The sequence below is a fragment of the Atopobium sp. oral taxon 810 str. F0209 genome (genome assembly GCF_000466405.1).
In the GTDB taxonomy this organism is placed as follows: domain Bacteria; phylum Actinomycetota; class Coriobacteriia; order Coriobacteriales; family Atopobiaceae; genus Olegusella.
Window position 1 is genome coordinate 239,444 of record NZ_KE952949.1, and the last position, 57,671, is coordinate 297,114.

Annotated in this window: 53 protein-coding genes, 2 tRNA genes and 2 pseudogenes (2 of these 57 running past the window's edge); 51 read left to right on the forward strand and 6 right to left on the reverse strand. The window is 48.3% G+C overall.

Features of this window, described 5'->3' with window-relative positions:
* The 20 genes from HMPREF9069_RS05290 to HMPREF9069_RS09230 all read left to right on the forward strand — a co-directional run.
* A protein-coding gene (locus tag HMPREF9069_RS05290; RefSeq protein WP_035438521.1) for an ABC-F family ATP-binding cassette domain-containing protein crosses the window boundary here: on the forward strand, positions 1 to 206 show its end. The gene continues 1,786 nt to the left of window position 1, outside the view; only the last 206 of its 1,992 coding nucleotides appear in the window; the start codon falls outside the window, past its left edge; the stop codon is at positions 204 to 206.
* Entirely contained in the window at positions 203 to 898 is a 696-nt protein-coding gene (locus HMPREF9069_RS05295; RefSeq protein ID WP_021626144.1) for a site-2 protease family protein, read from the forward strand. The genes HMPREF9069_RS05290 and HMPREF9069_RS05295 overlap by 4 nt, the downstream gene beginning before the upstream one ends.
* The gene (locus tag HMPREF9069_RS05300) at positions 898 to 1,710 is read left to right on the forward strand and encodes a segregation and condensation protein A (RefSeq protein WP_021626145.1); all 813 of its coding nucleotides are present in this window, start codon (positions 898 to 900) and stop codon (positions 1,708 to 1,710) included. The genes HMPREF9069_RS05295 and HMPREF9069_RS05300 overlap by 1 nt, the downstream gene beginning before the upstream one ends.
* A 2-nt stretch (positions 1,711 to 1,712) precedes the next feature.
* Entirely contained in the window at positions 1,713 to 2,450 is a 738-nt protein-coding gene (gene scpB, locus HMPREF9069_RS05305) for an SMC-Scp complex subunit ScpB (protein ID WP_021626146.1), read from the forward strand.
* Positions 2,443 to 3,243, forward strand: a complete 801-nt coding sequence (locus tag HMPREF9069_RS05310; RefSeq protein ID WP_021626147.1) for a pseudouridine synthase — start codon at positions 2,443 to 2,445, stop codon at positions 3,241 to 3,243. Before scpB ends, HMPREF9069_RS05310 begins: the two co-directional genes overlap by 8 nt.
* Positions 3,244 to 3,315: 72 nt before the next feature.
* The gene (cmk, locus tag HMPREF9069_RS05315; protein WP_021626148.1) at positions 3,316 to 4,860 is read left to right on the forward strand and encodes a (d)CMP kinase; all 1,545 of its coding nucleotides are present in this window, start codon (positions 3,316 to 3,318) and stop codon (positions 4,858 to 4,860) included.
* A gap of 49 nt (positions 4,861 to 4,909) precedes the next feature.
* On the forward strand, positions 4,910 to 5,758 hold the full coding sequence (gene ispH, locus HMPREF9069_RS05320; RefSeq protein WP_021626149.1) for a 4-hydroxy-3-methylbut-2-enyl diphosphate reductase: 849 nt from the start codon (positions 4,910 to 4,912) through the stop codon (positions 5,756 to 5,758).
* Between the two features lie 128 nt (positions 5,759 to 5,886).
* Positions 5,887 to 7,206, forward strand: coding sequence for a ribosome biogenesis GTPase Der (der, locus tag HMPREF9069_RS05325; protein ID WP_021626150.1), 1,320 nt, complete (start codon positions 5,887 to 5,889; stop codon positions 7,204 to 7,206).
* A 2-nt stretch (positions 7,207 to 7,208) separates the two neighbouring features.
* Positions 7,209 to 7,874, forward strand: a complete 666-nt coding sequence (locus tag HMPREF9069_RS05330; protein WP_021626151.1) for a glycerol-3-phosphate acyltransferase — start codon at positions 7,209 to 7,211, stop codon at positions 7,872 to 7,874.
* The gene (locus HMPREF9069_RS05335; RefSeq protein WP_021626152.1) at positions 7,874 to 8,878 is read left to right on the forward strand and encodes an NAD(P)H-dependent glycerol-3-phosphate dehydrogenase; all 1,005 of its coding nucleotides are present in this window, start codon (positions 7,874 to 7,876) and stop codon (positions 8,876 to 8,878) included. The genes HMPREF9069_RS05330 and HMPREF9069_RS05335 overlap by 1 nt, the downstream gene beginning before the upstream one ends.
* 34 nt (positions 8,879 to 8,912) lie before the next feature.
* Positions 8,913 to 9,590 (forward strand): ribulose-phosphate 3-epimerase, encoded by a 678-nt coding sequence (rpe, locus tag HMPREF9069_RS05340; protein ID WP_035438523.1) that lies wholly within the window; start codon positions 8,913 to 8,915, stop codon positions 9,588 to 9,590.
* 1 nt (position 9,591) lies between these two features.
* Entirely contained in the window at positions 9,592 to 10,770 is a 1,179-nt protein-coding gene (locus HMPREF9069_RS05345; RefSeq protein WP_035438524.1) for a cysteine desulfurase family protein, read from the forward strand.
* Between the two features lie 32 nt (positions 10,771 to 10,802).
* On the forward strand, positions 10,803 to 11,522 hold the full coding sequence (locus HMPREF9069_RS05350; protein WP_021626155.1) for a zinc ribbon domain-containing protein: 720 nt from the start codon (positions 10,803 to 10,805) through the stop codon (positions 11,520 to 11,522).
* Complete coding sequence (gene coaBC, locus HMPREF9069_RS05355) at positions 11,519 to 12,970, forward strand: bifunctional phosphopantothenoylcysteine decarboxylase/phosphopantothenate--cysteine ligase CoaBC (RefSeq protein ID WP_021626156.1); 1,452 nt, start codon at positions 11,519 to 11,521, stop codon at positions 12,968 to 12,970. The genes HMPREF9069_RS05350 and coaBC overlap by 4 nt, the downstream gene beginning before the upstream one ends.
* A complete protein-coding gene (locus tag HMPREF9069_RS05360) occupies positions 12,970 to 14,778 on the forward strand; it encodes an ABC-F family ATP-binding cassette domain-containing protein (protein ID WP_021626157.1) in 1,809 nt (602 codons plus the stop codon). The genes coaBC and HMPREF9069_RS05360 overlap by 1 nt, the downstream gene beginning before the upstream one ends.
* A complete protein-coding gene (locus HMPREF9069_RS05365; protein WP_021626158.1) occupies positions 14,775 to 15,401 on the forward strand; it encodes a GNAT family N-acetyltransferase in 627 nt (208 codons plus the stop codon). Before HMPREF9069_RS05360 ends, HMPREF9069_RS05365 begins: the two co-directional genes overlap by 4 nt.
* A 74-nt stretch (positions 15,402 to 15,475) precedes the next feature.
* Positions 15,476 to 15,552: transfer RNA gene (locus HMPREF9069_RS05370), tRNA-Pro, on the forward strand.
* Positions 15,553 to 15,790: 238 nt separating this feature from the next.
* Positions 15,791 to 17,551, forward strand: coding sequence for an ATP-dependent nuclease (locus HMPREF9069_RS05380; protein WP_198009722.1), 1,761 nt, complete (start codon positions 15,791 to 15,793; stop codon positions 17,549 to 17,551).
* On the forward strand, positions 17,548 to 19,353 hold the full coding sequence (locus HMPREF9069_RS05385; protein ID WP_021626161.1) for a UvrD-helicase domain-containing protein: 1,806 nt from the start codon (positions 17,548 to 17,550) through the stop codon (positions 19,351 to 19,353). Before HMPREF9069_RS05380 ends, HMPREF9069_RS05385 begins: the two co-directional genes overlap by 4 nt.
* Positions 19,354 to 19,618: 265 nt before the next feature.
* Positions 19,619 to 19,768 carry a hypothetical protein gene (locus HMPREF9069_RS09230; protein ID WP_021626162.1) on the forward strand — a complete coding sequence of 50 codons (150 nt, stop codon included), beginning with the start codon at positions 19,619 to 19,621 and terminating at the stop codon, positions 19,766 to 19,768.
* A 632-nt stretch (positions 19,769 to 20,400) separates the two neighbouring features.
* Here HMPREF9069_RS09230 and HMPREF9069_RS09765 read toward each other — a convergent pair.
* Entirely contained in the window at positions 20,401 to 20,769 is a 369-nt protein-coding gene (locus tag HMPREF9069_RS09765) for an AAA family ATPase (RefSeq protein ID WP_021626164.1), read from the reverse strand.
* Between the two features lie 131 nt (positions 20,770 to 20,900).
* Here HMPREF9069_RS09765 and HMPREF9069_RS05395 point away from each other — a divergent pair, with 131 nt between their 5' ends.
* Positions 20,901 to 23,117 carry a KAP family P-loop NTPase fold protein gene (locus tag HMPREF9069_RS05395; RefSeq protein ID WP_021626165.1) on the forward strand — a complete coding sequence of 739 codons (2,217 nt, stop codon included), beginning with the start codon at positions 20,901 to 20,903 and terminating at the stop codon, positions 23,115 to 23,117.
* 30 nt (positions 23,118 to 23,147) lie between these two features.
* Here HMPREF9069_RS05395 and HMPREF9069_RS09710 read toward each other — a convergent pair.
* The 3 genes and pseudogenes from HMPREF9069_RS09710 to HMPREF9069_RS05405 all read right to left on the reverse strand — a co-directional run.
* A pseudogene (locus HMPREF9069_RS09710) lies at positions 23,148 to 23,675 on the reverse strand (VapE domain-containing protein); the annotation flags it as partial.
* A gap of 88 nt (positions 23,676 to 23,763) precedes the next feature.
* A pseudogene (locus HMPREF9069_RS09770) lies at positions 23,764 to 24,186 on the reverse strand (VapE domain-containing protein); the annotation flags it as partial.
* A 27-nt stretch (positions 24,187 to 24,213) separates the two neighbouring features.
* A complete protein-coding gene (locus tag HMPREF9069_RS05405; protein WP_156894171.1) occupies positions 24,214 to 24,414 on the reverse strand; it encodes a hypothetical protein in 201 nt (66 codons plus the stop codon).
* Between the two features lie 500 nt (positions 24,415 to 24,914).
* On the opposite strand from HMPREF9069_RS05405, the gene HMPREF9069_RS05410 reads away from it, so the two are divergent.
* The 28 genes from HMPREF9069_RS05410 (at position 24,915) to hflX (ending at position 55,171) form a co-directional block, all read left to right on the forward strand.
* On the forward strand, positions 24,915 to 25,325 hold the full coding sequence (locus HMPREF9069_RS05410; protein ID WP_021626170.1) for a GtrA family protein: 411 nt from the start codon (positions 24,915 to 24,917) through the stop codon (positions 25,323 to 25,325).
* 16 nt (positions 25,326 to 25,341) lie between these two features.
* Positions 25,342 to 25,722: a hypothetical protein gene (locus tag HMPREF9069_RS05415; RefSeq protein WP_035438530.1), complete on the forward strand. Its 381-nt coding sequence runs from the start codon at positions 25,342 to 25,344 to the stop codon at positions 25,720 to 25,722.
* A 73-nt stretch (positions 25,723 to 25,795) separates the two neighbouring features.
* Positions 25,796 to 25,870: transfer RNA gene (locus HMPREF9069_RS05420), tRNA-Val, on the forward strand.
* Positions 25,871 to 25,926: 56 nt separating this feature from the next.
* Positions 25,927 to 27,039 (forward strand): DnaJ domain-containing protein, encoded by a 1,113-nt coding sequence (locus HMPREF9069_RS05425; protein ID WP_035438531.1) that lies wholly within the window; start codon positions 25,927 to 25,929, stop codon positions 27,037 to 27,039.
* A gap of 80 nt (positions 27,040 to 27,119) precedes the next feature.
* Complete coding sequence (gene dnaJ / locus HMPREF9069_RS05430; RefSeq protein ID WP_021626173.1) at positions 27,120 to 28,238, forward strand: molecular chaperone DnaJ; 1,119 nt, start codon at positions 27,120 to 27,122, stop codon at positions 28,236 to 28,238.
* A gap of 4 nt (positions 28,239 to 28,242) precedes the next feature.
* Positions 28,243 to 29,508 carry a tRNA (N(6)-L-threonylcarbamoyladenosine(37)-C(2))-methylthiotransferase MtaB gene (gene mtaB, locus HMPREF9069_RS05435; protein WP_021626174.1) on the forward strand — a complete coding sequence of 422 codons (1,266 nt, stop codon included), beginning with the start codon at positions 28,243 to 28,245 and terminating at the stop codon, positions 29,506 to 29,508.
* A gap of 113 nt (positions 29,509 to 29,621) precedes the next feature.
* Complete coding sequence (locus HMPREF9069_RS05440) at positions 29,622 to 30,581, forward strand: PhoH family protein (protein WP_035438533.1); 960 nt, start codon at positions 29,622 to 29,624, stop codon at positions 30,579 to 30,581.
* Between the two features lie 8 nt (positions 30,582 to 30,589).
* Positions 30,590 to 31,090, forward strand: coding sequence for an rRNA maturation RNase YbeY (gene ybeY, locus HMPREF9069_RS05445; RefSeq protein ID WP_021626176.1), 501 nt, complete (start codon positions 30,590 to 30,592; stop codon positions 31,088 to 31,090).
* 2 nt (positions 31,091 to 31,092) lie between these two features.
* Positions 31,093 to 31,467 (forward strand): diacylglycerol kinase family protein, encoded by a 375-nt coding sequence (locus tag HMPREF9069_RS05450; RefSeq protein WP_021626177.1) that lies wholly within the window; start codon positions 31,093 to 31,095, stop codon positions 31,465 to 31,467.
* Positions 31,468 to 31,478: 11 nt separating this feature from the next.
* Positions 31,479 to 32,390, forward strand: a complete 912-nt coding sequence (era, locus tag HMPREF9069_RS05455; protein ID WP_021626178.1) for a GTPase Era — start codon at positions 31,479 to 31,481, stop codon at positions 32,388 to 32,390.
* Positions 32,391 to 32,392: 2 nt separating this feature from the next.
* Positions 32,393 to 33,142, forward strand: coding sequence for a DNA repair protein RecO (gene recO / locus HMPREF9069_RS05460; protein WP_021626179.1), 750 nt, complete (start codon positions 32,393 to 32,395; stop codon positions 33,140 to 33,142).
* A 166-nt stretch (positions 33,143 to 33,308) separates the two neighbouring features.
* Positions 33,309 to 33,587 carry a 30S ribosomal protein S15 gene (gene rpsO, locus HMPREF9069_RS05465; protein WP_021626180.1) on the forward strand — a complete coding sequence of 93 codons (279 nt, stop codon included), beginning with the start codon at positions 33,309 to 33,311 and terminating at the stop codon, positions 33,585 to 33,587.
* 148 nt (positions 33,588 to 33,735) lie between these two features.
* Complete coding sequence (locus HMPREF9069_RS05470) at positions 33,736 to 36,003, forward strand: polyribonucleotide nucleotidyltransferase (RefSeq protein ID WP_021626182.1); 2,268 nt, start codon at positions 33,736 to 33,738, stop codon at positions 36,001 to 36,003.
* 266 nt (positions 36,004 to 36,269) lie between these two features.
* Complete coding sequence (locus tag HMPREF9069_RS08885) at positions 36,270 to 36,752, forward strand: hypothetical protein (protein ID WP_021626183.1); 483 nt, start codon at positions 36,270 to 36,272, stop codon at positions 36,750 to 36,752.
* A 714-nt stretch (positions 36,753 to 37,466) separates the two neighbouring features.
* The gene (locus HMPREF9069_RS05480; RefSeq protein ID WP_021626184.1) at positions 37,467 to 39,131 is read left to right on the forward strand and encodes a ribonuclease J; all 1,665 of its coding nucleotides are present in this window, start codon (positions 37,467 to 37,469) and stop codon (positions 39,129 to 39,131) included.
* On the forward strand, positions 39,131 to 41,758 hold the full coding sequence (locus HMPREF9069_RS05485; RefSeq protein ID WP_021626185.1) for an FtsK/SpoIIIE family DNA translocase: 2,628 nt from the start codon (positions 39,131 to 39,133) through the stop codon (positions 41,756 to 41,758). Before HMPREF9069_RS05480 ends, HMPREF9069_RS05485 begins: the two co-directional genes overlap by 1 nt.
* A 3-nt stretch (positions 41,759 to 41,761) precedes the next feature.
* Positions 41,762 to 43,375 carry a helix-turn-helix domain-containing protein gene (locus tag HMPREF9069_RS05490; RefSeq protein WP_051317796.1) on the forward strand — a complete coding sequence of 538 codons (1,614 nt, stop codon included), beginning with the start codon at positions 41,762 to 41,764 and terminating at the stop codon, positions 43,373 to 43,375.
* 51 nt (positions 43,376 to 43,426) lie between these two features.
* On the forward strand, positions 43,427 to 44,767 hold the full coding sequence (rimO, locus tag HMPREF9069_RS05495; protein ID WP_035438618.1) for a 30S ribosomal protein S12 methylthiotransferase RimO: 1,341 nt from the start codon (positions 43,427 to 43,429) through the stop codon (positions 44,765 to 44,767).
* A gap of 287 nt (positions 44,768 to 45,054) precedes the next feature.
* Positions 45,055 to 45,615, forward strand: coding sequence for a CDP-diacylglycerol--glycerol-3-phosphate 3-phosphatidyltransferase (gene pgsA, locus HMPREF9069_RS05500; RefSeq protein ID WP_035438619.1), 561 nt, complete (start codon positions 45,055 to 45,057; stop codon positions 45,613 to 45,615).
* Between the two features lie 3 nt (positions 45,616 to 45,618).
* Positions 45,619 to 46,131 carry a CinA family protein gene (locus HMPREF9069_RS05505; RefSeq protein ID WP_021626190.1) on the forward strand — a complete coding sequence of 171 codons (513 nt, stop codon included), beginning with the start codon at positions 45,619 to 45,621 and terminating at the stop codon, positions 46,129 to 46,131.
* Between the two features lie 258 nt (positions 46,132 to 46,389).
* Positions 46,390 to 47,499, forward strand: a complete 1,110-nt coding sequence (gene recA / locus HMPREF9069_RS05510) for a recombinase RecA (protein ID WP_021626191.1) — start codon at positions 46,390 to 46,392, stop codon at positions 47,497 to 47,499.
* Positions 47,500 to 47,507: 8 nt separating this feature from the next.
* Positions 47,508 to 48,182, forward strand: a complete 675-nt coding sequence (locus tag HMPREF9069_RS05515) for a regulatory protein RecX (protein ID WP_021626192.1) — start codon at positions 47,508 to 47,510, stop codon at positions 48,180 to 48,182.
* A gap of 258 nt (positions 48,183 to 48,440) precedes the next feature.
* Positions 48,441 to 50,000, forward strand: coding sequence for a ribonuclease Y (rny, locus tag HMPREF9069_RS05520; protein WP_021626193.1), 1,560 nt, complete (start codon positions 48,441 to 48,443; stop codon positions 49,998 to 50,000).
* A gap of 10 nt (positions 50,001 to 50,010) precedes the next feature.
* Positions 50,011 to 51,090 (forward strand): ATP-binding protein, encoded by a 1,080-nt coding sequence (locus HMPREF9069_RS05525; protein WP_021626194.1) that lies wholly within the window; start codon positions 50,011 to 50,013, stop codon positions 51,088 to 51,090.
* A 116-nt stretch (positions 51,091 to 51,206) separates the two neighbouring features.
* Complete coding sequence (locus tag HMPREF9069_RS05530) at positions 51,207 to 51,539, forward strand: stage V sporulation protein S (RefSeq protein WP_021626195.1); 333 nt, start codon at positions 51,207 to 51,209, stop codon at positions 51,537 to 51,539.
* Positions 51,536 to 52,906 (forward strand): tRNA (N6-isopentenyl adenosine(37)-C2)-methylthiotransferase MiaB, encoded by a 1,371-nt coding sequence (miaB, locus tag HMPREF9069_RS05535; RefSeq protein ID WP_021626196.1) that lies wholly within the window; start codon positions 51,536 to 51,538, stop codon positions 52,904 to 52,906. The genes HMPREF9069_RS05530 and miaB overlap by 4 nt, the downstream gene beginning before the upstream one ends.
* Positions 52,903 to 53,868, forward strand: coding sequence for a tRNA (adenosine(37)-N6)-dimethylallyltransferase MiaA (gene miaA / locus HMPREF9069_RS05540; protein ID WP_021626197.1), 966 nt, complete (start codon positions 52,903 to 52,905; stop codon positions 53,866 to 53,868). The genes miaB and miaA overlap by 4 nt, the downstream gene beginning before the upstream one ends.
* Positions 53,855 to 55,171, forward strand: coding sequence for a GTPase HflX (hflX, locus tag HMPREF9069_RS05545; protein WP_021626198.1), 1,317 nt, complete (start codon positions 53,855 to 53,857; stop codon positions 55,169 to 55,171). The genes miaA and hflX overlap by 14 nt, the downstream gene beginning before the upstream one ends.
* Here hflX and HMPREF9069_RS05550 read toward each other — a convergent pair.
* Both HMPREF9069_RS05550 and lexA read right to left on the reverse strand, forming a co-directional pair.
* Positions 55,166 to 55,951, reverse strand: coding sequence for a heparan-alpha-glucosaminide N-acetyltransferase (locus HMPREF9069_RS05550; protein ID WP_021626199.1), 786 nt, complete (start codon positions 55,949 to 55,951; stop codon positions 55,166 to 55,168). The genes hflX and HMPREF9069_RS05550 overlap by 6 nt on opposite strands.
* 2 nt (positions 55,952 to 55,953) lie before the next feature.
* Positions 55,954 to 56,598: a transcriptional repressor LexA gene (gene lexA, locus HMPREF9069_RS05555; protein WP_035438535.1), complete on the reverse strand. Its 645-nt coding sequence runs from the start codon at positions 56,596 to 56,598 to the stop codon at positions 55,954 to 55,956.
* Positions 56,599 to 56,791: 193 nt separating this feature from the next.
* On the opposite strand from lexA, the gene HMPREF9069_RS05560 reads away from it, so the two are divergent.
* On the forward strand, positions 56,792 to 57,244 hold the full coding sequence (locus HMPREF9069_RS05560) for a LysM peptidoglycan-binding domain-containing protein (RefSeq protein ID WP_035438537.1): 453 nt from the start codon (positions 56,792 to 56,794) through the stop codon (positions 57,242 to 57,244).
* 132 nt (positions 57,245 to 57,376) lie between these two features.
* On the forward strand, positions 57,377 to 57,671 hold the 5' portion of the coding sequence (gene nrdR / locus HMPREF9069_RS05565) for a transcriptional regulator NrdR (RefSeq protein ID WP_035438538.1). Its footprint extends 155 nt past the window's final position; the window shows 295 of its 450 coding nt (coding positions 1-295); it begins with the start codon at positions 57,377 to 57,379; its stop codon lies beyond the right edge, outside the window.

The following is a 57,671-nucleotide window of genomic DNA, read 5'->3' on the forward strand; positions in this document are numbered from 1 at the left end:
GTCTCGCAGAAGTTGAGGCAGCGCTTAAGCCTGCACAATCCCGCTATGAACAACTGATGAAACTTATGGCAAGTGAAGAGCTCTATGCAGATGCCACCAAGTTTGATCAGGCTATGAAGGAATACGAGGCACTCTCAAAGAAGATCCCCCTGTTGGAAGAAGAGTGGCTTGAGCTTTCCACCGAAATAGAGGAGGCGTCTATATGAGTACGGCGTACGCCCAGTTTACAAAGATCATAGTCATTGTTATTTCCGTGGCGATAGTAATGATTTCTGCCACTTTGCATGAGATTTCCCATGGCTATGCTGCTTATAAACTAGGTGATCCTACGGCGAAATTGCAGGGACGTCTCACACTTAACCCGCTTGCTCATATCGATCCTATTGGCTCATTTGCTTTGCCGCTTGTCTTGGCACTTGCACACGGCCCCATTTTTGCATTTGCAAAGCCTGTACCTTATAACCCGCGCTTTCTAAAAAATCCTCAGAGAGACGAGCTGTTAGTCGCTCTTGCAGGACCTATGTGTAATCTAATTCTTGCGCTTATCGGTGCCGGTTTGTGTCATTTAATTTTTCCTCATGTGATTTGGGCTGATTATCTAACGAGTCAAGGCTGGAGCTATTGGGTAGTTACTGTTTTATTGAATTTTTGCTACATCAATTTGGTGCTTTGCTTTTTTAATTTGATTCCCTTGCCCCCACTGGATGGTTCAAAGATTGTGTCACCTTTCCTTAAGGGTGAAGCTCGACTGTGGTACTACAAAATCGAGCGCTACTCTATGCCTGTATTGCTTGTCCTGCTTTTTTTGCTGCCAAGCTGGCTTAATATTGATCCCATATCTTCTTATCTCAATTTGACTGCAGGACGTTTATTTGACTTTTTGTTGATGGGTCTGTGATGTCATACCGGATTCGTACCCAAGCATATTCAGGACCCTTTGATCTGCTACTGCAACTAGTAAGTAGACAAAAGCTTGATGTCGGCGCTATCTCGGTAGCTGAGGTTGCCGATCAATATCTGGCAGAAGTCGAGTCAATGGGCTCGATGGATTTGGATGTCGCTAGCGATTTTGTGTTGGTGGCTGCCACCTTACTTGATCTTAAAGCGGCCGCTCTCATTCCTGAGGATTTTGGAAAAAAACGTGCTACGTCAAGCGAAGATGATGACGATGATGAATTTTCAGGTCTTACACCCGAGGCTGCTCGCGAAGTTTTGATTGCTCGCCTGATTGCATACAAACAGTTTCGTAATGCCGCTGCCGCTCTTGTTTCTCGTCAAGAGACTGAGGCATTGATGGAGCCACGTACAGCAGGTCCCGATCCTGATTTTCTTGGTTTGATGCCTGATTATCTTGAAGGCATTACACTTAGGTCACTTGCAGTTATCTGCGCGGATCTCGATAGTCGTCGCGAAGCAGTTCTTTTGGAAGCAGAACATGTGGCTCCCAAGCGCCTACCCTTGGCTTTGACTGTGGCTGCAGTAGATCGTATGGTACGCACACGCACACAGGTGCGTTTTTCTGAGTTGATTGAGGGTAAGCGTACGCCCGAGTCTGTTGTTGCGGCTTTTCTTGCCATGCTGGAGCTGGCTGGTCGTGGTGCTGTGACGCTCAGCCAGAATGAGCCTTTTGGTGATATTGAGGTAAATCATGTTGAGGGAGCTCCTGCTTTTGATGCAAATGCAGACCTTTCGAGCGTGGGTGAGGAGTAGGGATGTCTGATTTTGAACGTTTGAGCAATCAGTCGCTCAAAGGTGCTCTCGAAGCACTGCTCTTAGTGTCTTCTGAGGCAGTTTCTGCTCTTGACCTTGCCAAAGCTGCCGGCTCAACACCGGGAGAGACTTCTGCCACTCTCGCTGAACTTGCGGCTGAGTATGCCGATACCAATCGTGGCATCCAGCTCCGTGAAGTTGCTGGTGGTTGGCGCTTTTTTACCCATCCCTCCTATCATGATCAAGTTGAGGCCTATGTGCTTTCGTGGGACAAATCTCGTCTGTCCCAGGCTGCTCTTGAGGCCTTAGCAGTCATTGCTTATCACCAGCCAGTAACTCGTGAGGGTGTGCGCGCGGTGCGCGGTGTCAACTCCGATGGTGTTATTGCCTCTTTGGTAGAGAAGGGCTTGGTGCGTGAGGTGGGGCGTGACCGTGTTCGTGGTCAGGCGATTGTGTATGGTACTACCCGCGCTTTTCTTGAGCGTTTTGGTTTGAAATCGTTGCGCGATTTGCCTCCTCTGGAGGATTTTGCTCCTGATGAGGAGTCACGCCAGTTTATTCGCGAGCGTCTTTCGGGTGCAAGCCTCGGATCTACTCTTGATGAAACTACAGAAGAGCTTGAAGCTGAGCGTGATTTACTTGATACCAACTACGATGTAGATGATTTGTCTGATGAAGAAGTTTCTTTTGCTCAAGTGGAGCCAAAAGTTGCAGTTGAAAGCGATAGCGCAGATGAATGAGACTTCACATCAGACAGATGAGCGTATGGTTCCTTTACGGCTGCAGCGTTTCTTAGCACGAGCAGGTGTTGCGAGCCGTCGTAAGTCCGAGGATTTGATGACAGCTGGTCGCGTATGCGTTAACGGTGTTGTGGTAAAGGAGTTAGGTAGCAAGGTAGATCCACTGGTAGATGAGGTTACGGTTGATAACAAAAGGGTTCATTTTGCAGATGGTCCCGTGTATTTGATGCTCTACAAACCTCAAGGCTATGTCACTACGATGAACGATCCTCAAGGTCGTCGTTGTGTTGCTTCTTTGGTGCCAACCAAGCTTTATCCAGGCCTTTTTCCTGTGGGGAGATTGGATACAGATACTACAGGATTGCTCTTTTTTACCACCAGTGGTGATATGGGACAGGCTTTGCTCCATCCTTCAAAGCATGTGGATAAACACTATATTGCTCTTGTCAAAGGTGTGCCATCGCAGGCTGAGCTTAAACGCTTGCGCAAGGGCGTGCCACTTGACGATAGGATTTCTGCTCCAGCAGAGGTAGAATTACTTCCTGTTGATACTTCTGAGGCACAAGCAGTGATTCCGCAGGGTTTACCGAGAGGCACTTCTCTTGTTGGACTTACGATTCATGAAGGCAAAAAGCATCAGGTTAAGCGTATGCTGTCCTTTATCGGACATGAGGTTCTAGCTTTGCACCGTGATAGTTTTGGACCTTTGCACTTGGTGGATATCAAACCGGGACAGTGGCGTTTGCTTACGCAGCAAGAGCAGTACGCTATTGAGCAGGCTGCGGGTTTATAGGGGCGCCGTGCAGGATAGGATTAATATTTCTGCTAGCATCAATCTTTTAGCACGCAGCATGAGAGGAAAAGCATGAGAGTTGCCATTGATGGCCCGGCAGGCTCGGGCAAGTCAACCGTCGCACGAGCAGTTGCTGAGCGCTGTGGCCTTACGTATTTGGACACAGGTGCGATGTATCGCGCGGTTACTTGGAAGTGTCTCGTTAATGGCGTGCCTGTAGATGATGTCAAACGTGTTGCTCACCTAGCTCAGACTATCTCAATTGAATTTGGTCTTGATGATAGGGGACAGACCGTTTATGTTGATGGCGCTGATGTAACTGCTGCTATCCGTACTCCTGGTGTCGATCGCAATGTCTCTGCAGTTTCTGCAATCCCTGCAGTTCGCGAAGCGATGGTTGCCCGTCAGCGTGAATTAGGTGCAACAGGTGATGTGGTAGCTGAAGGTCGCGATATTGGTACGGTTGTTTTTCCAGCTGCAGAGGTCAAAGTATTTTTGACTGCTGATGCCGCTGCTCGTGCCCATCGTCGTACTATGCAGCGTGAGGGTCTCGATGCTGCCGTAGATGCTGGCGCGACTGCCAATGCAGAAGAAGAAAAACAGGTGCTGAATGATATCTTGCGTCGAGATCAACTGGACTCCACACGTGAAGTAGCACCGCTTCGTCCAGCTGAGGGAGCTTGCCACATCGATTCATCAACTCTTACGGTAGAAGAAGTCGTGGCACGTGTGGTTGCGCTGATTGATGATGTGCGGACGACACAGTCTGGTATAAAGGACGAATTTGTCCCTTTTGTTAAAGGCGGTGAACAAAAAACCGCTGAAGTCACGTCTCAATCTATAAAGTCTGTTGCTCACAAATCGTCAATTGTTCATGAAAAAGCGGAGCCTTTGCGCGCTTTTGCAGGTAATAGTTTTGATGATTACCGAGATCATGCTATGTGCGAATATCCGCGACCTGCAAAGCTCCTCATTGGTTTTGTGGTGGGCGTTGTGGGCTTTGTGACCAAGCTGTTGTGGCCTTGGACATTTGAGGATGGTGAAAAGCTTTGGGCCAACCGTAAGGGTCGTGTTATCATTATGAATCACGTCTCAATGTTGGAGCCAGTTGCAGCCTATGTCACTTTGTATGTGCATGGTATTCGATGCCGTTTTATCTACAAGAGTGAGTTTGATAAAAATAAATTAATGAGCTGGTTGCTTTCAAGAGCGGGTGGTATTCCCGTAGAGCGAGGTACAGCAGATCTTAAGGCAGTGCGCCGAGCTGAGCGTGCACTCAAGCGCGGTGAATGTGTTGTGGTTTATCCTGAGGGTACACGCATTCGCAGTGACGAGGAACCCATTGAGATTCATGGTGGCTTTGCCTTGATGGCACAGTTGGGTAAGGCAGATGTGCAGCCCACAGCCGTAGTTGGGGCGCGCCAAATTACCCCTCAAGGCACTCATTTCAAACGTCTCTTTTGGCGTGTCTTCTTCAAAGTAGGCGATCCTATTTCTTTTGCGGATATTCCTGCTAAAGGTCGTAAGGCAAAGGCACGTGAGATGGAGCGCATTGCTATGGAGCGAGTCTATGCGCTGCGAGATGAACTGCGAGCCAAGCACCCAGGCAAAGAATAGAGAGTAAGACCTCTGCAGTCTTGTGGCTAGCCTGAAAGGAGCTCTATAGATGCCAGAAATTCGTATCGCTCGCGAGGCAGGCGCTTGCTATGGTGTGGGCCGTGCACTCGATATGGTACGCAAGGCAGCACAAGCAGCTCCTGGTCATGTGCGTACACTAGGCCCCCTTATTCACAATCCAACGGTTGTAGCTGATTTGGAAGCTTCTGGTGTTGAAGTGGTTGAGCAGCCTCACGAAGCTGCTGGCAATACTTTGGTACTACGCACGCATGGTGTGACACCAGAGGTTGAATCTGCTGCTCGGAAGGCCTGCTCAGAGGTTATTGATGCCACTTGTCCTTTTGTAAAACGGGCACACAATGCAGCTGAACTTCTTAGCCGCGAAGGCTATCAGCTTATCGTTGTGGGTGAGGTGGGACATCCCGAAGTGGAAGGCACGGTAGGGCATGCCCCTGAAGCTTTGATTGTGGGAGATGCTTCAGAGCTCAAAGATGTGAAAATTTCCCGTCGTGTGGGCATGGTGGTACAGACCACAATGACGCGAGATCGCGTACAAGGGATTATGAATGCGTTGCTTCCTTTGACCGATGAATTGCGCGTAGTGAATACCATTTGTGAGGCTACCTCATCGCGTCAACGTGCAGCAGCTGAACTGGCGACTGAGGCAAATGTAATGATTGTTATCGGTGGACGTAATTCCGCCAATACCACTCACTTGGCTGAAATTTGTGCTGAGCACTGCAAAAAGACGCACCATATAGAGGGACCTAGCGAGCTTGAGGCTGATTGGTTTGTTGGTGCAGAACTGGTGGGTATTACCGCAGGCGCTTCAACGCCGACTGATCAGATTGATGCGGTACGGAATCATATTGCCAAGCTCTGTACGGCAGCTCAATAATAAAAATTGATATATCTACGCTCTAAATGATTGATAGCGTTTTCTAAAGGATATACAGTGCTTGCAGCACTAGAGCTTGGGTTGCTGGGGTAGACTCTTAGAGTAAGTACTTACCAGCAAGGAGAGTTATGTCCAAGTCAATTGTTGCTGTTGTTGGCCGTCCCAACGTTGGCAAATCTACTCTTGTAAATCGTCTCGCCCAATCTCGCGATGCCATTGTTCATGAGTCTCGTGGTGTTACCCGCGATCGTAGTTATCATGACTGCGATTGGAATGGGCGCGAGTTTACCCTCATAGACACAGGTGGTATTGAGTCAATTAAGTCTACTGATACGTTTGCTCCGCGCATTCGCGAACAGGCACTACTTGCCTGTGATGAGGCACAGGTCATTGTCATGGTTGTTGACGGTAGTGTTGGCGTGACCGATGAGGATGAAGAAGTAGCCCGCGTCGTGCGCCGTGCAAAAAAACCAACTTTGTTAGTTGTTAACAAGCAGGACAATCCACAGGATGAGGTTGCTGCTTGGCAATATTATTCACTTGGCGTGGGCGAGCCTCGTCCCATCTCTGCAGGTCATGGTTATGGGACAGGCGATTTGCTTGATGAAATTGTCAATCTTTTGCCTGAGGAAAGCGACGAAGAAGAAGTCGATGATGAAGTTTTATCCATCGCTATTATTGGTCGTCCCAATGTTGGCAAATCCAGTCTTGCTAATAGGCTTTCCAATAAGAGTCGCTCCATCGTTTCTGACATTGCGGGTACCACTCGTGATGCGATTGACACCATGATTGAGTGGCAAGGTCGTCCTATTCGCCTTGTTGATACTGCAGGTATGCGCAAAAAGAGCCAGGTACATGAGGATATTGAGTACTACAGCTTGGTGCGTGGTCTTGCGGCGATTGACCGCGCTGACGTGTGCTTGCTTGTGGTTGACTCCAGCGTAGGTGTAACCGAGCAAGATCAAAAGCTTGCTTCTGCTGCTATTGACCGAGGCTGTGCACTGGTTGTTGTTCTTAATAAATGGGATCTTGTCGATACTGATGTAATGCGCGATTCATTGGTGGCGGGTCTTGAACGTCGTCTTGTTTTTGCGCCTTGGGCACCCTCTATCAATGTGTCGGCTTTGACAGGTCGTTCTTGCGACAAGATTTTATCCCTTGCCATCAAGGCCGCCGAAGCGCGTGCACAGCAGCTTAAGACCTCCGAAATCAACAGAGTGCTTGAGTCTATCCGTGCTACAGGTCATACCGTGACCGACCGTGGTCGCCGTCTCAAAATTAACTATGCTACGCAGACGGGAAGTAAGCCACCTGTACTATCGTTCTTCTGTAATGCACCTGATTTGGTAGACGACAACTTTGAGCATTTCCTTGAGAATCGTATTCGCGAGGCATTCAATCTAGAGGGAACTCCTATTAGATTGAAATTCCGCAGGAAGGATGCATAGGCATGACGCCTCTCATGACTGCTTTGCTGGCGGGAATGATCCTGTGTTATTTGGTCTGTGGTATCCCCTTTGGATTGGTGATTGCCAAGATGCACGGCATTGATGTGCGCAGCGTTGGTTCACACAACATTGGTGCTACCAATGTCGGGCGTTCGGTAGGTGCAAAGGCAGCGGTTGCAACGCTGATTGCAGATGCTGCAAAAGCTTTGCTTTGCATGGTCTTGGCACGACAGTTGGTTGCAAGCATTGCTTTTGGTGGAGACTACGCCATGACTAATCCCCAAACTTCATTTGGTTGGGTGTCGAGTCTTTTTTATCTTGCCTGTATTTGCGGTCATGTCTTTAGTCCCTATCTCCGCTTTCATGGTGGAAAGGGAATTTCTGCAGGCCTTGGTGCCTCCATTGGTCTTTGGCCTCCCTTACCCTTGGGCCTTTTATTGGTTTTTATTTGTGTGGTTGTACCCACGCGTTTTGTATCAGCTGGTTCGGTTGCAGCGGCGGCTTCTATACCGTTTTGGGCGCTATTTTTGGGTTTTCCATCTTCGACTCTTTATGGGTTGGTTGCTGCTGCTTGTATTGTTATTTGGGCACATCGTGGCAATATTGCCAAACTCGCCAAAGGTGAAGAAAAGAAGTTTTCTTTCCATCACGAAGAGGAGGACAAGTAATGAGCAGGGTATCAGTCATTGGTACTGGCTCTTGGGGTACCGCTGCGGCGGGTTTGCTTGCTGTAAATGCAGATGAGGTAGTACTGCTAGCTCGTAGTACTGAGGTTGCGGAGGCTATTAATACCAACCATCGTAACCCTCGGCATCTTAGTGACTACACCCTGCCTGCAAATGTATGTGCAACGGTGGATTGCCAAAGCATTGCTGATGCGGATGCTGTAGTTATTGCGGTTCCTTCTTCTTTTTTGAGAGACACTACAAAGCAGATAGCAGCCTATATTGCAGAAGATATGCCTGTATGTGTGCTTACCAAAGGTATTGAGCATGGTAGCTGCATGCTTATGGCCGATGTTGTTGAAGAAGAGCTGGGTGGTAAGGTACGAATTGCAGCATTGTCTGGTCCCAATCATGCTGAGGAAATCTGTCGAGGCAAGGTATCTGCAGCCGTAGTTGCCTCCGAAGATCCCCAGATTAGCGCCTTATTTCAAAAACTTTTCATGAGTCCTAGCTTTCGTGCATACGCCAGTACAGATATCAAGGGCGTTGAGCTGTGTGCTGCAATCAAAAATGTTATAGCCATTGCCTGTGGCGTAGCTGTTGGTCTGGGTGCAGGAGACAACACTCTTGCGGTACTTATGACCCGTGGCCTTGCTGAAATTGGACGTATTAGCGTTGCTGCAGGTGGTGATCCGTTGACCTGTATGGGTCTTGCGGGTATGGGCGACCTCATTGCTACCTGCACCTCTCCACATTCACGTAACCGCAGTTTTGGTGAGGCTTTTGTAGCAGGGGAGAGTCTAAGCGACTACGAGAGCCGTACGCATATGGTGGTAGAGGGAGCGCGTGCTGCGCAGTCCACCCTTGAGCTTGCACGCCAGCTCAAAGTTGAGTGTCCTATCACCGAAAGTGTTCATGCCATTTTGTATGAACATGCAGATATTTCTTCTGCAATAGATAGTCTTTTGGGTCGACCGCCTCGAGAAGAGTTTTATGGCATTGATTAGATAGGTAAGTTACTAGATGAGGAGAGCTGCACTCATGGCACATGAGGTTCGAATTGCCCCATCCCTTCTTTCAGCTGACTTTATAAAGTTGGGTGAGGATATCGAAGCTATTTCCACAGCCGATTACATTCATTTTGATGTGATGGACGGACATTTTGTCCCCAACCTAAGCTTTGGTCTACCAATTCTCAAGCAGGTAAAAAAGACAAGTAAGCTTCCCGTCGATGTGCATCTTATGGTAAGCAATCCTGATGAAGTGGTTATTCACTACCTTGAAGCAGGCGCTGATATTGTAAGTTTCCACTGGGAATCTCAAATTCATGCGCATCGCTTAGTAAGACAGATTCAAGACGCAGGCGCAAAGGCAGGCGTTGTTCTCAATCCTGGTACTCCCGTGAGCTGTCTCGAGAGTATTATTGACTATGTTGATTTGGTACTCATCATGTCAGTAAATCCAGGTTTTGGTGGCCAGAGTTTTATTGAAGGTAGCTATCGCAAATTACGTGAGCTGAATCAGCTTTGCTGCGCGCACAAGGTTAATCCTCTTATTGAGGTCGATGGTGGTGTTGGTGTAGGCAATGCTGAGGCGATAGTATCTGCTGGTGCCAATTTACTTGTTGCGGGTTCTGCGGTATTTGGTGTAGTCAATCGTGCACAGGCTATTGCTGATATTCGCGCTGCGGGTCAACGTGGACAACTGAAAAGGGCATAGTATGTCTTCTAGACCTTATGTGTATTTGGATTACGCTGCTTCAGCTCCTATGAGCAAAGCTGCCATAGAGGCCGAAGCTGCCTACGAGGCATCAGAAATTGCAGGTGCTAATCCTAATTCCTTGCATACGCTTGGTAGGAAAGCTGCTCGTGCTCTTGATGGTGCTCGTAGTGATATTGCCCGTTGCTTGGGAGGGCATTTTCGTCCATCAGATGTAATTTTTACCTCTGGTGGTACAGAATCAAATAATCTTGCTCTGTATGGTATGGCAGAAGGCGCTCGAGGTCGTAATCGTCAACGTAACGTTATTGTTATTTCTGAGTTTGAACATGACTCAGAGATTGATGTTATTCCTGCGCTTCATGATCGTGGTTTTGAGGTCAAACTGGTGCGCCCTAATCGTGATGGTGTGGTTACGGCTGAGGCTGTAGCAAAGCACTGCGATGAGCATACTGCTCTCGTATCGGTTATGGCAGCAAACAACGAGGTGGGCACTGTGCAGCCTTTGGCAGAAATTGCAAAAGCTGCTCATAAAGTTGGTGCGTTGATGCATTGTGATGCCGTGCAGGCGTTTGGCCGTATACCGTTAGCGTTGGATGATGTTGATGCGGTAAGTATTGCTGCGCACAAAATTGGCGGTCCTGTGGGTATCGGTGCCCTTGTTATTCGCAGTCGCACGCCTTTTCGTGCACAAACTTTTGGGGGAGGACAAGAGCAAGGCAAGCGTCCAGGTACTCAGCCAGTGCGTGCAGCTCTTGCCTTTGCGGCAGCTGCCTGTGATTGTATTGATCATATGGCGGAGCGTCGTGCGCTTGTTTCTGCGCGAGCACAGCGCCTCTACGAGCGTATTTGCGCTCCAGGTACACATATTCGTCCTACTACTTCTGCGGTGATGGACGAGCATCGCCTACCTGGTTTGGTATCTGTGCTTGTTGAAGGTGTTGATTCTGAAACCCTTGTTTTAAGCCTTGATCAATTGGGTTTTGAGGTTTCTGCGGGATCTGCTTGCTCTTCGGGTTCGCTTGATGCGAGTCACGTGTTACTCTCCATGGGCATTCCGAGAGACCTTGCGTTGGGTGCACTGCGTATTTCTTTTGATGAGCGTGTTTCCGACGATGAATTGTATGATTTTGCTGCTGCACTCGTTAGTGTTGTTGGTCGCTATCACAAGAGCAAATAGCACATGCCAACTTTGAGAGATTGAGGATTCATATGGCCGAACCAGAGGCACTGCTTCGCCTACAAGATATAGATATCAAATTGATGAGGATTCACGCTCAGCTTGATGCCATGCCTCAGCAGCAAAAGCTTGCAACCATTGCTCGTGCGCAGCGTCAATTGGCGCGTCAAACAACCATTATTGTGGGTCAACTTAAAGATGCCCAGATGGAGCTTGAAGACAATGAATCTCAACATGCACTTGTGTTGAATAAGATTGCCAAAGTAAAGTCGGAGGCTCAGGAGCGTGAGGCGGGATTTCGTCAAACACGCGATTTAGAGGCTCACCTATCTGCTTTGGCCAAGCAACAAGAAAAGATTGAGCATGCTTATATGGAAAAGGCTGCCGCCTTGGAACGTCTTCAAAAAGCTGAGTCAAATGCTCGTGCTATGGCAGAACGTCTTGTTGCTGAAAAGACTGTTCAGCAGAATTCTTTTGAAAAGGACAGTGCTGATTTAAGAGCAGAAGAGCGCTTGCTCAAGAATGAGCGTGCGCAAGTGATAGCGGAGATTTCTGCAGAGGTGATGGAGCGTTACGAGCAAGCTTGCAGGCGCTTTGGCGGTCTTGCGGTGGAAAGCTTGCATGGCAATGTACCGTCTGTCTGCCGCGTCAAACTACAACCTGCAGATTTTGGTGACCTTAGACGCGGCCCCGAGATTGGTACGTGCCCATATTGCCATCGCATCCTTATTACCAAAGGAGCCTTGGCATGAGTGAGTCCTCAGAACGAGATTTCCAGCTGTCCCATAAAGCCTATCCTGATAAGGAGGAGGGTCCTGCTCCAAAAATTCTTTTGGGTGTAAGCGGAGGAGTTGCGGCATATAAAGCCTGCGAGTTGCTCAGACTCTTCCAAAAGCAGGGTTGTGAAGTGCGAGTGTGTGCAACTCCCGAAGCAGAGCAGTTTGTGGGAGCAGCAACCTTTAAGGCTTTAACGCAGCATGAGGTACTCGTTAAGCTTTTTGAAGGGCCAGACCCTATTCCTCATATCACGCTTGCTGAGTGGGCGGATGCGGCTGTTGTGGTGCCTGCAACAGCAAATAGTATGGCAAAGCTTGCTTGTGGCATTGCCGATGATGCACTTTCAACTACTTTGCTTGCTTTGCCACGAAATACACCTTTGTTGCTTGCTCCTGCGATGAATGTGCATATGTGGCAGGCGGCGGCTACTCAGGATAATCTTGAGACACTTGAGCGTAGGGGAGTGCATGTTATATCTCCTGTGCACGGACGTCTTGCGTGTGGTGATGTGGGTGCTGGTAAGCTTGCTGATATTAATGAAATTTTTGCTTCTGTAATGGATGCTCTAGATGCGCGTACTGCGCTGCGTAGTTTTGATACAGACCCTGACCGTACCATGTTTTTGTCTTTTAGTCAGGTTTCTTGTGGCAAACAAGATGCAGAAGTTGCAGCAGTCACGCAGAAGAAGCTTGCGGGCAAGCGTATTCTTGTCACGGCAGGTCCTACGCACGAAGCTATCGATCCTGTTCGCTATATTGCCAACGCTTCTTCGGGAAAGATGGGTTTTGCCATTGCGGAAGCATGCAAATCCTTTGGTGCTGAGGTGACGCTTGTAGCAGGCCCCACTAGTCTTGCAACGCCTGAGGGTATCAACCGTATTGATGTGGTCTCTGCTTCTGAAATGTATCATGCCACGATGAAGGCTTTTGAGAGTTGTGATGTTGCAATTTGTGCCGCTGCAGTTGCTGACTATAAGCCTGCGGACCCCGCCGATCATAAGCTCAAAAAAGGCCGTGAGAATCTCGATACTATCAAGTTAGTACGTACGCGAGATATTCTTGCAAGTCTTTCGGTAAATAAAGCTGAGCGTTTGGTTATTGGCTTTGCTGCAGAAACCAACGATTTGCTCAAAAATGCACAGGAGAAGCTCGCCAAGAAGGGCTGTGACCTCATTGTTGCAAATGATGTTTCGCGGCAGGATTCTGCTTTTGGTGGGGATACCAATAGAGTGAGCTTTGTTGCAGCAGATGCAGTTGAGCAGCTTCCAACGCTGAGCAAACACCAGGTAGCAATAGCTCTTGCTGAGCGTATTGCAGGCATGTTGGCGTCAAAAACTACTGCTGAAACGGCTGGTGAAAAATCGAATTCTGATTCAAAGAATGATCTAGATGCAACAGTGGTGAGACCGAGGTTATATAAGTAATGGGCATTTTGGTTGGACTCGAGCATGTCGCACATGAGTGGCCTGGTAAGCAGATTTTACATGATGCCACAATAGGTATTAACGAAGGCGAACGTATTGGTATCGTTGGTCGCAATGGTGATGGTAAATCCACGTTGCTGCAGCTCATTGGGCATCAGATCGAGTCGGATGCGGGAAGTATTACTTGGCGTAATAACATCTCTGTTGGTATGTTGACGCAGTCAGATAGGCTTGACGATGGCGATACGGTTATTCATGCGGTGATGGGGGATATTCCCGAATATGAGTGGGCATCAGATCCCAAAATTCGTTCTATTTGTGATGAGCTGTTAGTTGACGTGGACTGGCAAAGTCAGGTGGACACGCTTTCAGGTGGTCAGCGTCGTCGTGTAGACCTTGCACGCGTGCTGTCTCGTGATTGGGATGTCCTGTTGATGGATGAGCCAACTAACCACTTAGACATGCATGCCATTCGATGGCTTGCAGGTCATTTAGTGCGCCGCTGGCCCGCAGGCACTGGTGCGCTGCTTGTGGTGACACATGATCGTTGGTTTCTTGATGAGGTCTGTGAACATATGTGGGAAGTTCACGATGGCATCATTGATCCTTTTGAGGGTGGATACTCTGCTTATATTCAGCAGCGAGTTGAGCGCCAAAGACAAGCGGCAGCATCTGAGGAACGCAGACAAAATGTTTTGCGTAAAGAACTCAATTGGTTGGCTCATGGTGCCAAAGCCCGCAGTTCAAAGCCAAAGTTTCGTATTGAGGCTGCACGTGCTTTGCTGGCACAAGATCCTCCTGTGCGCGATAGCATTGAGTTGCGTCGTCTTGCGGTAGGGCGTTTGGGCAAACAGGTCTTTGAACTCAAAAATATTAGTGTACGTTTTGAAAATCAGACGATACTTGAGGAGCTCAATTGGATTGTAGGCCCAGGTGATCGTATAGGTATTCTTGGCGAAAATGGTGCGGGCAAATCAACTTTGCTGCGCTTGATGTGTGGCAAGCTTCGCCCCACAACAGGCTTCCTCAAGATTGGCAAAACAGTTCAGCTGGCAGTTATGTCACAGCAACTTGAAGGGTTAGCTGCACACGATAACGAGCGGGTAGAGGATTTGTTGAGCTCGTTTAAGCAGATTTACTATATTGGCGGAAAGCCCCAAAGTCCACAACAAATGGCAGAACAATTAGGCTTTACTCGTGCTGATTGGCCAACATTTATTAAAGATTTGTCTGGTGGTCAGCGTCGCCGTCTTGCAATTTTGGCAGTTCTTCTTCAGGAACCTAATGTTTTGATACTTGACGAGCCAGGCAATGATCTTGATACCGATATGCTTGCAGTTATTGAGGATTTGCTTGATGGTTGGCCGGGGACTTTACTGCTTGTGACTCACGACCGCTTTTTGATGGAGCGTGTAACAGACGATCAGTATGCGATTATTGATAGACATCTCAGGCATTGTCCAGGCGGCGTTGATGAATATTTACAGCTCTTGGATGAGAGTAAAGCTGCTGCAGCAAGTGGCGTTTCTTTGCAGAGCAGCGTTGCGTCTGACGCTTCCACGCAGGTCTCTTCTGGATTGAGTAATCAAGAGCGGCGTGCTGCAAAAAAGCGTTTTGATGCTGTTGAGCGTCGTCTTAAAAAATTACGCGAAGAGACAGATAAGTTACAAGATGCACTTGCGGCGCATGATCCTACGGATTATCAAGGCTTGCTAGAGATTCAAGAACATTTGAATACAAACAAGCAAGAAATTGCTGAGCTTGAAGACGTGTGGCTTGAGCTGGCAGATAAGCTGGAATTGGCATGAGCAAAAATGATGAGGAGAGCAGCCCGTCTTTGCGTGTTGCAACTATTGCTGACGCTCAAGAACTGCTTGCGGTATATGACCCTTACGTGCGAAAAACAGCTATTACGTTTGAGTGGGAAACGCCCTCTCTTATAGAGTTTAGGCAGCGTATCAAGCAGACCTTACAGCGCTATCCCTATCTTGTAGCTGAGTGTGATGGCAGTATCCTCGGATATGCTTATACAAATCCTGTTGGAAGTCGTGCAGCTTTTGCTTGGTGTGCAGAAACTTCGGTGTATCTGCGAGAAGATGTGCGTGGTAGAGGTATTGGCCACCTACTATATGCAGCACTTGAGTGTCTTTCTGCTGCGCAGGGACTTACGCGTCTTTATGCACGTGTTGCTTGCACTGAGCAGGTAGATTCGTATGTCACAGACGACAGTTTGCTCTTTCACCATAAAATGGGCTATGAGCAGGTGGGACTTATGAAGGCATGTGGCTATAAATTTGACTGCTGGTATGATTTGGCTATTCTTGAGAAACGTCTTTCCAATTCAAAATTTGCTCAAGAATTTATCCCTTTTCCTCAGCTGTCAGCGGAAATCCTTAGCTCTTGTGGTGTTTATCAAAGTTCATGTGAATAGTTATGATATTTCTACTTGCATTATTTCTCATAGGGTGTTAAATTACTTACTCGCGCGTCGGTAAGACGAGCAAGCGGGTGGTGGCGCAGTTTGGTAGCGCACTTGACTGGGGGTCAAGGGGTCGCTGGTTCGAATCCAGTCCACCCGACCACGAAAACAAGCCCCGTACCTGAGGAAATATAGTGCGGGGTTTTCATTTAGGCTAGAAGTTCCTATGAAGTTCCCATATTGGGTTCCATGGATGCAGGGTCATGTCTCGGATGCTGTATGGGGTGCGCGCAAACTAGAGGTCATTTTGCATGTCTGCACACTGACAATGCTGGGCTATCATTAAGAAATTAGCTTCGTCAATCATGCCACACAAAGGTCATTTGACGTTTGGAGACCAAATGCACATATCCGAGCTAGATATACACAACTACAGGAACCTTGATGGTATCTCAATCAAGTTCAATGACGAGCTCACCTACATAGTTGGCGAGAACAATGTGGGTAAGTCCAACGTTCTTGACTTCCTTGACACCCTGTTTAACAGAACCACCTTCAATGAGAATGATTTCACCCAACAAGGTACTCCCATCACTGCATCTGTCAAGTTGTCTCTGAGTGAAGAGGAGATTGGTTTCTTCGGTATACTTGGTGATCCAGTGGACCCCAACAGCATCAAGATCAATATGTCGAGCGACGCACCAGACGATGATATCGTCTTTACGTTTGACACCAATGGAGATGGAATCTCCCTTCGCGATATACGTCGTGCCAACTACTTCCATATCTCCAGCGTGGATTTCGACAATAGGACACTTGCATTCGACAGCATGCGTGGTGTCGGGCGCGTCCTCAGTAGAAGCGTCGAGCTCTATCGCGAGCAGAGCGGAAAGGAAATCATTGACTTGTTTGACCAGACAGAGGTCAAGGCGCTGCTTGCGCATCTCAATGGCAAGATTGCGAACCTCCCGCTTCTCTCTGCATACCGTCTTCAGGCTGCGATAGATACAGCGAATGGAGACGCCATGGCTTCTGTGGTCTCCCTTGCTGACCAGAATAATATAGGCATCAAGTCAACTGGCAATGGTGTGCAGTACGTTACCCTTATGATTCTCTCGATTCTGCAGTGTCTCATGTCTTTGAGCAAGGCTCGTCGTGAGAATAGTACGGTCACGCTCAAAAAGGAGAGGGATAAGAATAAGGAGCCAAGATCCGCCATTCGTGCCATCATATCAATCGATGAGCCTGAGATTCACCTCCATCCATACATGCAGCGTAGGCTCATCAAGGCGCTTTCGGTAATTGCGGCGGGAGAAGATGAGGGCTTCAATGCCATCGTCAAGGATCTTCTTGACATCGACGTCTTTCAAGCACAGCTCATCGTGGTGACGCACTCGCCAGAAATCCTCGAGAAGGGAAGCTACAAGAACATTGTTCGCCTTGGGATTACGCAAGGAAAGCTTGCTGCAGTGAGCGGCAAGGATCTGACTTTGGAAGATAAGGTTTTGAAGCAGCTACAGTCGCAGTTCTCGGTCGTGAGAGAAGCCTTCTTTGCCCGTGCCGTTATTGTCGTCGAGGGGCAGACTGATGAGGTTGCCTTACCGATATTCGCAAACGCGATGAACAAGGACCTAGACGGCTATGGTGTCCTCATCATTCGAGCTGAGGGCAAAGGTTCGGTGCCGGGCATTCAGGAGCTCCTCGCCAGCTTTTGCATACCGAATATCTCCATACGCGATAGAGACAAGACGAACAATACGTCCACAGGAACCAGTTTCTATACAGTAAAGCACGACTTCGAGGAGGAGTGGATAGAGTCAATCTTCCATGCTGGCGATCAGCATCTGTTCGTTAAACTTATAGAGACGGTCGATCCTAATGGCAGGGGTGCGGAAATCACTTCGAAACAAATCGAGAAGGCTGCCGGAAAGCTTGAGGTTTCGATAGGATCATTTCCCCAAAACGGCAGACATGACTTTAAAGATACAGAATTCGATGGTAGCTTCAGTCGCACGATGAAGACACTCATCATGATGTACGCATGGCTCCAGTCAAGAAAAGGCGCACTGATGCCACAGACTCTGGCGCACTTAACGCCAGAGTCGGAAATTCCTCAAGTCTATCGTGATGCTATCATCGAAGCAGTGAGGCTCGCACAATGAACGCTAATGTCGAGGATCGACTCTCACGGTTGAAGTCTGAAATCAAGAAATCCCACGAGGGGGACGAATCGCAGACGGCCATTGTCTTCTCAGAGGCGCCTCGGGTGTTCGTCACAGCGCCGGCAGGCTATGGCAAGACGAAGACGATGACGAGCAAGATTGTCTACCAGCTTGTTTCTGGCATGATTCCGAACCCGAAGGCGATTCTAGCACTTACCTTCAGCGTTGCTGCTGCGCGTAAAATGCGAAACGAAGTTGATTCAGCGATCAAGTCATATAAGCTCAGCACTAGAAGTGTGATATCCAATCGTATCTTCATCACAAACTACCATGGTTTGGCACGCAAGCTTCTCAGCCTCTACGGCAATCTTGTTGGCTTTGACAAGGAACTTGTAAACACTGCACGGATGTGCGATGAGAAGGATTTGTCTGCATCTCTCCTCGGTGCTGGATACCAATTGGATCCCATGAAGAGCGAATACCTCAAGACGTTCGCTCTTCTGGTCAAGGAACACGATGTCGAACATATGGAGTCCTCAATTGGGCCGTACAATACTATTCTCCGGGACGTTGCACTTGATGCTAATTATATGACGTACAGTGGTCTGATAACCTTCGCCATCGAACTCCTTGACAAGTATCCAGCTATCACGCACATCACGCATTCGTATTACCAATGCGTGATGATAGACGAGGCGCAGGACACGAACATCTTGTGCTATGCGTTCCTGAGGCGTCTCGTCGGGCCAAATACACACTGCTGCTTTTTTGGGGATCCGTTGCAGCGTGTTTATGGATTCATGGGTGCTTTGCCGGATTTCAAGTCTCAGGCTACGGATAATTTCAATCTCCGACACGAAGATCTCAGCATCAATCATCGCTTTGAACCAGGATCAAATCTGCAGAGGATTGATAAGGTGATAAGGTCTGCGATTGGTAGCGCAGGAACCTCTTTGCCCCAAGAGACAGCAGAGCTGCCTATAATCGTTGCGAATTCATTCGAGGAAGAGTACGAGGGAGTCTGCGCGAAAGCAACTCATATGCTCGAGGATGACCCAGACTCAACGGTTGCCGTCCTTGTTAATCGTCGTGGGGACCTCGCGAAATATATCGAAAATAACCTTGCCGAGAGCGAAGTGTCCTATTTCAACGGGCTCTTCCTTGACGACTCGTCGGAGTATGCGTCCATGTGCGATGCATGTCTACGTGCCCTAAATTTGTGCATCGAAAGTGGAAGACCTCTCACCACGCCCGAAGCAAAAGACGTCCTTAAGAAGATTTCAAACAGGGTGGCTGCAAGTTCAAGTGAATATGCGAGCGCCTACTCTATGCTCGTCGATGCCCTCGCTAAACAGGTTGTCGCTGATTGTCGCGGCATGGATCCTGCTGAGCGATATGAGTACATAGTCGATGTGTTTGCCACTCGGTCGTTAAGGCGTTATAGCGAGTATATCAATGCCAAGCTTACGCTCTCGACCGTCCACTCCGCTAAAGGTCTTGAGTGGGACCATGTCATCGTCGCTGGCGTTAACCGCGAGGACTTTCCATTCTTCACGATTTGCAAGTCTTGTCAAAGTGGAGGTTCTTACGATGCCCCGTGTCAACCACCGTCTCCTCCTTATGGCACAGACTTTCTCAGTGAGCTAAATATTTGGTATGTAGCGCTCACGAGAGCGCGCAAATCTCTGACGGTGATAACTTCTTACCAGACTTTTATCTCAAAGCGCAACTGGCTAAAGCAGACAAATCCATCCTGCTTACTCTTTCTTCCTAGATTAAGTCCGGTCACAGCGAATGGGTGAAAGATGCTCGTGTAGTTCCTCGCAGATGCGATGCTGTTGAATGGCATGGTTTAGCTCTCGCTTCCCTTGCCGTTGGAGTCGTCTTCGAGGCCTGCGACCTCGCGCCAGTGCTTGTCGGTGCGGCCCTCATCAGATGCCACGTCCGCGTTGGGCAGCCCGGTTTTGCCGGTGCTGCCCTCGCCGCCCGCATGCTTTGCGAAGAGTCAGGGCTCGGCGTCCTTCATCCTAGTCGACGTCGCCGTTGTAGTCATCGAGGGAGGAGTTTATGCTAGAGGATATCGAACGCATTCTTGGATACACGGCCATGATGGCAAAGGGCTACGACAACCATATGAAGTGGAACGAGGAAGCAAAGCTCAGGTCAGATATGATGCGCCGGGGACCGGTGGAGCCTGGTTTCAACCGAAGACGTTAGAAGAAAATGTAAAGACCTAGGTATGCGCGAAGAGGAGGTCATGACAGTTTGCGATTTTCATTTAAGGTGCTTAAAGGGTCGCAAGCTTGTACCTACTGCGAGTCATCGGAACTTCGAGTTCAAGCACTAGACTATTAATCCTCTTGGGGTGGATTAGGTACCGCAATAGTTGCAACCCTTCAAGGGTTGATTTTCTGAAGCTCCGAGAGAGTTCTCATCGATTCTGTGGAAGTAACTTCACCAGTAAGTATGCGCGCCAATGACCGATATACCATAGCCCTTATCTGCTCTTGCGATATGTGCACAAATCCGTGCTCCAAGGAAAGAAGCTCATTTAGCTTGCTTTCGTCCTTTATGGGCCACTGTCATTATGCCAATTAATGCGTATCGGGTTATTCGTAGTTTGGTGAAAGAAGCAAGGTGTCCTTGTCCTCTAGATCAATCAGAGAGGTGAGGCAATGTGGCAGCCGAAAGAGGTACCAATAAGAAGATCAGTTCATACTCACCGGCATAGAAACTTTCAGAGAAACCAAGAATCGCTTCATCACTAAAGGAGGAGCTAGATTCGCGATGATAATAATATTTGCTCGACTCAACGCTTATATTCTTGAGGCGTAATATTTTACCAGGACTTACATCTGAGCCCCCAGTGCAAAGTTCATAAGAAACGTAAGCGTATTCGGAAACCAGTGCAGCCTTGCGCTGTCAGATGGTGTAAGGTTTGTCTCGATATTGATAGACTCGCAGCCGCTACAGATTACATTCTCGCCTTCGCCTAGGCGCACGAGCCTGCTGTTGGGCTTGAGCTTTTCGCTCTCGATATTTTGGCATATAAAGAGCAGAGATTGAAGGAGGGAGGACTTACCAGCACTGTTGACTCCAGCGATTACATTCACGGATCTTTTGCCCAGCTCCAACGAGGTGTTGGCGATAGATTTGAAGTTATTGATTGTCCAACTGGTTATCATCGTTTTGTTCTTATCGACACTTACGCAGACCATTTGCAAGTTAATGATAGACACAAGATGAATACGCGATCAAAACCACAATATGCCCTTGCGGATATGGGTAAGAATACCATCAATCAGTTTCGTAGTTGAAACACCCCACACATTAACCGACGGGAACAAAAATGGACATTCATTATGACCTGCCAATTTCGCAAGCGAGCGAGGATAAGTTTGACCGTTTGCAGCATGCCCAGCGCATCGCAAGCGCATTAGCCAGCATTAGGAGTGACTCCTCCTTCGTTGCTGGTGTGTATGGATCCTGGGGCTCGGGAAAGACGTCCTTTGTGAATCTTGTGGCAAATGAGCTGGCAGGAATGGGCGATGAGGAAACGCGCCCTCTCGTCGTGCGCTTCAACTCGTGGATCATAGAGGATACTCAAAGCTTGCTCAGGACGTTCTTCTCGGAGCTCTATTCAGCGCTCAATGTCCAAGGAGGCTCATGGTGGTCAGTACATGCCAAGAAGTTCGGTGACGCGCTGGGTGAGTATTCCGACACAATATCAGGCACAACCTCGACGGCCATCGCGGCACTTCTTTCCCTTAGGCTTGCCCCTGCCCCTGACGCTATCACTTCACCTATCTCTACTGCGGGAGGTGCCCTTACAAAGAAGCTTACAGGGGAGGTTGCAGGCAAACTCTCTCCATCATACAGAAGCCTTGAAGGGCTTCGAGAAGAGATAGGCAGCATACTGCGTGACGGCAATCGCAACGTCGTGGTTCTCATAGACGACATTGACCGGCTTGGTACTTCCGAGATAAAGGAGATCTTTAAGCTTGTTAACCTGACTGCCTCGTTTCCGAGGATGGTGTACGTGCTCGCGTTCGACTACGACGTGGTCACGAGAGCGCTGGGCGAGGTCCAAGGCGGCTTGGGCAAGGATTACCTTGAGAAAATCGTCCAGCTGCCCATCAGGCTCCCAATAGTCACAGCTGACCAGGTTACGGACATGCTCAACGAGGTGTTCGAACCGTATTTCGAATCCCTCGAGGCATATGAGACCAATCCGGACGAGCAGCACAGGTTGAACTCGATGTACCGACGCTTCGTCTTGAAGAGGGTAGATACTCCCCGTCGCGTGATCATGTATACCAACGCCTTCGTGGCAAAATATGCAACTGTCGGGGAGGAGATTCGGCCTCTCGACTTCATTCCGATGATTGCCGTTGAGCTCTTCTGCCACTCGCTCAGCGAATGGATAGTTCGCCACAGGGGGTATCTCTGCGGGGAGTCGTTCCTCACTTCTGAGGCTAAAACTGAGGAAGCTATAATGCTGCAAGAACTCCCAGAATGCGCGACACAAGACGGAATCGACATCGAGGACGCAAGATGGATTCTGGAACAGCTTTTCCCACGCGCCATGAGTAAGGATCATACTCGTCCCACGTCGACGCCTAGGAAAGGCGTTGACGGCGGAATCGAGGACCTGAGAAACTTACAGGTTTTCTACGGAAAGCAAGTCATCCCAGAGCGTGTTGAGTTCTACAATGTTGCTACTCGTATGAGCGAAGAAGAAATCAAGCAATCGCTTGAAGCCTTCGCTTCCCAAGGACAACTACACAGGCTTCTCTACTATCTGGACAGCAAAACAAGCTCTATGGTTCCTGCTCGTGCGGCGAAGGTTGCAAGCGGTCTTGTCGCATCAGCAGGCAAATACGATGAGGGGGACTCGGTTATCTTCGGTTCTTTCACCTACGATGACCATCTAGCGGATACCATAAGGCGACTCTTTCTGCGCATAGGAAGTGCGGCTGCCTCTGATATTCTCGACGCATTGCCGTGTTACTTTGACACTGACCGCACGCAAGCCGTCATGTACTTCATTAAGGACGAACGAATTGCTCACTCTGCTAACAACCAGGGCAAGAAGCCCTGCCTTACCGCGGAATCCTACAAAGAGCTGGCTGAGAGGTTCGTGAGATCCGTCTCCGACAACGTGCAGCACATCCTTGAAAAGGATGAGGTCTATAGCACATTTAACATCGCGCTTGCCCTGGACGAGGAGAATGGGTTCCATATTCTTGATCAAGTTGTCGATGACATTAAGAAGGACAGACGGATGAGGGTTCTCTATCATGCGGGGTTGATTGGCCGATGGTATGGGGCCGGCGGAATTCGTTATGAACTGAACAGGCCTTGTGAGAATCTGACGGCAGAGGACATACGAGAAGAGATCGATAAGAATTGCTGGCTTTTCTTGCTTGCCAATCCTATGCTTAGCAACGTTGTCGCGCTGTACATGCTTCTCTCTGGTGAGCACGATGACAATGTCGATGTGACCACAAAATTGGTTAACGAACAGATTGACCTGTGGAGATGTGAGAGCGCTCAAAATAGGTAATGTAAATACGAGCTACTCTGAAGGGTCATGTCACAAATCACCGTGGGGGAGCGACAGGGTGTTTTGACTGTCCTCCAGCTTGCCGAGGTCGAGGTTGAAGGCGTTGGTGAACACTGACTTCATGCACAATCTTGGTTGCATGGTGTGGTTGACCTTGTGCTCCATGGCAAGCTGTTCGAGGTAGCTCAGCACGGTACCCGTGATCTGGTCGTCGACCATCACGTCGCTTTGCATGGCCTCAACATGCGCGAGAATCTCCTCGGGCAGGGCAAGCGTGTCCATGAAGGCGTTGGGATCCCTCTTGTACTCGGCGCACGTCTCTATCAAAGCGAGCCGCACGCCGAGTTTGATTGTTCCGTCGCAGAAGCCGGGGTGGCGATGGTTCGCCTTGGCATTGCAGTATACGGGCAGGAGGCGCTGGTTGCCGGTGAAGTCTGTCAGGAAGGAGCACTTGTTGGTCGTGCCGATGAAGACACAGCTGTGCAGTATGTCCTGCACGTCCTCGCTGTACATGCGCCTCCTCGTGTCCTTGCATGCGCTGATTGCCGCCTTGATGCGTCCAGCCGTGCTTGTGGCCCCCCTTGGGGGCGTTGAGCTCTTCCACCTCGAACGTGGTGTGGCCGGCTAGGAGATGCAGGCTCTCGGGATCGAAGCTACTGCGGGACTCGTGGTAGAGCTCGGGCAGCATGGCGAGGAGTTCACATATGGTGGACTTGCCGATGCTTTGCGGACCGACGAGGACGATCATCGTGTCGAACTTGCACCCTGATCTGCATGAGCGCGCCACCATGCCACGCAGGAGTAGGCGCTTCACCTCAATGTTGTAGGCGACGTTCTCTGGCTTGTCTGCCCCAAGGTACCAGATGAGGATGTGGCCGGTCCTAGAGATGTCCTGGTCGTGTGGGTAGGGCTCCCACGTGAGGCCAGCAGCAGTCGTCCTGATCCCAGGGGAGGGTGTCGACCTTCCGCAGCTGCTTCGTGCAGACGTTGAACTTGAGCGATTGTCTGCCTTGGACACGTGTAGTACTTCTCCGCCATCCATCCCGCCTACTTCATCTATCCCGAGCATGCGAGCGAGCTTCGGCCCGCTGAAGCGTCAGCTTGAGCCGAGCTTCGTCGCCGGCAGCTCCTTGCGCTGCGCCAAGAGCGTCACCGTCCTCTGGTCCATACCGAGGAGCCTCGACACGTATGCAGAGTTCGGCGCCACGAGCATAGCTGTGAGCCCTCCCTGCGCGTTGAACTCCCTCAGCGTCATTGCCGACTCCATCGTCCTGCTCTCGCCTGTGTGCCTCGCCATGTGAGATCATCCCCTCGCGTCCATTGCTTTCGATGCTGACGCATGCGAGACTACTACCCACGAGGGGAGGGTGGGGCTGGCGACGCTTTCCTTAGTGCGGAACGACGGTTTGTTTGCGTGTGAGGGTTTCTTACAAGGTTGTATAAACTCATACACTGGCGTTATTGTCGCCGTTGCGGTCATAGCGGGTGTAGTAGTTTTTCAACATGCAGGCGCCATTCCTCTTTATGCAGAATCAGGATAGATGGTTCAAGTTTCGAGTTTTGTAAAAATCTGACCAGCGCATTTGTAAGCGGCCAGTTCGAAGCTTGAACCATTTGTATATTTGGCAAGGCAAGAAGGTTCAAGAAGCGGCGCACTCGTGCAAGCTGAGGCTGCGGAAATAACATGTGATACGTGAGCAAAACTTGCCAAATTAGACAAAATAAAACACCATGTAGCTTTAGGTTTATGATTACTTTTGGCGCAAGGTATATTTTCCTTATGAGAGAGGCATAGCGTTGGATTTCAAAGAACTGGCAAAGCAGTTCATGGGTTTTGCAGCAGTCGGTGTCGTAGCATTTGTCATTGACTACGCATTGTTGATGCTGCTCAGCCAAATGCTTCTATGGGATCCCGTTATTGCAGCTTTTGTGTCCTATATAGTTTCTACCATCTTCAACTACCTAGCTTCAATGCGCTTTGTCTTTGAGCATCGTGATGATATTTCTCGCAAAAAGGAATTTACACTTTTTGTGGTGTTCTCACTCATTGGCCTTATGCTAAATGAGATTATTATTGCGATTGGTACCTTCTGGCTTGGTGTTGGTCCGGGGGCGGTTACCTTCAGCAAGCTTTTGGCTACCGTTATTGTGTCTATCTGGAACTTTATCAGCCGTCATCACTGGCTGGATGCGAGCAATCGCTCATAGCAAGAGGGGAGCGCTTATGACGCCCGAATGCAAGCGTGTCAAAATCATGTGCCTTGTCAGTTTATTTCTTGGTATCGCCGAGCTTGTTGGCTCTTGGTTAATTCCTGCGCCTTTCGGAGCTTCTATTACCATAGTCTTTGTACCTATGGCAGTAGGGCTCCTTTCTCTGATTATGGGAGTTCATGGAGCACGTGCTGCTAATGTTCCACAAAAAGCAGCTGGTCTGCGTGTATTTGCGCTGATTATTTTGCTTTTGACCTGTGGCGCGTTTGGCTTGGCAGTTTATATGGGACACGGTCTATCCTTGGCGGCATACGTGATTGTTCCTGCAGCTGTGGTAGATTTGCTCATCTTGGTTTTTTCTTTCCAGACCAAACGTGCCCTTGATCGCGCTTAGTATTTTTACGATTTCGTGTGCTCAGCTTTTTTGTAGCGCCTAAGGGCTACATCTGATATAGTGTCTTGCGCACGGGCGACTAGCTCAGGGGTAGAGCGCATCCTTCACACGGATGAGGCCGCTGGTTCGAAACCAGCGTCGCCCACCACAAATGTTCGGGCCAGGGACTTTTGCCCCTGGCCTTTTTGCTACGGGAGATGGTCCATGTCTTCAATGAATGAAAAGGACTATTACGCGATTCTTGGTGTGGCAAAAGAGGCTACAGGAGATGAGATTCGCAAGGCTTTCCAACAGAAGGCTCGCAAGCTTCATCCTGACGTCAACAAGGAACCCGACGCTGAGGCACGCTTCAAGGAGGTCTCAGAGGCTTATGCGGTTCTCTCTGATGAGAATAAGCGCCGCCGTTATGATGCAATGAGGTCTGGTTCTCCCTTTGCAGGAGCGAGTTCCGGCGCCCCAGCTGGATCTTATTCCGACTCCTATGGCGACCCCTTTAGTTGGGGATTTCCCTTTAGTGGTTTTGATGGCGCTTTCCGCAGACAGACCAGTACTGCCCAGCGTTCGCGTTCATACAATCCTAAAGCTGGCGCCGACATCATCTTCCAAATTGACATCGATGAAAAACAGGCTGCGCAAGGTGTGCGCCGCGGCATTACCTACCAGCGCTATTCGACCTGTAATGCCTGTCGTGGTTCGGGTTCCGTGCATACTGAGCATCCTGAAACTTGCCCGACCTGCAATGGTAGTGGGCGCATATCGCTCAATCTAAGTGACTTTATTGGTTTTGGTGTGATGGAGATGGTTTGTCCTGAGTGTCAAGGTACTGGTCAGGTTGTAGCAGATCCTTGCTCTGCTTGTGGTGGAGCAGGACGCGTGTTGACTGCAAGTGAAGTTGTGGTTGATATTCCTGCGGGTAGTCATGATGGCGATACTGTACGGGTGCCTGGTAAGGGCAATGCAGGTACCAATGGTGAAGCAGCGGGTGATTTTGTTTGTCGCGTAGGAGTGCCCGCCGAGCAACTTGATGGTCGTGCAACCATGGGCTTTAGGAGTCTCGGGCTTTTCATTCCTTTCTTGTTGCTCTATGCGCTTTCCAATCAGCAAACCCTACTCATTGGGCTTGTTATTGCACTTGGTCTATTCCTCTTTGTGGTGATATCAAGTGGTGGATTCAAACATGGAAAGTATTGGTGGCGCAATGCGTGGCGCACGCTTGTGCAAGGCGCTTCATCTGTACTGCCTATCGTGTTTTTCTTCCTAATCATACGAATTTTTACGACATCTGTTTTGGCCTGCTCGACACTAGGGCGTTTTTAAAAAATTGAATCTTTTGTATCAGCACAGCCATTTTGGGGCATAAGTTGTGCGAGTAAACGTTTTTGTTGGGGGATAGTACTGTGGCACAGAAGGATTATTACGAGTTGCTCGAAGTTGAGCGAGATGCTGATGCAAAGACAATTAAGAGAGCCTTTTTAAAAAAAGCACGTGCTCTGCACCCTGATGTCAACAAAGAGTCAGACGCTGAGGAGCGCTTTAAGGAAGTCAACGAGGCCTATGCGGTACTTTCTGATGAGCGCAAGCGCGCAAACTACGACCGCTATGGAACTGCAGATGGTCCCGGTGGTTTCGGCTCTGATTATGTTGATATGTCCGATATCTTTGGCGGCGGTTTTGGCATCAACGATATCTTTGATTCATTCTTTGGTGGGGGTGCTTCTGGAGCGGGTCGCCCCACTCGTACACGTGGTCGTGACATGGGTATTACGCTACGTATTAGTCTCGCTGAGGCAGCTGCTGGCTGTACAAAAACTATTTCGTACGAGCGTCTTGCGCCTTGTGATGATTGCAATGGTAGTGGCGTTGCGGAAGGCGGACATGAGACTACCTGTGAGCGTTGTCATGGTACCGGGCGTGTAGTAGAGGTGCAACGCACTATCTTTGGTCAGATGCAAACCCAGGCCACCTGTCCTGATTGTCAGGGCTCAGGCAAGATTGTTGATCACCCCTGCGAAACCTGTGGCGGCCAAGGCCGCACGCCTTCTCGTGAGACGGTGGATATCGATATTCCTGCTGGTGTGTACTCAGGTCAGACCCTTAAAGTTGAGGCCAAGGGTGAGGCTGGCGTTCGGGGTGATAAGTCGGGCGATCTTGTAGTTGCTATTGAGGTTTTGGAAGACGAGCACTTTGAACGCCAAGGCGATGATTTGTACTGTGAGTTGCAGATCGATGCGCTTGAGGCAATAGTTGGCTGTTCGCGCGATATCGATGGCATACTTGAGGGCGAGACCGTACACATTACCGTACCTGCTGCCTGTCAGTTTGGTCAGCAAATTCGTGTAAAACGTCAGGGTATGCCTCGTCGTGTTGGTAAATCTCGTGGCGACCTCATTGCTGTTGTGCGTGTTGTTGTGCCCGATAATCTCAACCATCAGCAAAAAAATGCCATACGCGATTTGATTAAGCAGCGCGAGACAAAGACATCCTCTCGCATGAAGACAAAAAAAGTAAGCGAATAGTTCTATGACTGCACCTAAAGTTGCCTTTCACAATTTGGGCTGTCGACTAAATAGGTTGGAGCTTGATCTTATTGCCGATGAGCTAGAAGATGCGGGCTGCGTGATTGTGTCTGAGGATGAAGCAGATGCAATTGTGGTCAACACCTGTGCCGTTACTAATGAAGCAGAGGCAAAATGTCGTAAAGTGGTTCGACGTTTGAGCGGGCTTGAATCTCATCCTCTTGTCTTTGCGACTGGTTGTGATGCAAGTTTGTTTGGTGATGAGCTACAAGCACTCAGTTCCTCTGTGCGTGTGGTGACCGAAAAATCTATAGTTGCTGCGGAGCTTTTAGCCGAGCTAGATAGTGACAATGATTTTGATTCTCATATAACTCATCACCCTGCGAGCGTAACTCCTACGGGTCGCACTCGTCCAGGTATCAAAATCCAGGATGGCTGTGATAACCGTTGCACCTACTGCATCATTTGGAAAGCGCGCGGCAAAGCACACTCTTTGGCTCCTGAACAAGTACTAGATTCTATCTGCAAAGCTGTGTCAGGAGGTGCAGCTGAAGTTGTGCTTTCTGGTGTAAATCTTGGCAGTTATTGTATGCCGCACTCTCACAATGCCAGCGATTTGCCTGCTTTACTGCAACGCATTTTGCAAGAAACCAAGGTGGAACGCATCCGCTTATCTTCGATAGAACCCCCTGATGTCACAGAGGAACTTGTCGATGTGATGGCAAAATCTAATGGTCGCATTGCGCCTTTCTTGCACATATGTCTTCAAGCTGGCTCTGATAGGACTTTACGACGCATGGCGCGTGTATATGATACGCAGTTGTATCGCAAGGTAGTGCAGTGTGCTCGTGCTGCTATGCCAGAGCTTGCGCTGGGTTGCGATCTTATTGTGGGCTTTCCTGGCGAGACTGATGAAGACTTTGAGGCGAGTCTGGCATTTTGCGAAGAAATGCAGTTTGCAAAAATGCATGTTTTTCGTTATTCCAAACGTCCAGGTACCCCTGCGGCAACGATGCCCAATCAAGTGCCTACACAGCTTATGTCAGAGCGTGCTCGCAGGATGCGCGAACTTGCTCATAGAATGCGCCGCCAGCAAGCAGAGTTTTGTCTTGGTTGCGAGGAGCTTGTGGTGGTGCAGTCGGAGGGGCGAGGCACATCCGGAGGTCTTTTTGATGTGCTTATAGATCCTTGTGTTTCTGTAGGCTCTCTGGTGCGCGTGGTGCCTCATAGTATCTGCGAAGATCTTAGCTTGGATGCACGGACGATTTAACAACTTGCTGATATGCAAATGTGCTAGGCGTGGTACATTCAATTCCATAAAACAACTTGTCTTTGGATTTCAATTGAATTCAGAGGCAGTTATAGCTACACCAAGGAGGGTTCTTGCAGCCAACACGAGCGCGTTTGACCATACCTGATTCAATAGAACCGCTAAGCCTAACAGGTCCTGCAGACAGTTTGTTGCGTCGCGTTGATGCAGCCTTTGATGCGATGGTTACGGTTCGCGGAGATCAGATTGCCATCACAGGTCCAGCTGAGGTTGTAGAGCAGGTGACCTCAGTTTTTTATCGCATGATTTCTCGTGCCGAAGATGGAGATCCTCTTGACGAGCAAGATGTCGATCTCATTATTGAGCAGGTTCTGCATGGCGCACCTGAGATGCAGTCTTTATCGGGCGACATACTGCTTACACATCGCGGCCGTACCGTGCGACCCAAGACTGAAGGTCAACGTCAGTATGTTGATGCTATACGTACACATCGCATCACCTTTGGTCTTGGTCCGGCAGGTACGGGCAAGACCTATCTGGCGATGGCAATGGCAGTAGCTGCACTCAAGCGCCATGAGGTGGCACGTATTGTGCTCGCTCGTCCTGTAGTTGAGGCAGGGGAGTCCCTTGGATATCTACCAGGTACTTTGCAGGAAAAACTTGATCCCTATGTACGTCCTCTCTATGATGCACTTTTTGATATGACTGACGCCGAGCGTGCAACCACAATGATTGAGCAGGGTACCATTGAAATTTCGCCTTTAGCCTTTATGCGCGGCCGTACCTTTAATGATTCTTTCGTCATTCTCGATGAGGCGCAGAATACCACGCCCGAACAGATGAAGATGTTTTTAACTCGTTTGGGTGTCTCTTCGACGTTTGTCATCACAGGCGATGCCAGTCAACGTGATCTGCTGGGCGAAAGTGGTATTCATTCAGCCCGCGAAGTGCTCAAATCTGTCAATGAGGTTGCCTTTGTGGATCTTGATCGAGATGATATCGTTCGTCATTCTCTCGTAGCAAAAATTGTTGAAGCATATGCTGCGGCTGAGCAAAACGGTCGTAATCGATAGGAGATGAGATGGCCCACGAATATGACATTAGTTGCGATGATGGTGTTGAACTTCTTGTGAATGAGCAAGAAATAGAAGCCATCTTTGATCTTGTTCTTAAGGAAGAGGGGATTACACGTCCCTGTATGGTCTCTATCTCTTTTGTAAGTAATGAGCGCATCCAAAAGCTCAACGCAGATTGGCGTGGCCAGGATAAACCCACAGATGTTATCTCTCTTGAATGTGAACGTCCTGATGAGCCTGGTCTAGGTGAGGGTGTGCCCTGTGAGCTGGGCGATATCGTAATTGCTTCTGAGTATGTTGTGCAACAAGCCGTAGGTTTTGGTACAACAGCTGCAGACGAGTGCCGTATGTTGCTGATACATGGTCTTCTTCATCTGCTGGGCTATGACCATCTTGAGGATGCTGAAGCAGAGGAAATGGAAGCTCGCGAGGATGAGCTTTTGCAGCTTATCCATACCGATGGTGATCTGGCTCGTGTTAATTTCACTCGTCATAAGGATGATTAACGATGATCCCTGGAGAGACCCCACGGCACCCTGGCTTTATTGAGAGTTTTGCTTACGCCCTCAAAGGGGTAAAAACCGCTGTCATTCAAGAGCGCAATATTAAAGTAATGTTGGTGGGTGGCACAGTTACCATCATTGCTGGTCTTTTGGTGCATCTTGATGCAATAAGCTGGGCTATCGTTTTGCTTTGTTGTGGTGCAGTATTGGCAAGTGAATTATTTAATACTGCTATTGAGACTATCGTGGATTTAGTATCTCCTGAATTTAATGAGATGGCGGGTCGTGCAAAAGATATTGCAGCAGCTGCTGAGCTTTTACTTTGCACAGCTGTTGCCATCGTCGGATTAATCATCTTTATTCGTGCACTTTTGAGTTAGAAGGTGGTCTTGTGAGCGAGGCTAATACTGAGTTTCATAGTGGTTTTTTGACCTTGGTTGGGCGTCCTAATGCTGGCAAGTCAACTCTGCTTAACGCCGCTGTAGGTCATAAGCTTGCAATTACCAGCAATGTCGCCCAGACAACGCGCCGTCAGATGCGCGCAGTGGTAAATACCGATAATTCGCAGCTTATCATTGTGGATACGCCAGGCTTGCACAAACCCAAAGATGCACTCGGTAAGGAACTCAATCGCGCAACTTTAAGTGCGCTTGAAGATGTGGATGTTATAGCCTTACTTATTGATGCCACCCAAGAAGTGGGGCGTGGTGATGAGTGGGTTGCGAGTCATGTGCGCATGGCCAATGCACCACACAAGATTCTCTTGATTACCAAAGCAGATTTAGTAGACCAACAGACTGCAGATGCACAAGCCCAAGCCGCAGCTCAGCTTGCTGATTTTGATGATGTGCTAGTGGTTTCAGCAAAGCACGGTTTTAACGTTAAGGGTTTTATTGATCTTGCATCTTCTTATCTGCCTGAGGGTCTACGTTGGTTTCCCGAGGATATGGACTGCGACCTTGAGGATGAGGAGCTAGTAGCGGAGTTTGTGCGTGAAAAAGCTTTTCGGAATTTGCGTCAGGAGATTCCACATTCGCTTGCTGTGAGCTGTGAGGATATTGAGTGGGCCAAAGATGGACATGGTTCTATGGTTGCCACAATCCTAGTTGAGCGCGATGGACAAAAAGGCATCGTTATTGGCAAAGGTGGCTCTATGATCAAAAAAATTGGTACAGAGGCTCGCCGTGATCTTGAGAGACTTTTTGGTGTGCCTATTTATCTCGATTTGTCTGTTCGTGTACAGCCTGCATGGCGGCGCGACCGTAATGAAATTTCTCGACTCGGTCTGGTAGTTGATGAGTAGTTATGGCAGGTAGACGTACAAAACGTACTCGAGCCTTGGTACTAGACACCATCAAGCTAGGGGAGCAGGATCTCATTCTTACCCTACTTGGAGAAACTGGCGTGCAGCTGCGTGCGGTAGCAAAGGGAGCACGCAAGCCGGGAGGACGTCTAGCTGCACGTTCTGAATTATTTTGTGAGTCTGATTTTTTGATTGCAGAAGGACGCAATCTGGGCATTGTGTCTGAAGCAACCACTGTTGATGCGCATGCGGGTTTACGTGGTGATTTAGCTCGAGTGAGCGCTGCTTCTGCAGTAAGTGAGCTGAGCTTGCGCAACTGCTATGAAGATGCACCTGATCCTTATTTATATCCCATATGTTCGCGTGCGTTGCGGGCCTGTGAAGAGGCAAAAGATAGAGCACATTTGTTATTGGTGGTTGCTGCTTTTAGCATTAAGTTGCTCTCACACTGCGGTTGGCGTCCCGAGCTTGATAGTTGTGTAGCCTGCGGAGACCCTGCGGTGAGCCGATTTTCTGCTGCGGCGGGTGGAGTGCTGTGTTCTAGCTGCGCACAAAGTATTGCGGGCGCAGAAGAACTCAACAAAGAGGAAATTTCATGGCTGCGTTCTCTTATCAGTTTGACTTTTGATCAGTTGTTAATGGCATCCATGACCGATGCTTTGGCATTGCGTCTTGCCCTGCTTGCACATAGGTGGGCAAGTTCTCAGCTTGAATGCCGCTTGCGAGCAGGAGAGTTTTTCCTAGGTCTATAGACCATTCATGGAAAAGCTGAGGGTACGGTAATAAAATCCTATCTTAAACTGCGCTAAATAAATTTAGTGCTATTCTTAGTCGGTCCGTACCTCTAACTTAGAAGCTTGTCTTTCCCGGACGGCTATCTCAGTTTGGGGCGAATTTTTTAGAAGAAGGGAACGTAGTATGGCTACAAGCAAGGAGCGCAAAGCTGAGATTATTGCTCAGTACGGCAAGGACGAGAAGGACTCTGGTTCTGCTGAGGTTCAGGTTGCTCTGCTTACTGAGCGTATTAAGAGCCTGACCGAGCACATGAAGTCCCACAAGAAGGACTATCACACTCGTCGTGGCCTTTTGATGCTCGTTGGTAAGCGTCGTCGTCTGCTGAGCTATATCAAGGCTGGCGATATTGAGAAGTATCGTGAGCTTATTAAGAGCCTTGGTATCCGCGACAACATTCAGTAGCTCATAGTTCGGCAATCGGGAGAGCGCCTGCGGGCGCTCTTCTGCTGTTATGAAGGGTCGCAATGTGCGGTCCTGTAGGTTGCGAGAAAAGGTTTCGCCCTACAAAGCGGCCCGTCTTACAAGGGGTAGGCGGAGACAAGGGAAAAGAATGACAAAGGTTACACACGAGTTTGACCTCTACGGCAAGCACTATAGTCTCGAGACGGGCGAGCTCGCCAAGCAGGCAACAGGGCAGTGCCTTGTGCGCTGCGGAAACTCCATCGTTAACGTTACGGTGGTCGTTTCTAAGGAGCGTAAGGACTACGACTTCTTCCCTCTGACTGTTGATTTTATTGAAAAGATGTATGCAGTAGGTCGTATTCCTGGTGGCTACCTCAAGCGTGAGGCTCGTCCTAGTGAGAAAGCTACCCTGACTGCACGTATGATTGACCGCCCTTTGCGTCCGTCTTTCCCTGATGGTTTCCGCAATGAGGTTCAGGTTGTTGCAATGCCTTTGGTGGCGGATCAAATCCATAGCGTTGATACCATCTCTATTATGGGCGCTAGCGCTGCCTTGACTGTAGGTGGCGTGCCTTTTGAAGGTCCTCTGGCGGGCGTTCGTATTGGTCGCGATCGCGATACGGGTGAGTTTATCGTCAACCCAACATTTGAGGAGCAAGACAACTCTGACCTCGATCTTGAACTTGCGGGTTCTGCTACCTATATCTCTATGTTGGAGGCTGGTGCCGACGAGATTTCTGAGGAGGACATGCTTGCTGCAATGACCTTTGGTCAGCAGGCTATTGCTGCCTTCTGTGAAGAGCAGAGCAAGTTCTTTGCTAAATGTGTTGAGGTTAATGGTGATTTCCCTGTTCGTGAGTATGTGCTTGATGAGCCTATTCCTGAGGTTCAGGAGCGCATCGGCGCGCATATGGACGAAATGAAGATCGCCATTAAGAGTTCAGATAAGGAAATTCGCGAGACTCAGGTCAATGAGCTCAAGGAGCAAATCAGGGAAGAGTTTAGTCCTGAGGAGCAAAGCGAGTGGAGTCGAGCCATCACCAGTGAGCTCAAGCAGCTCGAAAAACATGCCATGCGTCAGATGGTTGTTGAGACTGGTGAGCGTGTTGATGGTCGTGTTTGCGACGAGGTTCGTCCTCTCTTTGTAAAAGGCAACTATCTGCCTTTGGTTCATGGCTCAGGTCTTTTCCAGCGTGGTCAGACCCAGGTGCTTTCTATCTGCACCTTAGGCATGCTCAATGAGTGGCAACGCCTTGACACCATTGATCCCATTGATGGCAAGCGCTATATGCACCACTACAACTTCCCACCCTTCTGCACGGGTGAGACCGGTCGTATGGGTTCGCCCAAGCGTCGTGAAATTGGTCACGGTGCTCTGGCGGAGCGTGCTTTGCGCCCCGTTATTCCTTCTGAGGATGACTTCCCTTATTCCATCCGTGTGGTTTCTGAGGTTATGGAGTCCAATGGCTCTTCTTCCATGGCTTCTACCTGCGGCTCCACTTTGGCTTTGATGGATGCTGGCGTACCTATCAAGCGTCCCGTTTCTGGTGTTGCAATGGGACTTATTCAAGAAGAGGGCAAGACCGTTGTCCTGACTGACATCCAAGGCGTTGAGGACTTCCTAGGTGATATGGACTTTAAGGTCTGCGGTACCACCAAGGGCATCACTGCTATGCAGATGGACAACAAGGCAACCGGCCTTACTCCTGAGATTTTCCGTCAGGCCTTTAAACAGTCTCATGAGGGGCGTATGCATATTCTTGATGCTATGCTCGACGCTGTTCCCGCTGTTCGCGAGGAAACCAAAGAGTCTGCGCCCAAGATTATTAGCATGCAGATTCCTACCGACAAGATTCGTGACGTCATAGGTTCTGGCGGCAAGGTCATCCGCGGTATTCAAGAAGATACGGGCGCTACCATTGACATCCAAGAGGATGGTTCCATCTTTATCGCAGGCACTTCAGGTGCTGGTGAAGAAGCTGCCGAGCGTATCAAGGCTATCGTCAAAGTGCCTGAAGTGGGCGAGGAGTACAACGGTCGCGTCGTGGGCATTCAGCCTTTTGGTGCTTTTGTTGAATTGCTTCCTGGTAAAGATGGTCTGCTTCATGTCTCCCGTGTTGCCAAAGGTCATGTTGACAAGGTTGAGGACGTTTTGGCTGTGGGTGACGAGGTCAAGGTTATGGTTCTTGACGTGGATGAAAAGGGTAAGATTTCTCTTGATCGTCTTGATAAGCCCGAAGCTCCTGCCAACTCTACTCACAAGAACAACAATGAAGCTGGACATGAGCGTCGTCTTGGCGGTAACCGTGAGCGTCGCGGTCGTAGCGCCAATATGAATTCTCATAGGCGTCCTGGCAATAATGGCGGAGACCAGTCGGGTGAAACTCGCAAGCCTCGCCGTCACCACGAGAGCTAACCATTTGTTTTAGTAGTATTCAGTGCCCAGTTCCTATAATGGAGCTGGGCTTTTAGTATGGAAATTGATTTTTTGCTTTCTATATCACATGAGATTTGAGGCTACAGGACTGCATTTTGCGGTAAGTTTAAAATGTATTGTTGTAATTCTTCTAGCAGAATCACTACATATTATTCTCCTTGATAGGGGAGGCTTGAAGGATGTATCCTATATGTAAAGTTACTCTTTAGGGTCTTTAACTTATGTAAAAACTGAAAGGATAATACATGGGCTTATTTGATTCTCTAAAAGATACATTGGCTGGAGCATCATCGGAAGAAAGTAATGCTAATAAGCAAAAAATGCGTTCGATATTTAATTCGTTAGTGCCAGATGGAGATGCTTATAAACTCGTTTATATGTATGGCTTATCTACTACAAATGCCGTTGTTGTCAGAATTAACACCTATGCCAATTATATTGTTGGCTACAAGGATGATGGCTCAATGGTTGTCATTGCGGTAGACGATGAATTAGAAGAGTATGATGAGTCGGTTTTCTTACAACCGAGTGATATTATCTCCATTAAAAGAAAGATTACCAATGGTCAATATGTATGGAAGAGCGATAAATTTAAAGGTGGCTCTGCCATGATGTCTATTACTGATCGCCCATTACCTGGTGGTCAACTCATGATCAAGGTTTTTCAAAAAGAAGAAGCGGCTGATTTTATTGCGATGGCACAAAGGGTTTATAACGTCAAGCTGTAAAAATATAGATGGTTCAAGCTTCGAACCATCTGTTGCGGAAAACGAACCATTTAGAAAAAAGCTAGGAAAAAGCGCCCCGCCGAGGATGCGGGGCGCCCGTGCTTTTATTTGCCCATCGGAATCGTATAGCTTTCAAGCAATTGACGCGGAAGGCGACATTTGTCAGATACCTTTCTGCCCGGGTCTCTGAGGATCCCGCGATCTGGGCTAGTGACAAAATTGCCAGCTAACAAGCTTCTACGCCAGACGAGATGAGAAGCACTACCTCGGTCATCTGCCCAACTAGAAACTTCTGGAGGATAAGAACCAACTCTTCCAATGCTGGCTTCTCTGCTAAAGAGTAACTACTCTCAAACTGTACGCTGTCCAGCGCGTACTAAAAGGCGGAGGTTACATCGGAGGAGTGATTCTGGGAAACGAGGTGGGAAGCTGCCATCTCATCCTGCTCAGAAGCCCCTTCCATTGCTCTGTACATCGGAACCACCTCCGTTCTAAATAACACTCTCGACTACTTTGTTACTTCTTTCATACCCAAAAAAGACCCATAAAACTACGACTTTTGTGTAGTCTCGGCGAGTGGTTGGTATGAGAGTGCAAGCGGCGCAAGCACTAAAGTCTTGCTAGCCTTACAATGACTAACAAACAAGAAGGTTTAGCTGCTCAAGCAGCTGCATATATTTTTATTGGGTACATGTGAAAGGAATACGAACACATATGGCTAAAAAACAAACTCCCTTGAGGATTATTCCTTTGGGAGGCTTGGACGGTATTGGCAAGAACATGACTGCCTTTGAGTATGGCGATGACATGATTTTGCTCGATGCCGGTTTGATGTTTCCCGAAGATAATCAACCTGGAATTGATTTGATTTTGCCAGACTATAGCTATGTACTCGAAAACGAGTACAAGCTTCGCGGCATACTCATTACCCATGGTCACGAGGATCATACTGGTGCTTTGCCATACCTTTTGGCAGATCTCAACCACAAAGTGCCTATTTATTCCAGCAAGATGACCTTGGGCATCGTTGAAGGTAAGCTTTCTGAGCATAAAATTAATTCTCCTCGTTTTCGTGAGGTTCAAAACGGTACCCATATCAACCTAGGCAACTTTTCTATTGATTTTTTCTCGGTAACACACTCTATTCCAGGTGCGCTTGGTGTATATGTTCGTACGCCAGCAGGCTCGGTATTGCATACCTGTGACTTCAAACTTGATCAGACACCCATTGATGGCGTGAGAACCAATTTCCAAGCAATCTCTCGCTTTGCCACTATGGGCATCGATTTGTTGTTATCAGACTCTACCAATGCCAATCAACCAGGCTTTACACCAAGTGAAGCAACAGTTGGTCCAACCCTGCGCCATATCATTAAGAATGCTCCTGGCAGGGTATTTGTAGCTAGCTTCTCCAGTCACATCCATCGAATCCAGCAGGTTTGCGATGCTGCCACCGCTGTTGGTCGCAAAGTTGTGGTGACAGGTCGCTCCATGGTGACCAATACCAAGGTTGCCCGAGAACTTGGCTATTTACATGTGGACGAAAAGAATCTCATTGATGCTTTTGAAATTGGAGAGATTCCTGACGATAAAGTTGTTGTGATGTGCACGGGTAGTCAGGGTGAGCCTATGAGTGCCCTTGGTCGTATGGCAACAGGTGATCATAAGTCACTACAAATTACGGCGAATGATACCGTGATTATTTCTGCCACTCCTGTTCCTGGTAATGAGAAAAGCGTACAAGGCATTATCAATGCCCTTACCAAAATTGGTTGCACCATCTACGACAAGACTAACGCAACGGTACATGTCTCGGGTCATGCACGCCAAGAAGAACTCAAGCTTATGCTTGCGCTTTGCAAGCCACGCTACTTTGCTCCTGTCCATGGTGAAGCAGTACATCTTGCAGCGCATGCAAAACTTGCGATGGCAATGGGTATGCCTAAAGATCATATCTTTATTGCTAATAATGGCGATGCACTTGAAGTTGTTGATGGCAAGGTACGTTGGGGTCAAGGCGTTGAATCTGGCTTGATTTATGTTGATGGTCTGAGCATTTCAAATGCTGATCCTATTGTCTTCCGCGACAGGCAAAAGCTCGGCGAGGACGGTATCATTACTGTTGTTGTGACTGTAGGGAAGAGGAGTCACAAGGCAAACGATATTGAGTTCTCTGCTCGTGGCGTTGCATATGCGGCAGACGAGGCCCTCATGAGCGACGCCACAGCCAACGTCCGTCAGACGGTTGAGCGCCAGGCGCAATCCAAAGGTGCAAGTGTTGACCAGATTCGCCGTACAGTTCGTGGTAGTCTTTCTAACTTCATTTGGTCGCGTACCCATACGAGGCCTATGGTGATTCCGGTGGTAATGGAGGTCTAATGCCCTCAAGACGCAGATCAAACGCAGCAGAGTTGCGGGGCAGACAGGGACGTCAACGACAGGGTGCAAGGCGTGCGGCAAAGCAGGTCCCTGCGCCCCGTAGCGCTGAGGCAAACGACATTATTGGGGTACTGCTGATTGCACTTGCGGCAGCTATGGCTGTGGCTTTGCTGATGACAACACCTGCTCCGGTAACCCAAAAGGTGGGTGAGTTCCTCAGTTTGCTCTTTGGTAAGGGAGCGCTTTTGTGCCCCCTCAGTATTGCCTTGTTTGCTCTAACATTTTTTGCTGATGGAGAAGGACCTCTCTCGGGCCATGTCGCTCTAGGCCTTTCGTTGATGCTGCTAGCGATTTTGAGTCTCATGTCACTTAGCTTTCCTGGAGGCGAAGCAAATCCTGAGCTTGTCTTGTCAAAAGAAGTTTTGCTTAACCGGGGTGGCTATGTGGGAGGTGCAATTGCTTGGGGATTGCTGAAGAGTGTGGGCTTTGGCGTAGGCGTGGTATTGCTAAGTGGCATTATTGTTGTTGGCCTTGTAGTCTGTGGCTTTTCTATCTCAGGCGCTATTGCGCATGTCAAAGCAAAAGCTTCGGATGCTGGTAGTAGTTTGCAAGAGGCTCGTGAGCGTCATTTTGAAGAGCTTAGGCAGCGCAAAGCAGAACGTGCACAAATGCGTATTGAACGTCGAAATATGCGTGCTGCCGCCTCTCCTGTAATCGAGCAAGATTGGGCCAGTCAAGATGAGTGGACAGATGCCCCCGAGCCCGATCCTACAGTTCCCGCAACAAGTTTTATCGGCGCGCGCAAAACTACTGTTTTGCGTCGTAATAAAAAACCTGTTGCAAATCCCGAACCAGCAAATTTTGCTGAGAATACTGCAGCAGAGGCGACAGAACAAACTCAACTCACTCGTCGTTTGACGCATTCTAAAAAGTCTGATCCCAAGTCCAAAAAGAGCAAGACACCTTCTATTCCTGAATTTTTACGCGAACAGTTTGTCGAGCAGGACGAACTGCCCTTCGATGAAGACAAATCTGCTGCAACTACGGGGGTAATTCAGGCTCCCAAAACTCAGCGCAGGCAGTCCAAAGCGTCTGCAACTTCTGCGGGAAACGTGCGCACTCAGGCAAAGTCTATTCATGAACGTCCCGGGGATTCCACTCAGGAGTTTACACTTCCACCCTTTGAGATGCTCTCATCTAATCCTCATAGCGCCCAGAGTGCATCAACCGATGCTGAGTTAACCTCAACTATGCGTAGACTTCAGTCGACTTTGTCCGAATTTGGTCTTAGCAGCAAGGTTGTTGACTATGTTTCTGGTCCTCTTGTTACCACATTCCAAGTGGAGATGGGGGAGGGTGAGCGAGTAAATAAGATTGTTAACCTTGAGGACGATATTGCACTCACCTTAGCGGCCGAGTCTGTACGTATTTTTGCGCCCATTCCTGGCACCTCACGTGTTGGTATTGAAATTCCCAACAAGAAACGTGAGAGTGTCTGCATCGGTGATGTGTTGCCTTATGCCAAGGGTGGTCCGTTGGAGTTTGCGGTTGGTCGTGATGCGGGCGGAAAAGCAGTTATTGCAGACTTGGCCAAGATGCCACACTTACTGGTAGCAGGTTCTACTGGTTCGGGTAAATCCGTAATGATTAACAGTCTTATTATGTCTATCTTGATGCGTGATACACCCAAGCAGGTTCGTCTTATTTTGGTCGACCCTAAGCGTGTTGAGTTCTCAGGTTATAACGGTCTTCCACATCTTTATGTGCCTGTGGTGACCGAGCCGCGCCAAGCTGCGAGCGCACTTCAATGGGCGGTATCCGAGATGGAGCGCAGGCTCAAGGTATTTGAACGCGCAGGTGCTCGTAATATCACTATTTATAATGAGATGTGTACCACAGGCAAGCTCTCCGAGATGGATAATCCCCCTGAGCCCATGCCCTTTATGGTTATCATTATTGATGAGCTTTCCGACCTCATGATGGTAGCTGGTAAGGATGTCGAAGCCTCTATTGTTCGTATTGCTCAACTTGCTCGTGCGGCGGGCATTCACCTTGTGCTTGCGACCCAACGTCCTTCAGCTGATGTTGTTACGGGTCTTATTAAGTCCAACATTGAAACCCGTATTGCGCTTTCAGTTGCCTCGAGCATGGACTCACGTGTCATTCTTGATCAAACAGGCGCCGATCGTCTGTTAGGTAACGGTGACATGCTCTTTAAGTTCCGTGGCCATCGTACGCGGCGCATTCTTGGTTGCTATGTTGCTGATGCTGAGATTGAATCTGTTGTCGCACATTGGTGTGATCAAGGCGAGCCTGATTACCATGAGGAAATTCTTACTCAGGTGACTCCTGGTCAACCTAGCAATGGCGCTTCAACAGGTGACGATGAAGATGATCCTTTGGTATGGCAAGCAGCGCAAATTGTCGTGGAATCTCAGCTAGGTTCGACCAGTGGACTTCAGCGTCGACTCAAGGTGGGATACGCTAGAGCAGGACGCATTATGGATATGCTTGCTGCCAAAGGTATAGTAGGTCCTCCTGATGGCTCCAAGCCTCGTGAAGTTCTTCTTGATGAAGACGGGCTAGAGCAATTGAAGGAAGCCGAGCAAAAATTCCGGGAGGTGTAAGAGATGGCTAGACCTCGCTTTAGCGAAATTTTGTATCGTCGCAGACGCGAGCTGGGCATCAGCACTGCACAAGCCTCTCGCGTTCTTCGACTTAAAGAGCAGGTTATTATTGCTTTTGAAGAAGGTTGTTGGGATGATATGCCTAAGAGTGGCTATGCTCAGGGCATGCTTGCCTCCTACGCAAACTACCTTGGTCTTGATTCTCAACGTTTGACACGTCAGTTTGCCTCTGATTTAGCTGACTATCAGTCGGGAGGCGATCGTCAATCACGAAGACGAGGTTTGGGTGATGGCGCGCGCATGCCCGTAGAGACACGTCGGAGTCGTACCGAGCGTGAAAATTCTGGTGCTCGTGGCTTGTTGCCTACCTCTGGTGGATATGCGGGCGACCTAGCTGGATTTTCGACTGTTTCTCCTGTGCATTCTCGCACATATGAACAACCCTATAGTGGCGGTTATAGCACCTACGACAATCGAAGTCGCGATGTTCGTGGACGTCTGCAAGATGGAGAAAAGCGCTATACCATGCTCGCTCCAGACACCGCAGAGCCTCGCCGTGCAGCACGCGCCCAGGCTCAGCGTGCACGCGGTAGAGATCAACTGCGAGTTGATGGCTATGGTGACACTAGCCGCGACAATCGACTTGCTTCAGCGCGCCCGCAGCGGCAGCGGTCAGGTTATCGTCCCCGTGTCCCGATTCAGACAGAAAATCATGCAGCTCCCACGGCGCTCCCGCGCCCTGAACGTGATTATGTTACTCGACGTAGGGTTGAGTCTAGTGACTATGTCGATGATCTGCGTTATGACGACCAGGCCAATCCATATCAGATGGCATCTACTGGGGCGGGGCGTGCAGGTGCGCGTCGTATAGTCGATGCTCAGCGGCCTAATGTTCGCAGGCAGCAGAGGAGAACTTCTTCTCAAAATCCAAATAGACGTAACAGACGGCCTCAACAGCCTCAAGGTCTGCTTGGTATGATATCGAGCATTTTTTCTGACAATATGAAGCTCATTGTTATCATTCTTTTGGTGCTGGCAGTCACTTTGTTTATGCTCATTATTTCGTCAGTGACGTCTTGTACTTCAAATATGGCTTCAAATGGCCGTAGCAATACCGTCGCTGTCTCTACAACCGAGACTAAAAAAACTGATGAGAATGATCAGTCTACTACTAATGCCAATCAGTCAAATACCGACACTGGTTCTGATCTCAATGTTCCTGAGGTAGCAAGAACACAGAAGAGTGAAACTAAAGTCGAGGTTACTGTAGCCATTGCGGATGGTGGTGTGAGCTGGGTTGAAGTAACTGTAGATGGTGAAAGTAAAGAAGCAGATACTCTTACTGGTCCTTGGTCTGCTACATACAATGTAACCAAAGCGATGCAGGTAGAGGTTTCTGATCCTACGGCTGTTACGGTTACGCGTAATGGCAAGGTTCAAAGCTTTGATCAAAAAGCTTCTGGTGTTGGTTCGGTTACTATTGATGGGCCTGCTGCAAATGATGAGAATGCCACTAAGGACGGCGATAAAAACAGTTCCAGCAAAGACGGCAATTCTACTAACCAAAACGGTATGAGTTCCGATGAACAATCCACGTCAGATACTGACCAACAATAACGATTTGAGATAGGTGTAACTGTGGACAAAGTCCAAACTGTTGAAGTAACACTGACCAAAAACGATGCAGAAGAAAAAAAGTTTTTGATAGTTACGCTAGGCTGTGCAAAAAATGAAGTCGATAGTGATCGCATGCGTTCTTTGCTATTGGCGGGCGGTCTCAAAGAAACTCAAGAGAGTGCCGATGCAGATGTGGCTTTGATTAATACTTGTTCTTTTTTGGCATCAGCGACTACTGAGTCTATTGAAACCACACTTGATTTGGCGGAGGCAGTCTCACAGGGAGTGCGAAACTGCCCTCTTATCATGTGCGGCTGCGTTCCTTCACGATATGGTGAAGCGCTTCCTGCTGAGCTCCCCGAAGTTGCCGCTTTTGTGCGGGCTGATGAGGAAGACAATATTCTTGGCGTTGTACATGATGTCCTAGGGATGAAGGATAGTGAGATCCCTCAACTTGCGGGACATATGCTGCGCACAATTTCAGGTGCAAGTGCTTATGTAAAAATTTCTGACGGCTGTGATCGCTTCTGCGCTTTTTGTGCGATTCCCTATATTCGTGGTCGCTATGCTTCTCGTCCTGCTTCAGAGATTCTGACTGAAATTAGAGAGCTGGCCAAAGGCGGTGTTCGTGAGATTGTTCTCATTGGCCAAGACACAGGTATCTGGGGTTCTGATTTTGAGCAGCCCTCCACACTTGCAGCGCTTATGCGTCAGGCCGCTGAAGTTATGCGACCTTATAAGGGCTGGATTCGTGTACTTTACCTGCAGCCTGAAGGAATGACCGAAGAGCTGATTTCTACCATTCGTGATACTCCTGAAATTTTGCCTTATATCGATATTCCCATTCAGCATTGTAATGAACGCGTACTCAAATCTATGGGTCGTTCTGGAAGCAGAGAACAACTGAGCGAACTCTTTGCACATTTGCGTCAAGAAATTCCAGGTATGGTACTGCGCACTACAGGAATGGCGGGTTTTCCTGGAGAGACGGATGAAGAGGCCGATGAACTTGTTGATTTTTTGGCTGAGGAAGGCTTTGATTACACGTCGGTTTTTGCTTATTCACCCGAGGATGGTACCCGTGGTGCACGTATGGCTGACCAGATAGCTGAAGATATCAAGCTTGAACGCGCTCAGCACTTGCAGGATCTAGCCGATGAGATGGGTTTTGCTGCCACAGCAAAACACCTTGGTGAACATGTTGATGTCATTATTGATGGCGTTGAAGAAGGTGAAGATGGTCTTGAGTTGATAGGCCATACGTGGTTTCAGGCACCAGATTCCGATGGAGCGGTACATATTGCCCAAGGAGAGGCTTCCGTTGGTGATATTGTTAGCTGTGGGCTGGTAGATTGTGTCTGTTATGAGCTTTATGGAACTATCTGTGAGTAGTCAGATGGGAGCGCTGAGTAAAAATGGATGAACAAAAAACAATAGAGCATGGTGCAGAAGCTGCTGTTAAAAAGCCAAAGCCAAAATCCACAATTGTTCGTGAGAAAAATACTCAGCCAGGTATCGCGGCGGTTTCTGTTCAGACCCATCATCCCCGTAAGCCTGCCAACCGGAGACCTGCAGCCAAGCGTCGTCCTAAATCCGCTGTCAAGTCCAAGGTAAATGCCACCAAGGATCCCACTACCAAGACGGGTTTACGTAGTAGCTCTGTTTGGACTGCTGCAAATATTGTTACCTGTATTCGTGTTTTGTTTATTCCTGTGTGGCTCTTTGTTGCAGAGGCTGTGCCTGCCTCGAACGGTAATACATTTTCCTTTGCAGCATTGCTTGTAGCGCTTTTTTATATGGCGATTTCCCTTACTGACAAACTTGATGGCTATCTTGCGCGCAGCAGGGGAGAGATTACCACTTTTGGTAAATTCCTTGATCCGATTGCAGATAAACTCGTGGTGTTAGTAGCGCTCTCCTTCTTGCTTGAGCAGCATATGGTGAATAGTTGGGTATTGCTTGTTATCATTGCTCGAGAATTTTTAGTATCTGGTTTGCGTATGGTGATTGCATCCAAAGGTGTTGTTATTGCTGCTAGCGAGCTTGGCAAGTGGAAGACTGCCATCACTATGATTGCAATTTCTGGTTTACTTGTCGTACGCACGCTATCTGCAGGCATGATTTTCAATGTGCTCATGGGATTCTTCCAAATTGTCATGTTTGCTGCTGTTTTGCTGACCGCTTGGTCTGGCATTGACTACTTCATCAAGGGTTGGCGTTATTTGCTTGATGAGGAGTAAATAATGTCTAAAGACGAGGAGCTACAACAAGCTATCACACAGACTGCTTCTCAACTTGTTCATGATGCTATGGCAAAAGGTTTGCAACTAGGTACTGCTGAATCTTGTACAGCAGGTCTTGTTGTCGCAGCCATTGCAGATATTCCTGGTGCCTCCGCCATACTTAAGGGAGGCATTGTGAGTTATGCCATTGCCGTTAAACAAGCCATACTTGGTGTCTCAAGAGATATTTTTGAGACACCAGAATTGGGTGCTGTATCTGCAGAATGCGCTCAACAAATGGCAGATGGGGCAGTTAAAGCTCTTTCCTGTGATGTAGCTGTATCAGTAACGGGTATAGCTGGTCCTGGTGGTGCAGAGCCCGGTAAACCTGTTGGTACCGTTTGGTTTGGGCTGAGTTCTTCTCAAATGGCGCGTAGCCTTTGTTGTCACTTTAACGGTGATCGTATGATGGTGCGCAAGCAGGCAGTCCTACAAGCTCTCCAACTTCTTTTAGAAGCGGTTCATGAGTTGTAAGCTAAAATGCTTATCTATTTGAAAAAGTTTTTTGTTTACTTGATAGATTTCCTCATAAAAAGATGAGAAAAAATTTGGCAGATTTAAGCAGATCGCTGCTAGTAATAGTGGCAGTCTGATAGTTGCAAACTTGCCAAATACTGGCTGTTAACTGTGCTCTTTTTTATTTGCAACCTCAGTTAGACTGGGGGTGTGCGTTGACACCGAACGGTTGTTCGTTTAGACTGCATATGGTCAAAATAAAAGGGAAGGGTTGGCATGGCAAAGTCAAAAGCCGCTGCTCGTGAGGTTCATAGCAAAACTTATGGCGCTGAACGCGACAAGATGATAGAGAGTACCACCGCAGAAATTCAGAAGCGTTTTGGCAATGGCGCCATTATGCGTTACGGTGATGATGGCCCTGATCTTGAAGTAGAGGCTATTCCTACAGGAAGCATTGCTTTGGATGCTGCGTTGGGTATTGGTGGTGTACCCCGCGGTCGTATTATCGAGATTTATGGCCCCGAATCCTCTGGTAAAACTACTCTTTCTCTGCAAATTTTGGCTGAAGCCCAGGCGATGGGCGGTGTTGTAGCTTTTATCGATGCCGAGCATGCGTTGGATCCTGGTTATGCAGCGCGCCTCGGTGTTGACATTGATGAAGTGCTTATTTCTCAGCCTGATACCGGTGAGCAAGCACTTGAGATTTGCGACATGCTTGTACGTTCTGGTGCGATTGATGTGGTTGTTGTTGACTCCGTCGCCGCTCTTGTACCTAAAGCAGAGATTGAAGGTGAGATCGGCGACACTACTGTTGGCCTGCAGGCACGCCTGATGAGTCAAGCCTTGCGTAAACTTGCGGGCTCCCTGTCCAAGTCCCAGACTACCTGTATCTTTATCAATCAACTTCGTGAAAAAATTGGTGTGATGTTTGGCAACCCAGAGACTACTCCTGGTGGGCGTGCTCTCAAGTTTTTCTCTTCGGTGCGCATGGATATTCGCCGAATTGATTCCATCAAAAAAGATGGCGATATCATTGGCAATCGAGTGCGTGTCAAGGTAGTAAAAAACAAAGTTGCACCTCCTTTCCGTCAAGCAGAATTTGACATTATGTATGGCACAGGTATTTCCAAGGAAGGCTCAATCCTTGATATGGGTGTTGACTACAAGATTGTCAACAAGTCTGGTTCTTGGTATACCTACGGCGAAGAACGTCTAGGACAAGGCCATGAGGCTGCCAAAGAATTCTTGGCTAATAATCCCGAATTACGCGATGAGATTGAAAACCAGGTACGTGTTGCTTGTGGTCTTATTTTGGGTGACGAGCGCGTGGGAATGCCCACTATGCCCGAAGATCTTAATACCGACACTGACGCTCCTGCAAAGTAGTTTTATTTATGCCAGATTTTGAAATACGAGTTGAGCTTCCAGATAAAAATCACTACCCCTCATTTGGACGAAAAAGGGGTAGTGTTTTTTACGCCGTAGACTCTTCGGGTGAAGAAAAAATACTGGTACCTGTTGCTGTGGCTCGTTCGCTCAAAAAGTCCCTTGATCATGACGAGATTTACCCTACTTCTCGTGCAGAGCTTTTTTATTACCTAGGTGAAATCGCTCAGCGTTGTGCAACGCAGAGATTGGCAAACCTACTTAATCGACGTGATTATGCATGTTTGGAAGTGAGTCGCAAATTACAAGAAGATGGTTATACGCAGCAGACCATCGAAGAATTGATAGAGCATGCCAAAAGGGGGAGAGCTCTCGATGATCAACGCTATGCTGCCATATATATCCGCTCAAAGATTAATGTTGGCTGGGGTCCTAAACGTATCGAAAAAGAACTTGCTTTAAAGGGCATCGATCTCAATGAAATAGAGGGTTGGCCCGAAGAGTTTATCGATTTAGAAAACCAGACTGAACGCGCCTACGAACTTGCGAGCAAACGTAGCTTAAGTGGTAAAAATGATTTTCAAAAGCTCATGCGTTTTCTTATGAGCAGAGGTTTTGCCATGAGCGACGCAATTCCTGCCGTTAAGCGGGTTCTTAAAGAAGCAACTGAAACGGACAAATAGGCGATTTATCTGCACCTATACCACTTTTTTATCTAAATATTTCTATAAGCTTTAATTTGACAGTTTGTCTGCTAGCGCATACAGTTGAAGGGTCACCAGAGTGATCTCGTCGCGTTTTTGATGCGACATTGAATAGTTTAGTTTGTTATTGATGTCTTTTCATTGCGGGGTTGAGCTTCGCCAGGTGGCGGGTCTTTTCATGAACCTATGAGGGTCCCTTATTTTTGAATATTATGCTTTACCACCTGAGGAGTAAGTATGGGTCCATTATTTTTTGCAGTAGGTCTTGTGTGCCTACTTTTAGGCATAGGAATTGCCTATGTAGTCATCAATAACTCTGCTAATTCTAAAGCTAAAGCTGCTGAGGCACGTATTACTGAAGCTGAGACTGAGGCTAGACGCATTGCCGAGGATGCTGTTCGTGATGCAGAAAACGCTAAACGTGCAGCTCAAGTAGAAACTCGTGAAGAAATTCTTCAGCTCCGTCAAAAGTACGACGTTGAGGAAAAACAGCGCAAAGGTGAAATTAGCCAGATGGAGCAGCGCGTACTTCAGCGTGAGGAGTTACTTGATAAACGTTCTGATTCTCTTGATCGTAAGGAACATCAGCTTGCTAGTCTTCAGGGTCAGATAGAAAGTCGTGGTCGCCAAGTCGATGCTTTGGTGCAAAAGCAAAGCAGCGAACTAGAGCGCATTTCTTCTCTGACGCGGGAAGATGCTCGCCAGGAGCTACTCGACCGTGTTCGTGCAGATACGGTACGTGAAGAAGCTCAAATTCTTCGTGATTCTGAGCAGCGCATCAAAGCTCAGGCCGATAAAACCGCTCGTGAGATTGTTACTACTGCAATTCAGCGTTGTGCAGCTGACCAAGCCGGTGAGATTACCGTTACTAGTGTTCACATCCCCTCTGACGACCTTAAAGGCCGCATTATTGGCCGTGAAGGGCGCAACATCCGCGCTTTTGAGCAGATTTCTGGTGTCTCATTAGTTATCGACGATACGCCCGAGACGGTGGTGCTTTCGAGTTTTAATCCCGTACGTCGTGAGACCGCACGTGTTGCTCTTGAAAATCTTATTGCAGATGGTCGTATTCATCCTGCACGTATTGAGGAGATGTACAACAAGGCAGAAAAGCTCGTTGCTGAGCGTGTCCAAGAGGCAGGCGAAACTGCTGCATTTGATACTGGCATTCATGATCTGCACCCCGAGATCATCAAAGTCTTAGGTGCCCTCAAATACCGCACCTCTTTTGGACAGAATGTACTCATGCACTCTGTGCAGGTGGCGTCTCTCTGTGGCATCATGGCAAATGAGCTTGGTATGGATCCTACTCCTGCCAAGCGAGCTGGCTTGCTCCATGATATTGGCAAGGCAATTGACCATGAGGTAGAGGGTCCCCACGCTGTTATTGGTGCTGATCTTTGCCGGCGTTATGGTGAGCGTGCTGATATTGTTCATGCCATTGAAGCTCACCATGCCGATGTGGAACCTCAGACAGTCTTGGACGTCTTGGTACAAGCTGCAGATGCCATTTCTGCTGCTCGTCCTGGCGCTCGTCGTGAGTCTGCTGAAAGCTACATTAAGCGTCTCGAGCGTCTTGAGGAAATTTCCAACTCCCATGAAGGTGTTGAGCGCACGTATGCCATGCAAGCTGGTCGTGAGCTGCATGTCATGGTCAAGCCTGAAAAGATTAGTGATGCCGAGTCGGTAGTCCTCGCTCATGATATTGCTCAGCAAATTGAAAACGAGATGGAATATCCTGGACAGGTTAGAGTTGTTGTTATTCGTGAGTCTCGTGCAGTAGACGTAGCCAAGTAGGCCTTCTTTCATGGTAGAGAGTTCCTCTGATCTTGCAGAATTTGTAGCTCAGGTCGCAGGTAAAGGTCTGAGAGTCGAAGAAAGCCTCGGCCAGGGTTTTGTTCGCCTTCGCATTGATGAAGCAGAGCGCAGGCAGGCTGCGCATGACATTCGTAATGTTGAGGATGTCATAGTGGAGCTCCTGCGCAATGCACGCGATGCGGGAGCAAGTCATATTTATGTAGCCACATCTCGCGAAGGTGATCAACGCACCATTACCATGTTGGACGATGGCACAGGTATTCCTTTTGAGCTACAAGAACGCATTTTTGATGCGCGCGTTACTTCAAAGCTCGAAACGATGCATATGGATCGCTGGGGCGTACACGGTCGTGGTATGGCTTTGTATTCGGTACGTACCAATGCAGATTCAGCCCGCGTAATTTGCTCTGCTCCTGGTAAGGGGAGCTCAATACAGGTTGTCACGAATATCAATAAAATTGCTGAAAAAGCAGATCAGTCAACTTGGCCTGTCATGGATAGCGATGAGGATGAAGAAACCATATTACGTGGACCTCACAATATCATTCGTGCCTGTGCTGAATTTGCCCTCGAAGAGAGGGGAGCCTGTGAAGTATTTCTGGGCTCTTCCGCAGAAATTGTTGCCACTGCTCGCAAAAAAGCTCGTCCCCAGCTAGAAGCTACCAAGCTTTTATTCCTTGAGAGTCTCGATGAACTACAGCTACTTGAACGCATCCATGAGGCAGCAGATGCAAGTGAACTTGCAAGGGTAGCGGCTGAACTTGGGTTGAGTATTTCTGAACGTACGGCTCATCGTATACTTTCTGGTGCTATCAAACCACTTCGTAGTGTTTATGCCCGCCTCAGTCATTCTCGTCCTGCTTCTAGTGCCAACAAACAGATAGACCTCAAAAAGGATCGACGCGGATTGCACATTGCTCCGCAAGATGCTGAGGAATTTTCTCGTCTCATGGAACGTGATTTTGCTTTTTTGGCACAGCGTTATTATCTAGAGTTAGCTTCTGCACCTCGGATAAACGCAGGAAAAGGCAGGGTGACCGTAAGCTTTGAATTGGCAGGCGGGGATTAAATACTTTTTGCTTGCCTTATAGATTTGATTCATCGTAGGATAAAATACCGCAGGTAGCACTCATAGACATACTCATTGGATGCTTAAATACAGCAGTTTTATTGCAGGAGCAACAGATGGAATTTTTGAAGGTCTCAAGTAAGTCTTCACCCGCATCGGTAGCAGGTGCTATCGCAGGCATGGTCAAAGATGGTGTTCCTTGTCAAATGCAGGCGGTTGGTGCTGGTGCTGTCAATCAAGCTATAAAAGCTGTAGCCATTGCTCGAGGCTTCCTCATTCCTACGGGCACTGATATTAGTTGTGCTCCCACCTTTGCCGATATCGAAATTGGCGGTCAATCGCGAACAGCGGTGCGAATTGCCATATATGTACATCCCATAACTCTTGGTGGCAGTTCACAGTCCGTTCCTGTAGTCATGCATTCTGACGATTATGGGGTTGATTTATGACGTTAGATAATCACGCTTTGGCAGGTCGTACGTACTTCGTAAAAACTTTTGGTTGCCAAATGAATCTCCATGACAGCGAGCGAGTAACTGGTCTTTTGGACAGTTGTGGATGCATCGCTGTGGCTACACCTGAAGAAGCTGACATCGTGGTTTATATGACCTGTGCTGTACGCGAAAATGCTGATTTGCGCCTTTATGGTCAAGCGTCTTCTATGGTGAGTGCTCCCAAACCTCCTTCGGGTCGAAGGATTGTGGCTATAGGTGGTTGCGTTGCACAACGTGATGGCGAAGATATTCGGGTGCATATCCCTGGCGTGGATGTTGTCTTTGGCACAAGTGCTATTGGTGAGCTTCCAGGACTTATTGAACGTGCTCTTCAACGCGATTCCGATGCTCCTGAGGTAGATATTCAAGAAGCAGGACGAGGCTTTTCTACCGAGCTCCCCAGTAGGCGTGCAAACAGTTTTCATGCATGGGTGCCCATCATGAGTGGCTGCAATAACTTCTGCACTTACTGCATCGTACCTTATGTGCGCGGGCGTGAAAAAAGCCGCGCCTCAGAGCGTATTGTTGCTGAGTGCCAAAGTCTCGTTGCAGATGGCGTACGTGAAATCTGTTTGTTAGGCCAAAATGTCAACAGCTATGGTCGTGACCTTTATGGCAAACCTCGTTTTGCTGAGCTATTGCGTGAAGTAGGCAAGACTGGTATTGAGCGCATTCGCTTTACTTCTTCTAACCCCAAAGATCTTAGTGATGAAACTATCGCTGCTATGGCAGAGACTCCTGCTGTAATGCCGCAGCTACACTTAGCAGTACAGTCTGGATCGACGCGCATTCTCAAGGCAATGAACCGTAGTTATACCAGAGATGAATATCTTGATTTGACTCGTCGTTTGCGTGCCGCCATACCGGATATTACGCTTTCTACTGATATTATTGTTGGATTTCCTGGAGAGACCGAAGAAGACTTTCTTGAGACACTTTCACTGGTAGATGAAGCAGGTTTTGATGCTGCTTATACCTTTATCTATTCACCTCGTCCTGGCACACCTGCTGCCCGTATGGAAATCAAGGCAACTCATGAAGAAATTCAAGATCGTTTTGATCGCCTCGCCAAACGTGTCGAAGAACGTGCTCATGAGGCAAATGCTCCTTATCAGGGGCGTGTTGTAGAGTCTTTAGTAGAAGGCACATCGAAGCGTAATGCGCAGGTTTTAACGGGTCACAGTCCACACAATCAGACGGTGTTATTTGATTTACCTGAAGGACGGATGCCTGAAGAATTTATTGGCAAGCTCTGCGATGTTCGCGTGGAGGAGGCTCGTACCTGGTATTTGCGCGGTAGCATGGTAGGTGCGGCCCGATGAGTCAGCGCAATCCCCTTATTGCGATTGTTGGTCCTACAGCTTCTGGTAAGAGCTCTCTTGCCGAGAAGGTAGCTCTTGCTTTGGGTTCGGCTGTCATTTCCATCGATGCTATGCAGATATACAAAGGGATGGATATAGGCACTGCTAAGACAGCTATATCTGAGAGACGCTGCCCTTTGTTGATGGTTGATGTAGCAGAAATCGGTGAAGCATATTCAGCTCGTCTTTTTCAAAGAGATGCGCGCGCGGAAATTGATGAGCTTCTTGCTGCCAATAAAACTCCGGTACTCTGTGGTGGTACTGGTCTGTACCTTAATGCTGTAATTGATGAGATGGACTTTCCCGCAGGCACTACGGGGGGAGCTTCTCGTGCTGCGTATGAGCAGTTAGCCAAGCAAGAGGGCGCTGAGGCCCTTTACCACGTACTAGAAAATCGGGATCCCGAAAGCGCCAGGCTTATTCATCCTCGTAATGTAAGGCGTGTAGTGAGAGCGCTTGAGATGTCTGATGAGGGTATATCATATGCCCAGCAACATGCTGGCTTGCATACGCGCAAAACTCACTATGACTGTCTCATTTGGGGTATCAAGCGTGACCGCTCACATTTACATCAACGCATCGAACAGCGTGTCTATCAGATGTTTGATGCGGGCTTGGTGGATGAGGTGCTTCACTTGCAACAACAAGGTTTGGAAGCAGCACTTACTTCAAAGCAAGCGATTGGTTACCGACAAGTTCTGGACTATCTAAATGGTGTCTGTACTCTTAAAGAAGCAAAAGAGCAAGTAATTATTAAAACACGTCAATATGCCAAGCGCCAAATTTCTTGGTTCGAACACGATGGACGTGTACAGTGGCTTGATTTTGAAACCCTATCCGAAGAAGAAGCAACAAAGCAAATTCTTAGAGCTTACAAAGCATATCTTTCTACAGAAACAGGTGACCTGAGTGCCAAGATTTAATCTGCGCTCAACTGAGTTTGTACCTGAACGCGCCATTATTGTGGGTGTGGATTTAGGCAAGAGTGGTTGGCCTTTGGAAGAGTCCCTTGATGAGCTTGAACGACTGGCGCAGACCGATGGTGCTGAAGTTATTACCCGAGTTACTCAAAAACTTGATGCACCTATTTCGCGCACATTTATTGGCTCAGGAAAAGCTCTTGAGCTTAAGCGTCTAGTAGCAGCTCTCGATATTGATATTGTTATCTTTGATGACGAGCTCTCACCATCTCAACAGTCCAATCTTGAACGACTTATTGGAGAACCTACCAAGGTTATTGACCGCACTGCGCTCATTTTGGATATTTTTGGATACCATGCAAAAACGCGTGAGGGCAGGCTGCAGGTTCAGTTGGCTCAACTACAGTATCTCTATCCAAGGCTTCGTGGTATGTGGAGTCATCTTGCTGGTAACTCCACACGTGGCGGTATTGGTAGCCGTTTTGGCATGGGTGAGTCTCAGCTTGAAGTTGACCGCCGTTTGATCCGTGCACGTATTTCTACACTTCGCCGAGAACTTAAATATCTTGATCAAAGACGTGGTATCCAAAGTAAAGCTCGCTGGGATTCGGGCGTGTGGAGTGTCGCGCTCGTAGGTTATACCAATGCAGGTAAATCAACAATTTTGAATCGCCTGACTGGCTCTGAGGTGTATGCCAAAGATGAACTGTTTGCCACCTTAGACCCCACAACACGTTCCCTTTCCCTTGAAGAAGGTCGTAAAATTACTCTTACTGATACGGTCGGCTTTATTCAAAAGCTTCCGACCACTTTGGTCGAAGCGTTTAAATCTACTCTCGCTGAGGTTGTCTCTGCAGATCTCATTTTGCTTGTGGTAGATGCAGCGGATCCCAATGCAAAGCGGCAAATTATAGCCGTACGTCAGGTACTAGAGCAGATTGAAGCCAGTCAAATTCCCACCGTTTTGGTTTACAACAAGTGTGATCTGCTTGGTGATGATGCGATACATGCAATTGAAACTACCGAAGCTGGTTCTGTGGCCATCTCTGCTCAGAAGGGTTGGGGACTGCGGGGCTTGCTCTATCGTATTGCACAAGAAGCAGCTGCAGGGGAAAGTACTCTGACAGCTTGCGTGCCCTATGACAGAGGAGCTTTGCTTGCTCGCATACACGAACGCTGTCAGATGATCAGCGAGAGGTACGAACAGAGTGGTGTGTTAGTCACTGTAAAGGCCGACAAGCAGATGGCAGCAGCACTCAAACCTTATCAAATCGAGGATAAGAATACTAATAAAGACCTGTTATAAGGCATAGCAGAGCAACAAAATGATAGGCTGATGAAGAATATAAATCTGTAGAGGATGGCGACCTATCCATTCAAGCGGTTTGCAGCGGTATCGAGAAAGCCACTCGGGATACTCCGATTTCTTCCATTGCCACCCAAGATGTGCCCCCGCCACATAAAGAAGGCCATAGGGAAGTAGGGGATAATAATCTCCCGATACAAAATGAGGTCCAGGAAATCCTAACCAAGATAGCCATTCACTTTGATATAAACATCTGGGTAGCATCATGAGTTTTATTTGACCAATGCCCACAAAACCAGCTGGAAGCGAGAGGCAAAGTAAGAAAAGCATGATGCATGCAACAAGCTGTATATAATGCCAATGCTTTGCGAGAATGGTTTGTTCGATTAACCAAGCAATAAGAGTGGACGCAGCCATACAAAAAATGATGCCAAAGTTAATGGCTGCATCTACTGCAGCCAAGGTGGTTGCGAGCCATATCGCAAACGCTAAAAGACCATAACGTAGCGCTCTATATAGATTATTTCTTGAGAGACTGCAGCTCACTCCAGCTATTACGAGGAATACCCAAGAGATTGAGGCGCGCCATATATCAATAAAAGGTGCTTGAAAGAAAAGAAGAGACTTTCCTTGTAAGAACTGCAAATCATAACAAATATGAAAGACAACCATCGAAATGATGGTGAAGCCACGAATGGCATCCAAGGTATAAAGACGCCCCAAGTGTAAAGGCTTGGAGCAATCTTGATTAGTGTCTTGCGTTGCTTGGTAACGTGACATAGTTACATTTGACGAATAAGGCCTGTAACCTTACCCAAAATAGTGGGATTGCGAATATAAATGGGCTGCATCAAATCATTCTCAGGCTGGAGACGAATGTGTTCTTTTTCGCGATAGAAAGTCTTTACTGTGGCAGAGTCATCAATAAGAGCCACAACAATCTCACCATCATGTGCATCATGCTGCTCTTTGACAATAATATAATCGCCATCGAAAATGCCAGCATTAATCATTGAGCTGCCATGCACGCGAAGCACAAAAGAACTTGCATCTCCCACAATACTTGTGGGTAAGGAAAGCGTATCTTCAACATTTTGCTCGGCCAAGATAGGAATACCTGCTGCCACACGACCTACCAGCGGCAATTTAATGACATCGGCAGACAAATCCTGAGAAACATCGGCTAATTTTGCTGAGGACGTATCTTCGCTTTCGACAACCTCAATGGTGCGAGGCTTGTTGGAATCCCTTGTTATATAGCCATGTTGCTCAAGAATCTTGAGATGTGTATGAACGGTCGAAGGGGAAGCAAGACCAACTGCAGTGCCAATTTCACGTACCGAAGGAGGATAGGAATGCTCCTTGGTATAACTGCAAATAAATTCATAAATCGCGCGCTGCCTTTTGCTAAGTTGCTTGTTGCTCATGCCGCCTCCTTTGATGCTAGAAGCAGTATAAAGCATTGCGCGAAAAAAATAAAACAGATGTTCTTTTTTCTCTTGACATGTTCTCTTACTTATTCATAATAGAGTACAGTTGTTCTACGCACATCTGTTCGTATCTCATTTTGGTGTCCACTTGCTATGAGAATATGTGCGTAAGCAACGGGAGGAGAAAAAGATGAACTACCGCAGCAACACAAACTATAGCTATGAAACGGCAGGTTCTTCTGCGCTGGCGCCTCAATATCGCCGCACCACGCTTACGCTTATCCAGGGCGGTAAAGATTGTGTAGCTGACTGCCAGTCACGTAGTACTGATTTACGTCAAAATACTGCTGATAAACGCTCTTATAAATTTACTATTATTGCTGCAATAGTCGTTGTTGGTATTACGTTTGCTGCGAGTTTATTTATCAGCGATCAGTTAATTGCAGATCGTATTGCTACCGCTCAAGCCAACCTTCGCTATGCCACAACTACGGTGCAGCCGGGGGATTCGCTATGGTCTATCGCTGAATCTCATCAGATTAAAGGTATGAGTACTTCCGAGACACTTCGTTTGATTGAGCAGCTCAATAACATAAATGCTCAATCGTTATCAGTAGGAATGAACTTATCTGTTCCTGCTTAGATTGGCGTCCTTGTATGTACTTCTGTTACCAAACCCTAGGTATAGTGTTTCAATTTGTGTTTTTGGCTTTATTTTGTTTGCACATCGTGTAAAGTCTGTGATTGGTTTTAATGGCAATCACAAAGGAGCTCGATGCGCTGCCCAAAATGCGGCTGTGAGGAGTCCAAAGTAGTTGACTCCCGTCCATCTGAAAGCGCCGATGCTATTAGAAGGCGTCGTGAATGCGTAGGTTGTGGCTATCGCTTTACAACCTATGAGCGTCGTGAAGAAGTGCCACTTCTTGTTGTCAAAAAAGATGGCACCAAGGAGACTTTCGACCGCCAAAAGCTTATGCGCGGATTACTTGCTGCTACCGTCAAACGAAATATCAGCATCGAAACTCTCGATGAACTCATTGGTGATATTGAAGCAGACTTGCGAGATCAGG

Bases quoted from the DNA above. Each gene is read 5' to 3' on its own strand.
- HMPREF9069_RS05295 (WP_021626144.1), top strand. From the start codon at position 203: ATGAGTACGGCGTACGCCCAGTTTACAAAGATCATAGTCATTGTTATT.
- HMPREF9069_RS05300 (WP_021626145.1), top strand. From the start codon at position 898: ATGTCATACCGGATTCGTACCCAAGCATATTCAGGACCCTTTGATCTG.
- scpB (WP_021626146.1), top strand. From the start codon at position 1,713: ATGTCTGATTTTGAACGTTTGAGCAATCAGTCGCTCAAAGGTGCTCTC.
- HMPREF9069_RS05310 (WP_021626147.1), top strand. From the start codon at position 2,443: ATGAATGAGACTTCACATCAGACAGATGAGCGTATGGTTCCTTTACGG.
- cmk (WP_021626148.1), top strand. From the start codon at position 3,316: ATGAGAGTTGCCATTGATGGCCCGGCAGGCTCGGGCAAGTCAACCGTC.
- ispH (WP_021626149.1), top strand. From the start codon at position 4,910: ATGCCAGAAATTCGTATCGCTCGCGAGGCAGGCGCTTGCTATGGTGTG.
- der (WP_021626150.1), top strand. From the start codon at position 5,887: ATGTCCAAGTCAATTGTTGCTGTTGTTGGCCGTCCCAACGTTGGCAAA.
- HMPREF9069_RS05330 (WP_021626151.1), top strand. From the start codon at position 7,209: ATGACGCCTCTCATGACTGCTTTGCTGGCGGGAATGATCCTGTGTTAT.
- HMPREF9069_RS05335 (WP_021626152.1), top strand. From the start codon at position 7,874: ATGAGCAGGGTATCAGTCATTGGTACTGGCTCTTGGGGTACCGCTGCG.
- rpe (WP_035438523.1), top strand. From the start codon at position 8,913: ATGGCACATGAGGTTCGAATTGCCCCATCCCTTCTTTCAGCTGACTTT.
- HMPREF9069_RS05345 (WP_035438524.1), top strand. From the start codon at position 9,592: ATGTCTTCTAGACCTTATGTGTATTTGGATTACGCTGCTTCAGCTCCT.
- HMPREF9069_RS05350 (WP_021626155.1), top strand. From the start codon at position 10,803: ATGGCCGAACCAGAGGCACTGCTTCGCCTACAAGATATAGATATCAAA.
- coaBC (WP_021626156.1), top strand. From the start codon at position 11,519: ATGAGTGAGTCCTCAGAACGAGATTTCCAGCTGTCCCATAAAGCCTAT.
- HMPREF9069_RS05360 (WP_021626157.1), top strand. From the start codon at position 12,970: ATGGGCATTTTGGTTGGACTCGAGCATGTCGCACATGAGTGGCCTGGT.
- HMPREF9069_RS05365 (WP_021626158.1), top strand. From the start codon at position 14,775: ATGAGCAAAAATGATGAGGAGAGCAGCCCGTCTTTGCGTGTTGCAACT.
- HMPREF9069_RS05380 (WP_198009722.1), top strand. From the start codon at position 15,791: ATGCACATATCCGAGCTAGATATACACAACTACAGGAACCTTGATGGT.
- HMPREF9069_RS05385 (WP_021626161.1), top strand. From the start codon at position 17,548: ATGAACGCTAATGTCGAGGATCGACTCTCACGGTTGAAGTCTGAAATC.
- HMPREF9069_RS09230 (WP_021626162.1), top strand. From the start codon at position 19,619: ATGCTAGAGGATATCGAACGCATTCTTGGATACACGGCCATGATGGCA.
- HMPREF9069_RS09765 (WP_021626164.1), bottom strand. From the start codon at position 20,769: ATGGTCTGCGTAAGTGTCGATAAGAACAAAACGATGATAACCAGTTGG.
- HMPREF9069_RS05395 (WP_021626165.1), top strand. From the start codon at position 20,901: ATGGACATTCATTATGACCTGCCAATTTCGCAAGCGAGCGAGGATAAG.
- HMPREF9069_RS05405 (WP_156894171.1), bottom strand. From the start codon at position 24,414: ATGGCGAGGCACACAGGCGAGAGCAGGACGATGGAGTCGGCAATGACG.
- HMPREF9069_RS05415 (WP_035438530.1), top strand. From the start codon at position 25,342: ATGACGCCCGAATGCAAGCGTGTCAAAATCATGTGCCTTGTCAGTTTA.
- HMPREF9069_RS05425 (WP_035438531.1), top strand. From the start codon at position 25,927: ATGTCTTCAATGAATGAAAAGGACTATTACGCGATTCTTGGTGTGGCA.
- mtaB (WP_021626174.1), top strand. From the start codon at position 28,243: ATGACTGCACCTAAAGTTGCCTTTCACAATTTGGGCTGTCGACTAAAT.
- ybeY (WP_021626176.1), top strand. From the start codon at position 30,590: ATGGCCCACGAATATGACATTAGTTGCGATGATGGTGTTGAACTTCTT.
- HMPREF9069_RS05450 (WP_021626177.1), top strand. From the start codon at position 31,093: ATGATCCCTGGAGAGACCCCACGGCACCCTGGCTTTATTGAGAGTTTT.
- recO (WP_021626179.1), top strand. From the start codon at position 32,393: ATGGCAGGTAGACGTACAAAACGTACTCGAGCCTTGGTACTAGACACC.
- rpsO (WP_021626180.1), top strand. From the start codon at position 33,309: ATGGCTACAAGCAAGGAGCGCAAAGCTGAGATTATTGCTCAGTACGGC.
- HMPREF9069_RS05470 (WP_021626182.1), top strand. From the start codon at position 33,736: ATGACAAAGGTTACACACGAGTTTGACCTCTACGGCAAGCACTATAGT.
- HMPREF9069_RS08885 (WP_021626183.1), top strand. From the start codon at position 36,270: ATGGGCTTATTTGATTCTCTAAAAGATACATTGGCTGGAGCATCATCG.
- HMPREF9069_RS05480 (WP_021626184.1), top strand. From the start codon at position 37,467: ATGGCTAAAAAACAAACTCCCTTGAGGATTATTCCTTTGGGAGGCTTG.
- HMPREF9069_RS05485 (WP_021626185.1), top strand. From the start codon at position 39,131: ATGCCCTCAAGACGCAGATCAAACGCAGCAGAGTTGCGGGGCAGACAG.
- HMPREF9069_RS05490 (WP_051317796.1), top strand. From the start codon at position 41,762: ATGGCTAGACCTCGCTTTAGCGAAATTTTGTATCGTCGCAGACGCGAG.
- HMPREF9069_RS05505 (WP_021626190.1), top strand. From the start codon at position 45,619: ATGTCTAAAGACGAGGAGCTACAACAAGCTATCACACAGACTGCTTCT.
- recA (WP_021626191.1), top strand. From the start codon at position 46,390: ATGGCAAAGTCAAAAGCCGCTGCTCGTGAGGTTCATAGCAAAACTTAT.
- HMPREF9069_RS05515 (WP_021626192.1), top strand. From the start codon at position 47,508: ATGCCAGATTTTGAAATACGAGTTGAGCTTCCAGATAAAAATCACTAC.
- rny (WP_021626193.1), top strand. From the start codon at position 48,441: ATGGGTCCATTATTTTTTGCAGTAGGTCTTGTGTGCCTACTTTTAGGC.
- HMPREF9069_RS05525 (WP_021626194.1), top strand. From the start codon at position 50,011: ATGGTAGAGAGTTCCTCTGATCTTGCAGAATTTGTAGCTCAGGTCGCA.
- HMPREF9069_RS05530 (WP_021626195.1), top strand. From the start codon at position 51,207: ATGGAATTTTTGAAGGTCTCAAGTAAGTCTTCACCCGCATCGGTAGCA.
- miaB (WP_021626196.1), top strand. From the start codon at position 51,536: ATGACGTTAGATAATCACGCTTTGGCAGGTCGTACGTACTTCGTAAAA.
- miaA (WP_021626197.1), top strand. From the start codon at position 52,903: ATGAGTCAGCGCAATCCCCTTATTGCGATTGTTGGTCCTACAGCTTCT.
- HMPREF9069_RS05550 (WP_021626199.1), bottom strand. From the start codon at position 55,951: ATGTCACGTTACCAAGCAACGCAAGACACTAATCAAGATTGCTCCAAG.
- lexA (WP_035438535.1), bottom strand. From the start codon at position 56,598: ATGAGCAACAAGCAACTTAGCAAAAGGCAGCGCGCGATTTATGAATTT.
- HMPREF9069_RS05560 (WP_035438537.1), top strand. From the start codon at position 56,792: ATGAACTACCGCAGCAACACAAACTATAGCTATGAAACGGCAGGTTCT.